A 53,396-nucleotide genomic window follows, 5' to 3' on the forward strand; every position below is an offset into this window, starting at 1 on the left:
CGTCGGCGAGCTGTCCCTCGCGAGCGCGCGGTTCCGCTCCGTCTGGGCGCGGCAGGACGTGCGTCGGCTGGAGGGCAACACCGCCGACGTCCACCACCCCGTGGTCGGCGCGCTGCACCTGCACCGCGAGAAGCTCCCGGTCGGCGGCGTCATCCTCGTCCTCTACTACCCGGCCGTGGGCAGCGAGTCCGCGGAGAAGCTCCGCGTCCTCGCCTCGCTCGCCGCACCGGCTACTGCGCGAGGCTGAACCACACGGTCTTGCCGCGTCCCTCGGGGCGAGCGCGGTGACCCCAGCGCGTGGCGAGCATCGACACCAGGCGCATGCCCTGCCCGCCGGGGGTGTCCGGCCCGGTGTCGCGGACCTCGGGCGGGTCGGGGCTGTCGTCGGAGACCTCGACGACGACCTGGCCACCGAGGACGCTGAACCGGACCTCCACGTCGCCGCCGGGGCCGTGCACGACGGCGTTCCCGACGAGCTCGCTGGTCAGCAGGGCGATGTCGGGCAGCAGGTCCGGTCGCACGCCGCAGTCCCGGGCGCGGTCCGTCGTCCAGTGCCGCGCGACCCAGACCGCTCCGCGCTGCGGCGGCACGCGCAGCTCCATCACGGTGCGGGCCGGGACGGCGCCGCCCGACTCCCGCCACCACTCGGCACGGTGGCCGTCCAGGTCCTGGCGGAGCACGTGCACGTCCGGTGCCTCGATGCCCACGTCCCGCCCTCGCATCCCGGCGCGCCCTCCGCCGTGTGCGGTCCAGGGCACGACCGTCGGGAGTCAAGGGAGGCTGACGACGGTGTGCGACCAGCATCACACGCTTTCGTGCATCCGTCCCCCGGCGGCGGGTCCGCGGGAGCGCGGACGTGGGACACTGGAGGTGTCGCTGGTCGACCACCACCCAGGAGGGTGCCCCGTCATCGGCCCTGGCGCGTGCGGCGCCGGAAAGCCCTGGTGACGACATGCAGGCGACCCTGGACCGGTACGCGGCGGGCGCGAGCGACCAGCTGGGCTTCGCCATCAGCTGCAGCCTCATGCTGCGGACGGGCTCGGCGATCGACCAGGTCGCGAGCAACGACCCCAGTGCCGCGGCGTGCGACCAGGTCGAGGCCCGTGAGGGCGCCGGGCCCTGCATCAGCGCGATCGAGCAGCTGTCCAGCATCCTCATCGAGGACCTCGACGCCGAGGACCGCTGGCCCCAGTGGCAGGAAGCGGCCCGGTCGTCCGGCTTCCGGTCGTTCATCGCGCTGCCGGGTTACGTCGACGAGCGCACCACCGTGGCGCTCAACGTCTACAGCCGGGAGCCGGACGCGTGGCACCGCGACCGCATCGTCGGGCTCGACCAGTACGTGCAGGAGCTGGCCGCGATGCTGCACGCGGCGACCTCCTGACGTCTGCGCCCGCGCCGGCGCGTACGCTCCGGCCCGTGCTGCTCCTCTCCCCCGCCCGGCTCGCGTTCGTGACCGACCGGCACCTCGCCACGCTGACCACCCTGCGCCCGGACGGCAGCCCGCACGTCGTGCCGGTCGCCTTCACCTGGGACGCCGCCGCCGGAGCAGCCCGGATCACCACGCGCCGGCACACCGCCAAGGTCGCGCACGCGCGCCGCGACCCCGGCGCTCCCCTCGGCCGGGCCGCGCTGTGCCAGGTCGACGGCCGCCGGTGGCTGACGCTGGAGGGCACGATCGAGGTGGTCGAGGACCCGGTGGAGATCGCGGACGCCGTGCGGCGGTACGCCGAGCGCTACCGGCCGCGGGACTTCGACCCCGAGCGGGTCGTGCTCCGGGTCGCCGCGGACCGGGCGATGTCCTCCTCGGACCTCGGCTGAGGCCGGCTCGGGTCTCTCGCGGCCGCACCTGGTGACCCGGCTCCCCGGCCCGACCTGCGGCGGGGACGATCGTGTGGTCGACTGGCGCGCCGCGGTGTCACCGCGCGCCGGCTGCCACCTCGACCCAAGGACGATGCATGACCACGACGGCTCCCGACCAGGGCCCGCTCCGCACGACCGTGATCTACAACCCGGTGCGGGTCGCGGACCTGGAGGACCGGCGGGCGGCGGTCGAGGCGGCGCTGACCGCGGCGGGCTGGCCGCTGCCGGACTGGGTCGAGACGACGGAGGACGACCCGGGCGCAGGGCAGGCCCGCCAGGCGGTGGCGGACGGTGCGCAGGTCGTCTTCGCGTGCGGGGGCGACGGCACCGTGCGGTCGGTGATCGAGGGCCTGGCCGGCACCCGCACGGCGCTCGCGGTCCTCCCGGCCGGGACCGGCAACCTCCTGGCCGCCAACCTCGGCGTCCCCGACGACCCGGAGGCGGCGGTGCGCCTGGTGCTCGAGCGCGGGCGGCGGCGGATCGACGTCGGCGAGGTCGACGGCCGGGCGTTCGCCGTGATGGCCGGGATGGGCTTCGACGCGGCGCTGCTGGACGACGCGTCGACCACCCTCAAGGCGAAGGTCGGGCCGGTCGCGTACGTCCTGTCGGCGCTGCGGCACCTGCGGGACCCGCACATGCACGTCCGGATCCACCTCGACGACCGGCCGCCGGTGCGCCGTCGCGCCCGGTCGGTGGTGATCGGCAACGTCGGCCGCCTCCAGGGCGGGGTGCGGCTGCTGGCCGACGCGGAGCCGGACAACGGGCTGATGGACGTGGCCGTCCTCGCCCCCCGCAGCGTGGGCCACTGGGTGCAGACCGCGTGGGGCGTGCTGCGCCACCCGAAGCGGGTCCCGCACATGGACGTCCTCCGGGCCGCCCGGATCCGCGTCGTCAGCACGGACGAGCAGCCCCGGCAGCTGGACGGCGACGTCATCGAGCCGGGCCGCGAGCTGGTCGTCACGGTGCGCCCGGAGGCGCTGGAGCTGTGCGTGCCCCAGCCCGAGCGCAGCCCCGACCTGGCCGAGGGCAGCGGGCGGCTGTCCCGCTGACCCGGCCCCGACCCGCAGGAGGACCGTCGATGACGACACCACCCGTGACGCTCGCCCTGTCCGGTGCCGCCGGCCAGATCGGGTACGCCCTGCTGTTCCGCGTCGCGAGCGGCGAGCTGTTCGGCGCCGGCACCCCGGTGCGGGTGCGGATGCTGGAGGCGCCCGGTGCGCTCGCCGCCGCGGCGGGCGTCGCGCTGGAGCTCCAGGACGCCGCGTCGCCGCTGCTCGCGGAGGTGGAGGTCACCGCCGACCCGCGCGTGGCCTTCGACGGTGCCGACGTCGCGATCCTCGTCGGCGCTCGGCCCCGCGCCGCAGGCATGGAGCGGGCCGACCTGCTCGAGGCCAACGCCGGCATCTTCGGCCCGCAGGGCGCGGCCCTCAACGAGGTGGCCGGGCCGGGGATCCAGGTCCTGGTGGTGGGCAACCCGGCCAACACCAACACCGCGATCCTCGCCGCGCACGCGCCGGACGTCCCCCGGGACCGGTTCACCGCGCTGACCCGCCTCGACCACAACCGCGCCGTCGCCCAGGTGGCGCTGCACACCGGCCGGAGCGTCGCGGACGTCACGCGGGTCGCCGTCTGGGGCAACCACTCCCCCACCCAGTACCCCGACCTGCGGCACGCGCGGGTGGCGGGACGCCCGGCGCTGGACGTCGTCGACCGGGCCTGGGCGGAGGGCCCCTTCATCGAGACCGTCGCGCAGCGGGGCCGCGCGATCATCGAGGCGCGCGGCGGCTCCTCGGTGGCCTCGACCGCGACGGCGATCATCCAGCACAGCCACCTGCGCCGGTACGGGGTGCCCGACGGCGACTGGACCTCCGCGGGGCTGATCTCGGACGGCTCCTACGGGGTGCCGGACGGGCTGGTGTGCTCGTTCCCCGTCACCTCGGCGGACGGGACGTGGCGGATCGTCCGAGGTCTGGACGTCGACGCCTTCTCGCGGGCCCGGATCGACGCGTCCGTGGCGGAGCTGGTCGCGGAGCGGGACGCGGCGCGGGCCCTCGGCCACCTCTGAGCCCGTGCGCGCCGACGACCCGCGACCGAGCGCCCGCGCCGAGCGGCTCCGGCTGGCGGTCGAGCGGGACGGCGGACGGTGCGTGTGGTGCGGACGGGCGTTCGACCACCTGGTCCGCCCCACCCGCGACCACCTCGTCCCGCGCGCCAAGGGCGGCCCGTCCTGGCTGGAGAACGAGGTCCCGGCCTGCCGCCGGTGCAACGCGGAGCGCGGGCACCGGGGGTCGTCGACTGGCTCGACGAGTGCCGGGGTCGCGGCTGGCACCCCGACGAGAGCGCGGTCGCCCGGACGCTCGACGCGCTCGACCGGGCGATCACCGAGCGCGGCGGTCAGCGGCGCGCGCGGGCCTACGTCGCGGCGCAGCGCCGCCGGCTGCACCGACGCGGGACCGACCCGCCGCCGGGTGTCACGCCGGCCTGACCACGCACCACTCGTTGCCCTCGGGGTCGAGCAGCACCTGGAACGAGCCGGCCTCGCCGTGCTGCACGTCGCCGGTCCGGCGGGCGCCGAGCGCCTCGGCCTGGACCGACGCGCGCTCGATGTCGTCGACCAGGACGTCCAGGTGCAGGCGGTTCTTGACCGTCTTCGGCTCGGGCACCCGCTGGAACGACAGCTGCGTCCAGCCCGGCGGCAGGACGTACCACCAGGCGTCGTCGCGCCGGACGGGCTCGCCGCCCAGCACACCCGCCCAGAACTCCGCCAGCGCGCCCGGCGCGGCGCAGTCGATGACGACCTCGTCGATGCTCCCGATCATGGGGCGACCCTAGCGAGCCACGGGTGCAGCAGGCCCGCGAGCACGCCGGGCTGCTCGTGCGGCAGCGCGTGCCCGGCGCCGTCGACGACCGCGGCCGTCGCGTGCGGGTGGACCCCGAGCAGGTCGACGGCGGCCGCGTACCCGACGGTCGAGTCCTGACGGCCGGCGACGACGAGCACCGGACCGCCGTAGGCCGGACCGTCGGGGACGGTGAGCTGCCAGCGGGCGCCGATCCGCTCGGCGGCGTCGTCGTCGGCCAGGGCCGCGCCCGGGGCCACGAACCGGCGGTACCGGTCGAGCATCGCCGGCGTCTGCACCACGAAGTAGTCGCGGAACCCCGCATCGCCGAGGGCGTCGTCCGCGACCACCGGCCGGTGCGGCGGGACGTCCCGGGTGCCGGCCAGCAGCGGGCACACCAGCGCGAGCCCGGCGACCCGCCCGGGGTGGCGCGCGGCGAACCCCTGCGCGAAGTACCCGCCGGCGGAGTGGCCGACCAGCAGGATCGGCTCTCCCCCGCCCACCCGGTCGGCGAACGCCACCAGCACGTCGAGCACGTCGTCCGCGCTCTGCAGCGCCGGCGGTGCGGGCGTGCGTCCCGCCCCCGGGAGGTCCGGGTAGAGGCGCCGCAGCCCTCCGGCGGCGGCCAGCACAGGGTCGAAGCAGGCCAGCGGCTCCCGGTGGTCCACGCCCGCGCCGTGCAGGACGAGCACGGGACGGCCCGTCCCGTGCTCGACGTGGTGGACGTCGACGTCCACCGGCCGGTGCGCCATGGCCCGAGGCTAGACCCGGCCGGATCGCGCCCACGCGCGCGCCGGTCCTGCGTACGATCCGCGTCATGCCCGACGAGACGCTCACCGTCCGCGACGCCGCCGCCTGGCGGGCCTGGCTGGACGCGCACGAGGACGCGACCGACGGGGTGTGGCTCGTCCTCGCCCGGAAGGGCACGGTCGAGCCGACGTCGCTGACCTACGCCGAGGCGCTCGACGAGGCGCTGTGCAGCGGGTGGATCGACGGCCAGAAGCGCAGCGGCGACGCCCTGACCTTCCACCAGCGGTTCAGCCCGCGCCGGGCGCGGTCGCTCTGGTCGCAGCGCAACATCGAGCACGTCGCCCGGCTGGTCGCCGACGGGCGGATGCGCCCCCGCGGCGCGGCGGAGGTCGAGCGCGCCCGGACCGATCGCCGCTGGGAGCGCGCGTACGCCGGTTCGGCCGCGGCCGAGACGCCCGAGGACCTGCTGCGGGCCCTCGACGCGGCGCCCGGCGCGCGTGCGCGGTTCGAGGCGCTGAACCGCCAGGAGCGGTACTCCGTCCTGCACCCGCTGATGACCGCGGCGACGCCGCAGACCCGGCAGCGGCGGCTCGCCCGCGCCGTCGAGCGGCTGTCGGCGCCCGAGCCGCAGCCCTGACCGACGGTCAGGCCGGCGTGCCGAGCTCGCCCCGCAGGATGCTGTCCCCGGAGTGCGCCGGGTCGCCGTCGAACGGCTCGGCGGACACGTCGACCACCGCGAAGTCGTCCAGGTCGAGGCCGACCGGGATCGTGAACCGGCCCTCGTCGCCGTCCAGCACGCCCAGCCCGACCAGCCGCGTGGCCTCGCGGTCGAGCAGCCACACCTCCCGGAAGCCGTCGGCCTCGGCACCGGCCAGGCGGACCACGAGGGTGCGCCGCCCCTCGGCGTCCTCCTCCACGACGGCGTCGCCGGACGCGGACCAGCCGGGCAGGGCGTCCAGCTGCGCCTCGGCGAGCACGGACTCCTCGTCGGAGCGCAGCGCGCTCGCCACCACGAGGCCGCCCGCCACCCCGCCGACGACGAGCCCCGCCGCGGCGGCGAGCAGCCACCCCGACCGCCCGCCCCGGGCGGTGCCGGGCCCCTCGCCCGGCGTGCCGTCGTGGCGCGGCGCGTCGGGCTCCCCGTCGGCCAGGCCCGGGGCGTCGGCCATCCCGGTCGCGTCGGCCGGGTCCGCCGGTCCGCCGGGCGCGAGGTGGGCGGGGAGGCCCAGCTCGTCCCGCACCCGCTCCCAGACGGCGTCCGGCGGTGCGACGAGCTGCTCGCCCGTCGTCCGGCGTCCGACCGCGACGGTGGCGGCGAGCGACGCGACCTCGCGTGCGCACACGGCGCACTCCGCCAGGTGCGCGCGGTCGGCGGCGTCCAGGGGCTCGCCGAGGGCGGCCAGCGCGACGGCGTCAGGGTCGATGTGCCGCATCGTCCACCTCCAGCCGGTCGCGCAGCCGCAGCAGGCTACGCCGGATGTGGCTCTTCACGGTGCCGAGCGGGAGCTCGAGCCTCCGCGCGATCTCGTCGTGGGTCAGGTCGCCGTAGAAGGCGAGCGCCAGGATCGTGCGCTGCGGCTCCCCCAGCCGGTCCAGCTCGTCGACGACCACGACGCGGTCGGCGACCCCTGCGACCTCGGGCTCGGGGTCGCGCCCGGCGCGGGACGCGACCGCGTGCAGGTCCCGGACGTCCCGGCTGCGGCGGCCCAGCACGTCGGCGACGGCGTTCCGGGTGATCCCGGTCAGCCACGCCCGGAGCGGTCCGCGCGCCGCTCGGTACCCGCTCCGGCCGCGCCAGGCGGACACGAAGACCTGCTGCGTGACGTCCTCGGCGTCGGCCGCGGACCCGAGCGCGCGCAGGGCCAGGGTGTGCACGAACGCCGACCAGCGCCGGTACGCCTCGGCCAGCGCGAGCTCGTCGCCGGCCTCGAACGCGCGCGCGAGTGCGTCGTCGTCCCAGTCGGGCGGCGGGCGCAGGTGCGCGACGGAGCTGGACAGGGCACGCCTCCTCGCGGGCCGGAGCGTCCCGTGGGGCACGGGGGTCGCCGGGGCCATCATGCGCCGACCGGGGTGGCGATGACCAGGACGTTGTCCGTGTAGTGCCGTGCGGCCCGGTCGAAGGCGCCGCCGCAGGTGACCAGGGCGACCCGCGCCGGCCCGTCCCGGGTGAACACGTCCGGCCACCGCGCCGCGGACTTGGGGAACCGCACGACGTCGGCGACCGCGTAGGCACGGGTGCTGCCGTCGGCCAGCTCCACCTCGACCGCGTCGCCCGGCCGCACGTCCCCGAGCCGGACGAACGGACCGGTCCCGCCCGACGCCACCGAGTCGACGTGCGCCGCGACCACGGTGGTGCCGGCCGCGTCGCCGGGGTCGGCGCCGAACCGGTACCAGCCGCCGCGCTCGGCCAGCGGCGGGATCTCCATCTGGCCGTCCGCGGCGACCCCGACGGGGTCGACCGGCACGTCGATGCCCTGGGCCGGGACGACCACCCGCACGGGCGCCGTGGGCGAGGACCGGCCGACCGGCGGCGGCGTCGCGGGGACGACCGGGACCTCGGCCACGGCCTCCGGCGGCACGGTCGGGGCCGGGGTCGGGGTCGCGACCAGCCCGGTGGGCGGGGCCGTCGTCGGGCTCACGGACACGTCGCCGCCGACCAGGGCGCCCACGACCCCGGCGACGCCGAGCCCCAGCAGGGCCAGGACGACGATCAGCCCAGCCACGCCGCGGGGGCTGCGACGTGACCGGGCGTCGGTGGGGGGCACGACGGTCTCCGAGTCTGGTGGGGGTGCGGGTGCGGACCTGGACGGGCAGGGGCGCGGGCGGTGGGACGTCCCGCCCGCGCCCCGCCCCCTCAGCGGCGCTGCGCCGCCGGCCGGCGGGTGGTCAGCAGCACGGCGCCGAGCGCGGCGACGAGGGCGGCGCCGCCGAGCCACAGGAGCGGCGAGGGTCCGTCGGCGGCGAGCCCGAGCTCGCCGGACGGCACACCGCCGGGTGCGGAGTGCAGGCCGTCGATGGTCTGCACGGCGAGCTGGAGGTTGCCCGCCTCGAGCGAGCCCCAGGCGTAGACGATCGTGCTCACGCCCTCGGCGACGTCCAGGTCGGTCGGGCCGAGCACCGGGTCGGTGGTCCCGGTCGCGGCGACGGAGGCCGACACCGTGCCGGCGGGCACGGTGAGCGACTGCTCGTCCGGGTTGGACAGGTTCGTGACGACCGGGGTGCCGCCCGCGAGGACGTCGACCGCCGGCGCGGCCGCGGTGTGCCGGACGGTGAGGCGGCCCTGCCCCGCCGGCACCGCAGACGTGTCGTTGGTGTACAGCGTCGCCGTCGGCTGGCCGGCGGCGTCGAGGTGGGCCACGGCGGTGTAGCTCGCCCCGGTGTCGAGCGCGACGTCGACCGGCCCGATCACGGGCGAGCTGGCGTCGACGGCGTCGGCGGCGGTGATCGCGACGCTGTGCGCGCCCGCGGGCAGGTCCAGCGGGCCCGCGAGCGTGCCGGGCGCGAAGTCGTCGAGCGTGAGGGCACCGTCGACCCAGACGTCGACGGTGAGGTCCGGGACGCCGTGCAGGACGGACAGCGACGCGGTCCCGGCGGTCGCGGCGGCGGCGGGCAGTGCGGCGGTGGCCACGACGATCGCAGCGGCGGCGAGGCCGGCGGTCGCGGTGACGGACGGACGATGACGCATGGGGTGCTCCTCGGTCCGTGCCCCCGACTTCGGAGGGCGAGGGTGTGCTGACACCCCCTCTACGGCGCGAGGGCCGTGCACGGATGCACCCGACCGCCGTCAGAGTCGCGCGAGCGCCCAGTCGGCCGGGGCGCGGTACGCGGGATCCGGCGCGACGCCGCGCAGCACGTCGGTGACCTGGCGGAACACCACCGCCCGTGCCACGAGCTCCGGGAAGTCCCGGTCCGCGCTGATCGTGCCCAGGAGCGACGCCGGCGCGCCCTCGAAGCCGACGGCGTCGACGGCCAGCACGGCGACCGACCACTCCACCGGCCGGGCGTACGGCGTGACGTCGATGACGGCCGGCGCCAGGCCCGGGTGCGTCAGCACGTTCCCCGCGACGTCCCCGTGCACCACGGACACGCGCACCGGCCGCGGCAGCGGGAGCGCGTCGGCCACGGGGTGCGGCGCGGGCGGGCCCGGCTCCTCGCCCCAGGACACGCGGTCGGCGACTGCCCAGGGGTCGGACCGCCGGGGCATCGTGCCGGGGTCGACCGCCGCGAACGCCCGCGCGAACCGGCGCGCCACGTCCGCCCGGTGCGACCAGTCCCTCGTGGTGCGGGACCCGGCGAGCCACGGCGTGGCGGACCACCCGTCGACGACCACCTGCCCCGCCGGGGTCGCACGCGGCAGCGCCAGCCGGAGGTCGCCGGCCTCGACCCGGTGCGACACCGCGTGCAGCCAGCGCGCGGTGTCCGCCGCCTCGCCGTCGGCGGGCTTGAGGACGACCGCCCCCGCGCGCCACGAGGTGCCCTGGCCGCCCGGCAGCGGGATCGCCGGCTCCGCGGTGCCGAACGCGGCGACCACGCGCGGCGGCGGGCCGGGCGAGGCCGTCACGACCCGGCCTCGTCCAGCACCGACGTCCCGCGGACCCGCACGGCTCCCGTCCCGACCAGCAGCTCCTGGCCCGGGCAGACGGTCTCGTCCAGGTCGACGGCCCGCCCGTCCGCGTACGTCACGACGAGCGGGCCGTCGTAGCAGGCGGTCACGGAGAGCAGCACCACGCCGCCGTCCGCCCCCACGACGCCGAGGTCCTCGTCGCCGAGCAGCACGGTCACGTCCTGGCCGGACTCGTTGGTCACGGTGACGTCGCCGTCGGGCGCACAGCCCGCGAGCACCAGCACCGCCAGCGCTCCCGTCGCCCACGCGACCGCGCGACGTCCGCTCCGTCCCACCGCAGCACCTCCGCCGATCGTCCCCGCCCGCGCGGTCGCGCGGAGGGCCTGCGCCCGACCGTAGGGCCGGCGCGGGCCCCGGCGCCCCCCGTTCGCGCGTCGAGAGCGTGCGGATCCTGCGCAGACCCGCGGACGGCCGCTACGCGGCGGGCGACCGCGCACCGGCGAACGCCCGCGGGGTCGTCCCGAGCAGCCGCCGGAAGTGCCGGGTGAGGTGCGCCTGGTCGTGGAACCCCGCGCGGGCCGCCGCGTCTGCCGGCGGGTGCCCGGCGAGCAGCAGCCGGCGGGCGTGGTCGACCCGGCGCCCGGTGACGTACCGGTGCGGCGCGATCCCGTACGCCTGGGAGAACACCCGCACCAGGTGGCTGGGGTGCGCGCCGAGGACCTGCGCGGCCTCCACGATCGTGAACGACTCGGCGAGCCGGTCGTCCAGCAGCTCGCGCAGGCGGCGGGCCAGCGGCGCGTCCCGTGCCGTCGCGGGCGGCGAGCCGAGGTGCGTCTGCACGTGGTCGTGCAGCGCGTGGACCGCGCACTCGGCGGCCAGGGCGTCGGCGGGCCGGCGCAGGGCGGCGTGCACCTCCGCCAGCGCCGCCAGGGCCCGGGGGTCGGCGGTCGTCGGCCGGACGACCGCGGCCTCGACCGCGGCCGCCGGGAGCCAGGCCGGCTCCAGGTACAGCACGCGCTTGCGGAACGCCCGCCCGCTGATCGCGGAGCGCCCGTCGTGCGGGACGTGCGGCGGCAGCAGCGTCAGGGACGCCGGCACGGCCTCGTGCGGGGCGCGGTCCAGCTCGTAGGCCACCGCGCCGTCGTCGATGAGCAGGACCGTCCAGGCGTCGTGCGTGTGCGCCGGGTAGGCGTGCTGCTCGAACGTCGCGTGCAGCACCTCCCGCACGGACGGCACGTCCGGTCGCCACGCCCGCACCTGCTCGGTCATGCAAGGAACGTACAAGACCCGCGCCCGGGCCCCGGCGAGGCTCGGACCATGCTCGACGACCTGACGGCACCGGCCGTGACCCCCGACCCCGCCCGCTTCGACACCAAGGTGGCCGTGCTCCTGCGCGACGACCTCCTGCCCTGGCAGGAGCTGAACGTCACCGCGTTCCTCGTCTCCGGGATCATGACCACGGCGGCCGACCTCGCCGGGGACCCGTACCGGGACCAGGACGGCACCGCGTACCTGCCGATGCTGCGTCAGCCCGTGGTGGTCCTCACGGGGTCCGCGGAGACCCTGGCGGCGGCGCGGGCCCGTGCCCTGAGCCGCGGTGTGCCGATCGCCGTCTACACCCGCGACCTGTTCGAGACCGGCCACGACGCCGCCAACCGCGCCGCGGTCGCCGCGGTCCCGGGGGACGCGCTCGACCTGGTGGGCATCGGCCTGCGGGCCCCCCGCAACGCCGCCGACCGCATCACCAAGGGCGCCCGCATGCACGCGTAGCCCGCGCACGCCGAGGTCGTCACGTCGCGCCGAGGTCGTCCGTCCTGCGGGACGACCTCGGGCACGGGTGACGACCTCGGCGGCCGCGACGGCGCCCTCAGGCGAGCGTGGCGGTGTCGATGACGAAGCGGTAGCGGACGTCGGAGGCCAGCACGCGCTCCCAGGCCTCGTTGACCTGGTCCGCGGCGATGACCTCGACCTCGGCGCCCAGGCCGTGCTCCGCGCAGAAGTCGAGCATCTCCTGCGTCTCGGCGATCGAGCCGATCGAGGAACCCGCGAACGACCGGCGCGCCGGGATCAGCGAGAACACCTGGACCGGCAGCGGGTTCGGCGGGGCGCCGACGTTGACCATCGTCCCGTCGACCGCGAGCAGCGACAGGTAGGCGTTGATGTCCAGCTCGGCGCTGACCGTGTTGACGATCAGGTCGAACCGCCCGGCGAGCTCGGTGAACGTGTCCGGGTCGCTGGTGGCGAAGTAGCGGTCGGCGCCCAGGCGCAGGCCGTCCTCCTGCTTCTTCAGCGACTGCGAGAGCACCGTGACGTCGGCGCCCAGCGCGTGCGCGATCTTGACGGCCATGTGGCCGAGGCCGCCCATGCCGACGACGGCGACCTTCGTGCCGGGGCCGGCGCTCCAGTGCCGGAGCGGCGAGTAGGTGGTGATGCCGGCGCACAGCAGCGGGGCGGCGACGTCGAGGTCGAGCCCGTCCGGGATCCGCAGGACGAAGTCCTCGGTGACGACCACCTGCTGCGAGTAGCCGCCCTGGGTGATCGTGCCGTCGCGGTCGGTGCCGGCGTAGGTCTGGGTGTTGCCGCGCAGGCAGTACTGCTCCTGGCCCTTCGCGCACTGCTCGCACTCGCCGCACGAGTTCACCATGCAGCCGACGCCGACCCGGTCCCCGACGGCGAGCGTGGTGACCTCCGGGCCGACCTCGGCGACGACGCCCGCGATCTCGTGCCCGACGACCAGCGGGTACGGCACACCGCCCCACTCGCCGCGGGCGGTGTGGATGTCGGAGTGGCAGATGCCGGCGAACCTGATGTCGATCCGCACGTCGTGCGGGCCGACGTCGCGGCGTTCGATCGTGGTGCGCTCCAGCGGCTGGTCCGGGGCGGTGGCGGCGTAGGCGTTCACGGTGGTGGGCATGCACCGATGGTGCGGGTTCGAGCCCACCGGCGCCAACCCGGAGCGGGGGGTCTGGCCGACCCCTCCTCGCCTCCTCAGGCCGACGCCGCCTGCCACAGGTGCACGGCGGCGTAGGACCGCCACGGGGCCCACCCGGCGGCACGCCCGGCGAGCGCCCGGTGCGCGGCCGCGACGGGCACGTCGCCGTCGAGGATCCCCACCGCCCGCGCCCCGGCCACGAGCGCCACGTCGCCGGTGAGCCACGCGTCGGGGTCGCCGAGCACCCGCATCGCGATGTAGGCGGCCGTCCACGGCCCGATCCGCGGCCGCGCGACGAGGTCGGCGCGCAGCAGGTCCGGGTCCGCGCCGACGTGCACGGCCAGGGTCCCGTCGGCCAGGGCGCGGCAGGTGGCGAGCACGGCGCGCACCGCCTGACCGGGCAGCCGCAGCGGCCGGTCGGGGTCCACGACGTCGCCGGGTTCGGGGACGGCCGCGACGATCTGCGCCGGCGTCGGGAACAGCCGGTCGAGCCCGGGCACGGCCGACGGGTACGCGGACCCCGCCCGCTCCGCGAGGCGGCCGAGGTGGGTGCGGGCGGCGGCCACGGAGATCTGCTGCCCGACGAGCGCACGGACCACGAGCTCGTGCGGGTCGACCGCCCCGGGCACCCGGGCCCCCGGGGTGCGCGCGACCAGCGGGGCGAGCGCCGGGTCCGCGGCGAGCGCGGCGTCGACCGCGACCGGGTCGGCGTCCAGGTCCAGCAGCCGGCGCACCCGGGCGACCGCGGGCGCGACGTCGGCCAGCGACGCGAGCTCCAGGCGCACCCGCAGCCGCCAGCCGGAACCCGGCACGTCGGTCGCCACGACCTCGGCGGCGGCGGGCCCGTGCGGGAGCACCAGCGTCCGGGCGTACCGCAGCGGTCCCCCCTCCGGCACGTCCGCCACCTCCACGCCGGCCACGGCGCGCACCGCCAGGAACCGGAAGACGCCGCGCGCGTCGAACGGCTGCCGCACCGGCAGGTCGACGTCCAGGCGCACCGCGGCGGGACCGCCGGTCCGGTCGCCCGACGCCGCGGGCCCGTCCCCCGCGGGCCGGCGACCGTGCGCGCGCAGGTCAGACGGGCGCGCCGCGAACACCTCCTGGATCGTCTCGTTGAACTGCCGCACCGACCCGAAGCCCGCCGCGAAGGCCACGTCCGCGAGCGGCAGGTCGCTGCCGACGAGCAGCGCCCGGGCCGTCTGCGCCCGCCGGGCCCGCGCGAGGGCCAGGGGGCCCGCCCCGAGCTCGGCCACCAGCAGGCGGTGCACGTGCCGGGTGGTGTAGCCGAGCCGTGCGGCCAGCCCGTCGACGCCCTCGCGGTCGACCACCCCGTCGCCGATCAGGCGCATCGCCCGGCCCGCGAGGTCGCTCCGGAGGTCCCACTCCGGGGTGCCGGGGGCGGCCTCGGGCAGGCAGCGCTTGCAGGCCCGGAACCCCGCCTCGTGCGCCGCGGCGGACGTCAGGTAGAAGGTCACGTGCTGCGGTTTCGGCGTGCGCGCCGGGCACGACGGCCGGCAGTAGATGCCGGTCGAGGACACGGCCGTGAAGAACTGGCCGTCGAAGCGGGTGTCGCGCGCGTCGATCGCCCGGTAGCGCTCGGCGAACAGCGCGTCGCCCACCGTGCAGCGGGGTCCGTGCGCGGCGCGCGGCGCCTGGTCCGTGGTGGTCACGGGACCATCCTCGCCCGTCCCGCCGACACCGGTCTGGCGGGATTCGGACCTCAGCTGAGACCGGCGGCGCGGGCCCAGGCGACCGCCTCCGCGCGGGAGGACGTCCCGAGCTTGCGGTAGATCGACCGGACCTGGGTCTTCACCGTGTTCCGCGAGACGTACAGCCGCTGGGCGATCTGCTCCAGCGACACGTCCTCGCGCAGCTCGGCCAGGACGACGAGCTCGCGCTGGGACAGCGGGTCGCCGAAGATGCTGGGGGCGGGGACGTGGTCGAGGTGCAGGGCGGTCATGGCGGGCGTCCTTCGCGGCTGGGCGGTGCGGCGCGCGCCGGGGCTCGCCGCGCTCCCCTGGTTCGGTGCCGCCGCCCGGTCGGATGGGGTGAGGTGGTGCCGCCGACGGCGGTGCCCCTTCACCCGCTCCGTCCTTCAGTCGCGCAGGTGCCGCAGCGCCGACCCCTTGTGCGCCGCACGGGCGCCCGTCTTCTCCGACTCGACGACGTAGGCCGGGTCGTCGTCCGAGGCCCGGAACTGCCGGCCGTCGAGCTGGAAGTCCGCGGTCCTCCGCTCGACCACCCGGCCCTGCGTGCGCCCCTGCGAGGTGCTCCAGGAGACGCGGTCGCCCTGCGTGAACGTGGCCATCGGCTCGGCTCCCTCGGTGCGGGCGTGCGGTCGGGCGACCAGTCGACCACGACCCGGCGGTCTCGGCACGCGCTCCGGCCGCGGGTCGGCGAGCATGAGGCATGGCCTCCCACCTGCACCGCGACCCCGCCGTCCCCGACGTCCCCAGCGCCGCCCGTGCCCCCCGGGGGCGCTGGCTCGTCGCGGTCACGGAGTACGCGGGCCTGACGGAGTACACCGGCGGGATCGGTCGGCACTACGCCTCGCTCCTCCCGGCGCTCGTGCGCCACGGGGCCGACGTCGACCTGCTGGTCCTCGCCGACGGCCCGCTCCTGCCCGACGCCGACCTCGGCGGGGTCCGGCTGCGGGGGGTCGTCCGGCTGCCCCCGGGCACGCCCCGGCCGGTCGCGCTGCTGCGCCGGGCCGCCGCGGTGCGCCGGGCCCACCGCCGCACCACCGGCGCCGGCTACGACCGCGTCTTCCTGCCGGAGTGGGCCGCGCTCGGGGTGGCGCTCCCGCGCACCGCTCCCCTGCTGACCAACCTCGCGACCAGCACCCGGCTGACCAACGAGATCTCCGGCTTCACCAGCCGCTCGTTCGGCGCGCGCGGCGGTGCCGTGGTCGCCCTGCAGAGCCGGCTCGAGGACCGCCAGGTGCGCCGGTCCGCGGGGCTGGTCGCGATCTCGCAGGCGATGCTCCGCTGGAACGCCGCGACCTTCGGCACCCTGCCCCCGGCACGCGTCGTGCGGAACTGCATCGACGTCGAGCGGGTGCAGGCGGCGGCGGAGGCGGGCCCGCTGCCCGCCGGCTGGCCGGCCGGCGACGACCCGGTCGTGCTGTTCCTGGGGCGGCTCGAGCGGCGCAAGGGCGTGACCGACGCGTTCGGCGCCTTCGCCGGCGTCGTGCGGCGGCACCCGGCGGCCCGGCTGGTCCTGGCGGGGTCCAGCGGCGACCGCCGGTTCGAGCCCGACCGCGCCGCCCTGCTCGCCGCGCTGCCGGCCGAGGCGCGGGACCGCGTCACCTGGCTGGGGCACGTGGCCGGCGACGCGCTGTACCGGGGCGTCCGCGCGGCGGCGGTGACGATCTGCCCGTCGCGCTGGGAGGGCTTCGGCAACGCCGCGCTGGAGGCCAAGGCGATCGGCAGCGCCCTGGTCGTCACCACCGGCAGCGGGTACGACGACTTCTGCACGGACGGCGACGACAGCCTGATGGTGCCGCCGGCCGACCCCTCGGCGCTGGGCGCGGCGATCACGCGCCTGCTGGACGACCCGGCCCTCGCGGGCGCGCTCGGGCGCCGCGCGCGTGCCGGTGCGGCCCGGTACACCGCCGACGCCGTGGCCGTGGACGTCCTCGCCGCCGCGGACGAGCTGCTCGGGCCGGCCCGGGCGGCGAGCGCGCCGCGCGTCACCGCCTGATCAGACCCGACGCCAGCCCGCGCCGTCGCGACGGACCGCGCCCTCCGCCGCGAACGCCTCGAGCCAGCCCTCCATCGGCCACCGGCCCCACCGCCGCGCGAAGACCGCCCCGTTGCGCAGGATGTCGTCGAGGTGCTGCCACGGCGGCGAGGTCGTCGGGTGGTGCTGGTGGTACGCGTGCGCGCCGCCGACCCACGCCAGCGGCACCCCGGCGGCGCGCAGGGCGAACGCGAAGTCCGTGTCCTCCCCGCCGTACCCCTCGTAGCGCTCGTCGAACCGCGGGCCCGTCCGCCACCGCGCCGCGGTCACCGCGAACGACAGCGACCAGAACAGCGGGTACTCGTCGTGGGTGGCGAGCACGACCTCGCCGTCGGGCGGGGCGGGCCGGGCGGCGTGCGGCGCGGTCATCCGCGCCAGCCCGGCCGGGTCGTCCACGGCGGTGCCCGCCGGCAGGTAGGTGACCGGTCCGCACAGGACCGCGTCGCCGTGCCGCGCCGCGGCCGCCTCGTACCGGTCGAGCAGCGCCGGCCCCGGGACGCAGTCGGCGTCGAGCAGGACCAGCAGGTCCGCGCCCAGCTCGACCGCCCGGTCCGCCCCGGCGTTGCGGCCTGCCGCGAGCCGGAGCCCGCCCCGACCCGGCGGCACCCGCAGGACCTCGGCCGCGCCCAGGTCGGCGGGTGGCAGGTCGTCGCCGACCCACACGACCACGGTGCGCGTCCGGGGCGCGCCGCGCACCGCCGCGAGCTGATGGCGCAGGTGCTCCAGGCGCGCGGTGGAGCAGAGGGCGACCACCGCCCGGACCGGCTCCGGCGTCATGCGTCCACCCTGCCCCGCGCCACGGCGTCGACCGCCTCCGCCGCGCGCGCTGCCGCGCCGGCCGTGCGCCACCGGGACCAGTCGGGGTCGAGCGTGGCGACCCGGTCGAGCACCTCCGGCCAGCGCTCCGCCGCGGGCCACGACGGCTCGACCACCGCCAGCCCCGCCCGGTGGAGGGCCTGCGCCGTCTGCACCTGCTCGTCGAACGGCCGGGGCTGCGGCACGACCACCGCGCGCGCACCGGCCACGGCCAGGTCGGCGATCGAGTTCTGCCCGGCCCACGCCACGACGGTCTCGGCGCGGGCCAGCTCGTGCCAGGGGTCGTCGGACCAGGCGGCACGGGCACCCGGCGACGCCGGCGCGCCGAGCAGGGTCCAGCGGCGGCCCGGCGTGGCGCGCGTGGCCGCCTCCACCTCGGCGGGCCCGACCGCCGCACCACCCCGGCCGCTGAGCAGCAGCACGCCCGCGCGCTGGTCGTCGGCGCGGGTGCGACCCTCGAACCGGCTGATCCCGCCGGTGTAGACGGTGCGGTCCCGCACGGGCTCCAGGTGCGCGGGCCGCAGCAGGTCCTCCGGCCACGGCGCGATCACGCGGGACGCGACCCGCAGGCCGAGGGCGTGCGGCTCGTCGTCGCGGACGCCGGGCTGCGCGATCACGACCGGGGGGATCCCGAGCAGGCGTGCCAGCAGCGTCACCTCGACCGAGACGTCGACGACGAACGCCGTCACGCCCCGGGCGTCCGCGACCTCCGCCATCCGGGTGAGGCGGTTGCGGTGCCCGCCGTGCCGCAGAGGCGCCCAGTGCAGCAGCCCGTGCGCGGTCGGCTCGCTGCGGGCGGGCTCGGGTCGACCGGGCTCGACCTCGTCGTCGCGCTCCAGCCGCACCCACGTGCAGTGCCCGGGCAGCCCGGCGGGCTCGGGCAGGGAGCTGAAGCACACGACGTCGGCGTCCAGGTGCGGCGCGATCGCGCGGAGCCGCCCGACGTGACCCTGGCCGTGGTGGTGGACGTACCAGGCGATCGACGGCCGGCTCACGCGCCGATCCCGACCTGCGCGTGCCGCTCCGCCACCATCGCGGCGAACAGCTCCTCCAGCGCGTCCACGCGGGCGTCCAGCGAGAAGTGCCGGCGCGCCGTGGCGCGGACCCGGTCACGCAGGCCGGGCTCCCGGGCCGACCGCTCGATCAGCCCGGCGGCGGCCGCGGCGAGCGCGTCGACGTCGCCGGCCGGGACCGTCGTCATGCCGGTGGCCGTCCGCGCGATCTCGGTGACGCCCCCGACCGCGAAACCCGCCACGGGGGTGCCGCACATGAGCGCCTCCGGGCCGACCAGGCCGTACGGCTCGGCCCAGGCCGGCGTCACCAGGGCGCACGCGCTGCGGCCGAGCAGGTCCGCCAGCGCCGGCTGCGACAGCAGGCCGACGTGGCGCACGCCGTCGCCGAGGTGCGGCAGCACGAACCGCTCGGCGTAGTCCTGGTCGCCGACCCGGCCGGCGAGCGTCAGCTCCCGGCCCAGCGCGCGGGCGGCCGCGATCGCGAGGTGCGGCGCCTTCTCCGGCACGAGCCGGCCGAACCAGACCAGCCCGGCTCCCCCGGCACCCTGCGGCCACGCGTCGGCGTCGATCCCGTTGGGCAGCACGGTCGACGTGATGCCCGCGCGCGCCCACTCGGCGCGGGTGTGCTCGCTGACCGCGACGAAGCGGCTCCGCTCCCCGGCGCACGCCGTGTCCGCCGCGACCAGGTCGTCGTCGACCGGGGTGTGCAGCGTCGAGAGCATCGGGACGCCGAGCTCGCCCGCCCGCCGCAGCGGGAGCCCGTGCAGGCAGTGGTTCGAGATCACGTCGTACCGGTGCGCCGTCGCCGCGACCAGGTCCAGCGCCCGGTCCAGCGCCGGCACGGAGCGCTCCAGGTACGCCGGCGGGTATCGCGAGTCGCTCGACCGCGCACCGTCCGGCCACGCGAGGGTGGGCATCGCGAACGCCGCCGGTCCGGCGTCCAGGAACTCCGACCCCTCGACGGCGATCAGCGTGACGTCGTGGCCCCGGGCGCGCAGCGTGCGGACCTCGTTCCACACCGCGGACTCCAGGCCGCCGGCGTGCGGCTGGCGGATCGGGAACCGGAGCGGGGCGATCACGAGCACGCGCAGCCGCGCGCTCACCGGGCGATCTCCGCGAGGAGGCGGCGGTACAGGTCCGCGTGCGCCGCGGCGACGGCACCGTCGCGCGACGCCCGCGCGGCCCGGCGGGCGCGGACCAGCGCCGCCCGCTCCGGGGTGCCCGCGCGGGTGGTGCCGTCGGCGCCGTCGAGCGCGCGCAGCGCCTCGGCGAGGGCCGTGCCGTCGGGGTCGCCGGCACGCTCCGGCCGGCACGTGACCACCGACCCGTCGGGGTGCTGCTCGGCGTAGTACCCGACCGCCGGGGCCACGACGGGCACGCCCAGGTCCCAGCACAGCTCCAGCCAGCCGGAGTGCGTCCCGTGCGTGTACGGCAGCACGCACGCGTCGACCCGGGCGAGGCTGCGGGCGAGCTCCCGGTCGTCGAGGCGGTCGTGCTCGACCAGCGTCACCAGGGACGACCCGGCGCACAGCGCGCGCACGGCGTCCCGCGCGGCGGGGTCCCGGACCTCGCGGTGCAGCCGCACCTCCGCGCGGGCCGGTGTCCCGGCGGCCGCCAGCGCGGCGACGGCGCCGACGACCCGGCGCGTCGCACCGACCGCGTCGACGTTCGGCCGGATGTCCTTGAGGTGCAGCCCGACCAGCAGCGCGCCGTCGGGGCGGTCGGCGGCGTGCAGCAGGTCGACCGGCACGTCCGCGGCCAGCAGCCGCGGGTGCCCCAGCACGACGGCGTCGCGGGACCACCGCGCGCGCACCTCGTCCGCCGCTCCCGGCGTGAGGGTGACGACGGCGTCGGCGCCGCGCACGAGCGTGTCGAGCTGCGCCCGGTACGGCGCCTGGTCCGTGAGCTGCGGGTGCTCGAGGTCGTGCACGGTGAGCACCACCGGCCAGCCGGCGGCGTGCGCCGCGTCCAGCGTCGCCGCGAGGTGCCCGGGCGAGGACGACTCGGTGCCGAAGTGCACGTGCAGGAGGTCCGCGTCGTCGGCGTGCGTTCGGACCCACCGGGGGTCGAGGACCACCGGGGGCCACCACCGGCCCGGCTCGGCGCCCGGCGGAACCGGGTCGGGCAGCACCTCGACGCCCTCGGCCGCCGTCACCCCGGCGACGTACGGGTGGCCGGCGGGCACCGACGCGACGCGCACGGGCCGGGCAGCGGGCGCAGCCGGCGTCCGGGTCGCGGGGGCCTCGTCCTGGGTCGGGTCGAGCAGCTCCGACATCGTCCTCCTTCGTCTCGCCCGCGGCGCCGCGCCCCCGGCTCGCGTGCCGCGGGCGGGTCGCGGCAGTGCGGTGGGCTGAGTGTCGCGCGGTTGCCGACACCTCGCGACTCCAGCACGATGCGGGCGTGACCTGGACCGATGCACCCGCGCTGCTCCTGACCGGGCCGGCCCGGCACGGAGTCGTCCGCTACGCGCGGGACGTCGCGGACCACGTCGCACGGGCCGGTGCGGGCGCCACCGTGGTCGAGGTCCCGGATCCGCGCGACCTCGTCGACGCCGCCGCCGCGCACGACCGGGTGCACCTGCACGTGACCGACCGGCTGTTCGGCCGCGGTCCCGAGGACGCCGCCGACCTGCTCGAGCGGGTCGCGGCCGTCACGCGCCTCACCGTCACCCTGCACGACGTCCCGCAGCCGTCCGACGGAGAAATCAACCTGCCACGGCGGACCGGCGGCTACGCCCGCGTGGCCGCCGCCGGAGAGGGCGTCGTGGTCAACAGCCGGCACGAGGCGGACCTGCTGGTCGAGCACGGGGCCGTCCCCGCCGGGTACCCGGTGCACGTCGTGCCGCTGGGCACGGCCGCCCGCCCCCGCGCCGGTGACCCGGCGCCCGCCCGGTCCCACGGGGACGCCGCGCTCGTGGCGCTCGTCGCCGGCTACGTGTACCCCGGCAAGGGCCACGACGACGTCGTCCGCGCCGTCGCCCGCACCGCGGCGCGCCTGCGCACTGCCGGGCACCGGCTCGGCGAGGTCGCCGTCGTCGCGGTCGGCGGCCCGTCCCCGGGCCACGAGGACGACGTCGTCGCCCTGCGGGACGAGGCGGACCGGCGGGGCGTCGCGCTGCACGTGACCGGCAGCCTCGACGACGACGCCTTCTTCGCGGGGCTGCGCCGCCCGGGCATCCCCGTCGCCGCGCACCAGCACCTGTCGGCCTCGCGCACCTTCCTGGACTGGGTCGAGGCGGGGCGGCGGCCGCTGGTCGTCGACTCCCGGTACGCCCGGGAGATGGCCACGCTGCGGCCCGGCACGCTCACGCTGTACGCGCCCGCGGACCTGGACCGCGCGCTGGAGCGCGCCTGGCTGGACCCGGGCAGCACCGCCCTGCCGCCGGGCGCGGACCTCGCCCCGACGCTCGACGACGTCGCGCGCGCGTACCGGGCGTGGTGGGCCGCGCAGGTGGCGTCGTGACCGCGGGGGTCGCACTGCCCGGCAACCGCTGGGACCTGCTCGACGGCCGCGTCCCCGCCACGCCCCCGTCGGTGACCGTGGTGGTCGTCCACTACGACCAGCAGGCCGAGCTCGACCGCACGCTGCACGCCCTGCGCCGCCAGGACCACCCCGCCGAGCGCACCGAGGTCGTCGTCGTGGACGACGGGTCGCCCGAGGCCCCGCACGTGCCGCCCGGGGTCCGCCTGGTCCGGCAGGAGGACCGCGGGTTCCGCGTCGCCGCCGCCCGCAACCTCGGCGCGTCCCACGCGACCGGTGAGGTCCTCGTCTTCCTCGACGCCGACACCGCTCCCGAGCCGTCCTACCTGCGCGAGCTCACCCGGCTCCCGGCCCTCGCGCCCGACTGCGTGACCGTCGGCCGGCGGCGGCACGCCGACCTCTCCGGGGTGCCGCTCGACGCCCCCGTCGAGGTCGTCGGACCGCAGCGCGAGCTGACCGAGCCGCAGTGGCTCCGCGAGGCGTACCGGCGGACCCGCGACCTGGTGGACGTCGACGACCGCAGCTACCGGTACCTCATCGGCGCCACCACCGCGTGCAGCCGGACGCTGTTCGCCGCGACCGGCGGGTTCGACGAGGGGTTCGACGCGTACGGCGGCGAGGACTGGGAGTGGGCCTACCGCGCGTGGCTCGCCGGCGCGGTGCTCGCCCACGTCCCGGCGGCCGTCGCCTGGCACGACGGACCGGAGTGGTCGCAGCGCGACGCGGCGTCCCAGGAGCGGAAGAACACCGAGGCCCTGCGCCTCGTCGACCTCGTCCCCGTGCCGGGGTCGCGCGGCCACGGCCTTCCCACCGCCCGGGCTGACGTCGTCGTGCGGCCGCCGGCCGCCGCGGCGAGCCCCGCCCAGCGGTTCGTCAGCCTCGACTCCGTCCTGGCCGGGCTGCCCGGAGCCGTCGCCCTGCCCCCGGAGCCCCAGGACGACCCGCGGTTCGACCGGGTCCGGATCGAGGTCGTCCTCGAGCAGCCCGTGCACGCCCGGGGCACCGCCGTCGCCGACGCCGTGGCGCGGGTCGCCGACGAGGGCCTGGGCGAGCTCGCGCTGCGCGACCCGCACGGCAGGCTGCTGGTCCGCGTCGTCTCCCGGCGGGCGCTGGCCCGCGAGCGGCGCTGGGGCGGCACCCCGCTGTTCCCCCGCGCCGAGGACGTGACCGCGGACCTGAGCGCGCTCACCGACGAGCCCGACGTCGAGCGGTACGTCGGCGGCTGGTGACGTCGGGGACGCCAGGGCGCATGATCGGGCCATGACCCGCGTCGCCATCGATGCCCGCACCGCGGTCCGGATCGTCCGGGAGCGCGTCGCCGTGCCGCCCGAGCACCAGCTCGTCGCGCCGACCCTGCTCCGCTCGCAGGTCCTCTCGCTGCTCTACCGGGATGTCCGCGACGGCGTGCTGGCCGACGCCGAGGCCCGCGCCCTGCTGGACGGCGTCACCACCCTGCGGATCCGGCTCCTCGGGGACCGCGTCTCCCGCGCGGTCGCCTGGCGGATCGCGGCGCAGCTCGGCTGGGACGACACCGCCGACGCCGAGTACGTCGCCGTCGCCCAGCTCCAGGCGGACGTGCTGGTCACGGCGGACCAGGACCTCGCGCGGCAGGTCGAGGGCCTCGTCGAGACGGCGCCGTTCGCGCTGCTGACGGGGCTCGGCGCGGGCTGACCGCACGGACCGCTCAGCGGGCGGCGTGGGACGCCGCGGGGTCGATGATCCGCCGGGCGCGGACGCCGTTGTCGACCACGACCGACGCCCGTTCCCACGGCCGCCGCCGCGAAGTAGAGCCGGCACTTCCTCGCGGTCGTCGACCCGGGGACCGGCCTGATCGACTGAGGCGGGCCGCGGCACGTCAGCAGCCCCTCGCCTCTTCCAAGGTATAGCTCACGGGGGGTCTTGCGGCAAGGCCCCGGTGGGGGCGCAGACTCCCTGGCCGTAGCCGTTCCCTGGCCCGGAGATCGGCCCGCGCGACCCCACGGAGCTGACCACGTGACCCCCTTGACCACCCGGTCCTTCGACCTGCCCGGACGACTCGCCGCGAAGGCGGACCCCGCGCTGATCGCCGCCGACGAGCAGCAGTTCGCCGCCATCGCCGACATCCTGGAGCAGACGGTCGCCGACCTGACCGAGCGGCTCGCGGTCGCCCGCCGGGCACCAGGACGGTCGGGGCAGGCGGCGCTCGACCGCGACCAGGAGGTGCACCGGCTCACCGCCCGGCTCCGGCTGCTGCGGCGGTTCACGCTGGACGCGTGCCTCGGACGCATGGTGCCCGCCGACGGTGCCGACCCCGTGTACATCGGGCGGCTCGGCCTGACCGACGCGAACGGGCGCCGGCTGCTGGTCGACTGGCGCTCGCCCGCCGCCGAGCCGTTCTTCGGTGCCACCCTGGCCGACCCGATGGGGCTGGCGAGCCGGCGGCGCTACCGGTGGAACGGCGGCCGCGTCGGCGACTACTGGGACGAGGTCCTCGCCACGGACGGGTCGGAGGTCACCGCCGCCCTCGACGCGGACTCGGCGTTCATCGCGAGCCTCGGCACGAGCCGCTCCGACCGCATGCGCGACGTGCTCGGCACCCTTCAGGCCGACCAGGACGCGATCATCCGCGCCGGGTCCGGTGGTGCGCTCGTCGTCGACGGCGGCCCCGGCACCGGCAAGACGGTCGTCGCGCTGCACCGCGCGGCCTACCTGCTGTACGCCGACCCGCACCTCGGCCGGCAGCACGGCGGGGTGCTGGTCGTCGGACCGCACGAGCCCTACCTCGCGTACGTCGCGGACGTCCTCCCCCGGCTCGGGGAGGAGGGCGTCCGGATCTGCACGCTGCGCGACCTCGTGCCCGAGGGCGCGTCGGCCCGGCCGGAGGGCGACCCGGAGGTGGCCCGGCTCAAGTCGTCCGCCGCCATGGTGGGTGCGGTCGAGCCGGCCGTCCGGTTCTCCGAGCGGCTGCCCGCCGAGGGCCTGCTCGTCGAGACCCCCTGGGCGGACCTGTGGCTGAGCGCCGCCGACTGGGTCGAGGCGTTCGACTCCCCCGACCCCGGCACCCCGCACAACGAGGCCCGCGACTTCGTCTGGGAGACGATCCTGACGATCCTCGTGGACCAGCACGACGCCGAGGTCCCGGAGGACCAGCTCCGCCGGGCGCTCGCGCGGAACGCGGACCTGACCGCCGCGTTCAACCGGGCGTGGCCCGTCCTCGAGGCGACCGACCTGGTCGCCGACCTCTGGTCGGTGCCGGCCTACCTGCGGCTGTGCGCGCCGTGGCTCACCCCGGACGAGGTGCGCGTCCTGCAGCGCGAGGACCCCCGGGCCTGGACGGTGGCCGACCTGCCCCTGCTCGACGCCGCCCGGCAGCGGCTCGGCGACCCCGAGGTCGCCCGGCGACGCCGACGTGCCGAGGCCGGCGCCGCGGCGCAGCGTGCGGCGATGGACCGCGTGGTCGACGACCTGATCGCCACGGACGACTCCGAGATGAGCGTCATGTCGATGCTCCGCGTCGGGGACCTCCGGTCCGCACTGGTCGACCAGGACGCCCTGCCGACCGCCGACCCGGACGTGCTCGCCGGGCCGTTCGCGCACATCGTCGTCGACGAGGCGCAGGAGCTGACCGATGCCGAGTGGCAGATGCTCCTGCTCCGCTGCCCCTCCCGCAGCCTCACGGTCGTCGGCGACCGCGCCCAGGCCAGGCACGGCTTCGCGGAGAGCTGGGTGACACGGCTCGAGCGCGTCGGCCTGGGCAGCGTCCAGGTGCGCCGGCTCGGCATCAACTACCGGACCCCGACCGAGATCATGGCCGAGGCGGAGCCCGTCATCCGCGCCGCCCTGCCCGACGCCAACGTCCCGACCTCGGTCCGCAGCGGCGGGACGCCCGTCCTGCACGCGCCGGTCGCCGACCGGGACGCGATCCTGCACGCGTGGCTCCACGAGCACGCCGTCGGCGTCGCGTGCGTGATCGGTGACCCGGGGTTCACCGGCACAGGACGCGTGCGGTCGCTCACGCCGGAGCAGGCCAAGGGCCTCGAGTTCGACCTGGTCGTGCTCGTCGACCCGGACGCGTTCGGCGACGGCGTCGAGGGCGCGGTCGACCGGTACGTCGCGATGACCCGGGCCACCCAGCAGCTCGTGGTGCTGCGCCGCGGGTGACGTCCGGGAGCTGCGGCGCACCGGGTGGCGTCCTCCGCTCGGAACGGTGGGGCGGGCGTGATACTGACCGCGTGACGCCCGCCCCGGACACCTCCCGGCCCGGCCCCTCGGCGGGCCGGGCGTGGATCGACCCCGCGTCGCCCCGGGTGCTGCGGCTCGCGGGCGAGGTCGACGTCGAGACGGTGGAGCAGCTCTGCGAGGCGCTCGGGGTCGCGCAGATCGGGTTGGGCCGCGCGCTCGCTGCCGCCGGGGTGCGGGAGATCGACCTGTCGGAGGCGACCTTCATCGACTCCGCCGTCGTGGCGCTCGTCGTCGGGATCGTGCCGCCCCTGCGGCCCGAGCGGCTGCGGGTCCGGGGCGCGTCCGGGTCGCCGCTGGCGACCCTGCAGCTCACCGGGGTGGACGCGCTGCTCGAGCTCGTCTGAGACCGCGCGGCGCCGCTCCGTGCGGCGGGATCACCAGGTGACGGTGAACCAGACGACCTTCCCGCCGGTCCGTCGCGGTCGCCAGCCCCACGCCGACGTGGAGGCCTCGACGATGTGCAGCCCGTGGCCGCCGGGCAGGCCCGCGCGGTCCTGCTGCGGGACCGGCGGACGCGGATCGCCGTCCTCGACCTCCACCGTGAGGTCGCCGGCGCGCAACCGGATACGGATCTCCACGGTGCCGCTGCCGTCGGCGTGCCGGATCGCGTTGGTCACCACCTCGCTGGTGACCAGCTCCGTCGCCGCCAGCGCGTCGCGCGTCGCGTCCACGTCCCGTGCTTGCTCCAGCACCCACCGCCGCGCCCGGGCGACCGAGCCGGCGGTGGCGGGGACGACGACGCGACGGTCGTCAGATCCCGAGCTCGCCACGCCCCCACCGTAGGGGCCCGACCGCCACCTGGCACAACCAGAGCCGAGTGGTGGCACACCCACCTGGAACCGTGCGGTCGGCGCCGCACGGACGCCGCCGACACGCGGGAGCACCTCGCCGCTCACCTCGTGAGCTGCGGCTCGCGCTCGCCAGCGCCGCCCGGTTCTCGCGTCGCCGGCCGATACCTCGGCTTGCGACGCGAGAATCGGCTGGTGATGCGGCTGGCTCCGGGGCGGCCGAGGGGGCCATCAGGTGCTGGGTGGACCGCGCCGATCACCTCGGCACGCCCGCGCCGGCACGCGTCCGCCAGGCGTGCGTCGGTCGCGCACGAGAAGATGGATCCACCATCCCCCACCGACGAGGAGACACGTCCGTGCCCACGCCTCCGCTGCCGTCCGACGCCGTCGAGATGCTCAAGCGCCCCAACCCCGCCGTCATGGCCACGCTGCGCAAGGACGGGTCGCCGGTCACCGCGGCGACCTGGTACCTGTGGCTGGACGACGGCCGCGTCCTGCTCAACCTCGACGGGACCCGCGTGCGGCTCAAGCACCTGCAGCGCGACCCCCGCGTCACGCTCACGGCCCTCGACTCGGACGACTGGTACACCCACGTGACCCTGCTCGGCCGCGTCGTCGACCTGCAGCCGGACACGGACCTCGCCGGCATCGACCGCCTCTCGCAGCACTACACCGGCAGCGCCTACCCGGATCGGACCAGCCCGCGCTGGTCGGCGTTCATGGAGGTCGATCGGTGGCACGGCTGGGGTGCCCACAAGGACTGACGGGCTGGTGAGCCGCGCGGGCGTCCCGTGCTGGTCCGAACGGGTGTTGTCTCCCTCACGCGCGGACAACGCTTGCCGTGCGCTGACCAGCGCAGAAGCGGTCGCGCGCGGTCGATCGCGGTGCGGTCGCGGAGATTCTCGACGAGATAGATGATGGTTCAACTACCAAGGTGGACTCACCCCTGCCGATGAAGAAGGGGACGGCCGCCGCGTCCAGCGACGGCCGGGACCCGTCACTCGTCGAGCGGAGAACCGCATGTCCACCCTGGAGCTCGCTCCCCCCTCGTCCGCCAGCATCCTGGGCGAGCCGCTGAGCGTCCGTGAGCGCGTCGTCCTGGCCGAGCTGGGCGAGGACGTCACGCTCGAGGACATCGCGCGGCGCCTGTTCGTCTCCCGCAACACCGTGAAGACGCAGGTCCGCTCGGTGTACCGCAAGATCGGCGTCTCCACCCGCGCCGAGGCGGTCGCCTGGGCCGAGGCCGCCGGCATCCGCTGAGCGCCTCGCGCCGTACGGTGGCCGGGTGGCCGACCTCATCGACGCGACGCGCCTCGACGAGCGTCTGGTCCGTGCGCTCCTGACGGAGCAGCACCCGCAGTGGCGCGATCTCCCGGTCCGGCCGGTCGGGCTGCACGGCAACGACCACCGGATCTTCCGGCTCGGCGACGACCTGACGGTGCGTCTCCCGGCCTCTGCCGCCTCCGTGCCGCAGGTGGTGAAGGAGCAGGAGTGGCTCCCGCGGCTCGCGCCCCACCTGCCGCTGCCCGTCCCCGAGGTGCGCGGCGTCGGCCGGCCCTCCGGGCTGTTCCCCGCACCGTGGTCGGTCTATCGCTGGCTCCCCGGCGAGCCGGCCGCCGTCGCACCGGCCGACGACCCGGTCCGGTTCGCGGCGGACCTGGCCCGGTTCCTCGTCGCCCTCCGCGGTGTCGACGCCTCCGACGGCCCGGCTCCCGGACCGCACAGCGCGTTCCGCGGCAGCCCGCTCACGCACGGGGACGACGAGGTCGGCGACATCCTGCACCGGGTCCACGGGAGCGAGCGGGAACGGGCGGCGGCGATCTGGCGCGATGCGCTCGAGGCGACCTTCGAGGACGACCCCGTCTGGTTCCACGGCGACGTCTCCGCCCACAACCTCCTGGTGAGGGACGGCGCCCTCGCCGGGGTCCTCGACTTCGGGTGCTCAGCGGTCGGCGACCCGGCGTGCGACACGGTCATCGTGTGGACGCGCCTGACCGGCCGCGCGCGGGAGGTCTTCCGGCGCGAGCTGGCCGTCGACGACGCGACCTGGGCGCGGGGCCGCGGCTGGGCGCTGTGGAAGGCGCTGATCATGATCACGAACACGCCGCCCGGCCAGGCCGAGCTGGCCCGTCACGTGCTGGACGAGCTGCTCGCCGGCGTGTGACGGGACTGCGGTGCCGCTGCAGTCACCTCCAGGTGACGGGCGCGGGGAAGTACTGGTTGTCGGCCGACGCCATGAACGACTGGTAGGTCTCCCCGTTGTACTCGGCGGAGGTGACGCGGACGCCCTCCTCGGCGAGCGCGACGAAGCACGAGATCAGCACCTGCTCCTCCTCGTCGTACTCGGGCAGGAGCAGGCCGCAGCTGTCGCCCGGGGAGTTCAGCGAGAACCCGCTGGTGAGGTACTGCGCGTCCGACCCGTCCTCGGCGATCGGGAACAGGTCGACGGTCTGCGGGCTGGAGTCCGCGGGGATCTCGTACAGCCACTGCTGCTGCGTCACGACGGCGTACGGGGTGTAGGCCGCGAACTCCTCGGCGTTGCTGAACTGGTCGAAGATCGCCGGGTCCAGCTTGCGCACGGCGAGCACGCTGACGCCGACGCCGCCGGTGACCTCCTCCTCGCCGAACGTCACGGTCTGGTTGAGCCACGCGGGCTGGCCGACGGCGAGGGCGGTGCCCGGCGGGGTGACGGCTGCCGGCGCGCCGAAGTCGACGGCCTCGACCTCGTGCTCGACGGGCAGGGCACCGGTGCCGCGTGGGGTCTTCTCCCCCGCGTCGGCGTCCGCCTCCGGGCTCGCGTCCGAGGCCGACCCGGTGCCGACGTCCGTCGCGGAGCCGTCGTCACCGCCCGAGCAGCCGGCGAGGACCAGGGACAGGGCGATCACGCCGGAGGCGGCGAGAGGGAGGGAGCGCACGGAGGCACCTTTCGAGCGGGGCGCAGGCTCGGCGCACGCACAGGGGGGACACAGCGACTGTAGGACACAGCCACCTGCGCCGCTCACCGGGCCGGCCTGCTGACCTGCGCTTCGACCGGCCTGGGTCAGTGCTTCTCCGGGTCGTGGCCCCAGTTCATCAACGAGTACCGCCACGCCGTGCCGGTGACGTCGCCGGACGGCTCCTGGGCGAGGTGCCGGTGCACGTAGCCGACGACCTTCTTCATGTGCGCGTAGTCGTCGTCCGTCAGGTCGGCCTGGTGGGTACGGGCGAGCTCGACGATGCGGCGGCCCGAGCGGTGCCCGACCGACTCGCCGCCGCCCTCCTTCTGCCCGACCGACCTCGACTCGTCGGTGTCCAGCCAGCGCTCGAGCTCGGCGGGTGTCAGGTTGACCGCGTCGCGGTAGTCCCGCGCCACCTGGGCGCGCTCGTCGTCGTCCATGCCCGCGATGCTGCCACCGGCCGTCCGACCCCGCGCGCCAGTCCCGCCGGCCGGCGTCAGGGCGACACCTCGGCGACGTGCTGGCTCAGGTCCAGCCCGCCCGACGTCTCGACGACGACCGCGGTGAGGTCCGTGACGGCCCAGGTCTGGTGCGTCTCCCCCGGCTCCCAGACGACCAGCATGCCTGCACGCAGCGGGACGCGCGGGCCGTCGTCGGTCTGCGCCTCGCCCTCACCGGCGACGACGGCGAACACCTGCCGGCGGACCGCGGGGTGGCGCCCGAGGGTGCCACCGGCGGCGACGTGCGCGACGTGCACGCTCACCGCGTCCGCGGCGGTCAGCGGCGGCAGGAACTGCATGAGCACGCCGACGCTGGCGAAGGCCTCGACGGGTCGCTGCGGGATCCGGAAGACGCGCACGACGCCCATGCTCCCAGCACGGCGGACGCCGCGGCACCGGTCCGGTCGACCGGTGCCGCAGCAGGTGCCGCGCGAGGTCAGGACGCGGAGCGGTCCACCGCCACGTCCAGCACCCACACGACGCCGAACGGGTCGCGCAGCATCCCGTACAGCGGCGACCACCCGGCCGGCGCCAGGGGGACGACGACGGTGGCCTCGGTACTGAGCCGCTGCCAGTACCCGGTGATCTCGTCGACCGAGGCACTGCGGACCGAGACGAAGTAGGCGTTCTGCCCGGGCTCCCAGGGCATCGACGACGGCACGTCGTACGCCATGACGTGGAAGCCGTCGTCGCTCACGACCTGCCCCCACATCACGAGGTCCGCCTCGGCCGGGTCCTGGGCGGCGCCCGCGTCGGCGTAGGTCGCGATGGCGATCTGGCCGCCGAACACGGACCGGTAGTGCTCCAGGGCGGCACGCGCGGTCCCGCGCAGGTTGATGTGGGTGACGGTGCTGACGGACATGCTGTCTCCTCGGGTGGTGCGCCGCAGCCGGTCGCTGCGGCGTGCCACCACTGTCCCCACCGATGCGGACAGGATGTGTCCGCATATCCCGGCAGACTGAGCAGGTGCCCACGACGTCCTCCCGGCTCCTCTCCCTCCTGTCGCTGCTGCAGGCGCGCCGCGACTGGCCGGCCGCCCTCCTCGCCGAGCGGCTCGACGTCAGCGACCGCACCGTCCGCCGCGACGTCGACCGGCTCCGCGAGCTCGGGTACCCCGTGACCAGCACCCGGGGCCGCGAGGGCGGGTACCGCCTCGACGCGGGCACGCAGCTCCCGCCGCTGCTGTTCGACGACGAGCAGGCCGTCGCCCTCGCGGTGGCGCTGCGGACGGCGACGGCGTCCGGCGCGGCCGTCGAGGAGGCCGCGGCCCGCGCGCTCCAGACGGTTCGGCAGCTCCTGCCCGCGCGGCTCCGGCACCGCGTCGACGCGGTGCAGGTCACCGTCGCGGACCGCATGGCGACCACGAGCAGCACCGCGACGACGAGGAGCACGGCGGGCACGCGCGATCCGGGACCCGAGGGCCGCGGCGGGCTCGCCGATCCCGCGGTCCTCGACGCGATCGGGGCCGCCGCCCGCAGGCGCGAGGTGCTCCGCTTCGACTACCGGGCGCCCGCGGAGCCGCCGACGGGTCCGGTCCCGCCCCGCCGGGCCGAGCCGCACCACCTGGTCACGCGCGGGGGTCGCTGGTACCTGGTGGCGTGGGACCTGGACCGCGCGGACTGGCGCACGTTCCGCGCCGACCGCATCGCGCTCCGGACGCCGAACGGTCCGCGCTTCGCCCGGCGCGAGGTGCCCGGGGGCGACGTGATCGGCTTCGTCACGGGCCGGTTCCGGGGCGCCGAGGACGGCGGCGACTGGCCGTGCCGCGGTGAGCTCGTGGTGCACGCCCCGGTGGCGGAGGTGGCACCGTTCGCGTACGACGGCGTGGTCGAGGCGCTGGGTCCCGACCGGTGCCGCCTGCAGCTCGGTGCGTGGTCGTGGGCGGGGCTGGCCGCGGCGGCGGCCCGGTTCGACGCGGAGCTGGAGGTCGTGGGCCCGCGCGAGCTGGTCGACGCCTGCACGCGCCTCGCCGGCCGGTTCGCGCGCGCGGCGGGCTCCGCGGCCGGCGAACGGGCGAGGAGCGGCGCATCACCGGGGTCTACTTCCTGACCTTCTCGGACTCCCGTGGGAACCCGACCCGTGTGACGCCTTACCGTCAGGTCGGCCGCCCGGCCGACGCTAGCCGACCAGACCCGATGCCGCAGGACGACGTGGCCGGCTCTCGTCTCAGTACACGTTTCGCTGTACTGTCAGGGGATGGACACCGTCACGCTGACGCACACGGCGGCACTCGCCCGCCTCGGGCACGCGCTCTCGGACGAGACGCGCACCCGCGTCCTGCTCGCGCTGCGGGAGGCGCCGGCGTACCCGTCCGACCTCGCGGACGCTCTGGGCGTCTCCCGCCAGGTGATGTCGAACCAGCTCGCCTGCCTCCGCGGCTGCGGGCTCGTCGAGGCCATCCCGGAGGGTCGCCGCACCTGGTACCGGCTCGCGGACGGCCACCTCGCCCCCGCCCTGGGCGACCTCCTCGCGCTGGTCCTCGCCGTCGACCCGACGTGCTGCGGTCCCGACTGCACCTGCGGCCGGGCCCCGGCGTGAGCGCCACGCCCGGCGCCGCACGACCGCTCGGCGCCGCCCGCCGTGCCGTCCTGCGCCGCCGCATCCGGCTGGTCGTCACCGCCACCATCGCCTACAACGTCGTCGAGGCGGTCGTCGCCATCGCCGCCGGCCGCGCCGCGTCCTCCAGCGCGCTCATCGGGTTCGGGCTGGACTCCGTGGTCGAGGTCCTGTCGGCTGCCGCCGTCGCGTGGCAGTTCACGGCTCCCGACCCCGAGGTCCGGGAGAAGGCGGCGATGCGGACGATCGCCCTCGCGTTCTTCGGGCTGGCGGCGTTCGTCACCGTGGAGGCGGCGCGGACGCTGCTCGGTGGTGCGGAGCCGGAGCACTCGACGGTCGGCATCGTGCTGGCCGCCGTGAGCCTCGCGGTGATGCCCGCGCTGTCCTGGGTCGAGCGGCGCGCCGGGCGGGAGCTCGGATCCGCCTCGGCCGTGGCCGACTCCCGGCAGACGCTGCTCTGCGCGTACCTGTCCGCCGCGCTGCTGCTGGGCCTGGTGCTGAACAGCGCTCTCGGCTGGTGGTGGGCGGACCCGCTCGCCGCCGTCGTGATCGCCGGGTTCGCAGTTCGAGAGGGCATCGAGGCGTGGCACGGCGACGCCTGCGGGACGCCGCTCGCCGAGCTCGTCGGAGAGGGCTCCCGGGGACCGACGGGCTGACGTCGGGACCGCCGCCGGGGCCCGGACCGCGCCGCCGGTCTGGTCAGCGCGCCGCAAGCGTGAGACGGTCGGAGCGTCGTCGACCCGAGCCCGCCGTCCGAGGCGGGCGATCGGCGTGCACCTCCGCCACGCCGTCGACGTCAGGAGCAGCACCCTGCACCCCGCCTCCGCCCGGCCTCCCGCGTCCGCCCGTGTCCTCGCCGAGGCCCGGTCCGCCTGCGGCACGGTGCAGGTGCTGGAGTCGGACGGCGCGCTCGACGTGCGGTTCACCGGCGAGCTCGACTTCGGCATGCGCACGTCGTTCGACGACGTCGTGGACGCGGTCGCCGCCGCCGGGCGTGCCGCCGAGCTGGACTGCCGCGAGGTGACGTTCTGCGGCGCGGAGGGCGTGCGGATGCTCGTCCGGCTGCGCGACGCGGCGGGCACGCAGGGCGTCCGGCTCAGCGCCTCGGGCTGCGTGCGCCGCGCGCTGGCGCTCTGCGGAGACCCGATCCCGGTCCGCGCGGCACGACGCGCGGTGCCCGTCCGCGGCACCGGCACCGTCGGGGCGCGGGTCCGGCCGGTCTGATCGCGGCACCGGTCCGGACCCGCGGGTGCGATCGGGCGCGCCGTGCCGGGCGGCGTCAGCCGGTCCGATCCACCACCCCGGCAGCGCCGCCCGACGGCGCGTCCTCCCCCGCACCCGGGGAGTGCGCGTCGCGCTCGGCCTGGATGGCCTCGGCGATCCGCTGGATCCGGCGCATCCGCGCGTCCCACGTACGTCCGACGCCGTCGAGCTGCGCGACCGCGCGTGCGAGCTGGGCGTCGTCGACCCGGTAGCGCTTCTCCCGGCCCTCGGTCGTCGCGAGCACCAGGCCGACCCGGTGGAGCACGCCGAGGTGCTTGGCCACCGCCTGCCGGGTCACGGGCAGGCGCCCGCTGAGCGACGTGGCGGTCCCCTCGCCGTCGATGAGGAGCAGGTCGAGCAGCCGGCGCCGGGTGGGGTCGCCGACGGCGGACCAGAGCCCGTCGTCGACAGCGTCGCGAGCGTCGTCCGCGGTGCCGTCGGTCAGGACCGCGCCGCTGGCCGCGACGCCGCCGCTGGTCACGGCCGCGCCGCCAGGCGTGCCGCGTACGCCTCGAGCCGCGGGAGGAACCAGTCCCAGCCCTCGACGTGCTCGGCGTACCGCTGCTCGAGGACGGCGATCTCCCACCCCTGCTGCCGGAAGCCGGTCTCCGTCATCCGGACGCGCGTGCCGGACCCCGCGGGTTCCAGCTCGAACGTGACCAGCAGCGAGTTGCCGGCCGCCGCCTCCACGCCTGCGGGATGGGTCCACCGGAACGAGAAGGTGCGGTGCGGCCGGGCCTCGACGACCGTCAGCTGCTCGACCACGGCACCGGGCTCGCCGCGCTCGCCGAACACGACGACTCCCCGCGCCCCGGGGCCAGCCCCGTCGAGCTCGGCGTCGTCGGGCCACCACTCGCGGAGGTGCTCCGGCCTGCTGAGCACCTCGTAGACCACCTCGGGGGTGGCGGCCACGTGCATCTCGCGCTCAATGCTGCCCAGCTCGAGCACCGGGTTCTCCTGCGTCATCGCGAACTCCCTTCAGTGCAACCATCGGTTGCTAAAAACCTACGCTCGCCGCTCCGAATGCGCAACCATGAGTTGCACTGAATTCTCCTCGTCATCCACCCAGGCGGCGCCTACGCTCGCGCCATGCCCGCCGACGACGCCGATGCACTCGGTCCCGCCCTGCACCAGCGCGCCGTCGAGAGCGGCTTCAGCGGCGTGATCCGGGTCGACCGCGCCGACGAGACGCTGTTCGCGCACGCCTACGGGCTGGCCGACCGCGCGCACGGCGTCCCGAACACCGTCGAGCACCGGTTCGGCACCGCGAGCCTCGCGAAGGGGTTCACGGCCCTGGCCATCGGCTCCCTGGTCGACGAGGGCCGCCTCGCGCTGTCGGACCCGGTGCGCCCCGTGCTCGGCCGCGACCTGCCGCTGGTCGACGACGCCGTCACGGTCGACCACCTGCTGAGCCACACCTCGGGGATCGGCGACTACCTCGACGAGAGCGCCGGCGGCGCGATCAGCGACTACGTCCTGTCCGCCCCCACGCACCTGCTGGACGACACGGAGGCGTTCCTCCCGATGCTGGAGGGACGCCCGCAGGTGTCCGCCCCGGGAGCGGCGTTCGCGTACAACAACCAGGGTTACGTGGTCCTCGCGCTGATCGCCCAGCGCGTGTCGGGCACCCGGTTCGCGGACCTCGTCACCGAGCGCGTGTTCGTCCCGGCGGGGATGACGCGCTCGGCCTTCCTGCGGATGGACGAGCTGCCCGGTGACGTGGCACGCGGCTACCTCGCCGCCACCGGCCTGCGGTCCAACACGCTGCACCTGCCGGTCGTGGCCACCGGCGACGGCGGGGCGTTCACGACCGCCGCGGACCTCGCGGCGTTCTGGCCGGCGCTGCTCGCGCACCGGGTCGTCTCGGCGGAGACGCTGGCCGCGCTGACCACCCCGCGGAACGTCGACGAGGGGGAGCGGCTGCGCTACGGCGCCGGGTTCTGGCTCGGGCTCGACTCCCCCGACCTGGTCCTCGACGGCTACGACGCGGGCGTCTCCGCGCGCACCCGGCACGACCCGACGTCCGGTGTCACGGTGTCCGTGCTGTCGAACTGGTCCGACGGCGCGTGGCCGGTGCTGCGCGAGCCCGACCCGCCGGCCCAGCGCGACCTGCCGGATCAGCCCGAGCAGGCCGGCCGACCCGGCTGACGCGGGCTCACGCCCCGACGTACGCCGCCAGGTGCTCGCCGGTCAGCGTCGCCCGCGAGGCGACCAGGTCCGCCGGCGTGCCCTCGAACACGACCCGTCCTCCGTCGTGCCCGGCGCCCGGCCCGAGGTCGATGATCCAGTCGGCGTGCGCCATCACGGCCTGGTGGTGCTCGATGACGATGACGGACTTGCCGGAGTCGACCAGCCGGTCGAGCAGCCCGAGCAGCTGCTCCACGTCGGCCAGGTGCAGGCCGGTGGTCGGCTCGTCGAGCACCAGGACGCCGCCCTTCTCCCCCATGTGGGTCGCGAGCTTCAGGCGCTGGCGCTCGCCGCCGGACAGGGTGGTGAGCGGCTGGCCCAGGCTCAGGTAGCCGAGGCCGACGTCGGCCAGCCGGTCGAGGATCGCGTGCGCCGCGGGGGTGCGGGCCTCGCCGGTGCCGAAGAACTGCTCGGCCTCGGTGACGGACATGGCCAGCACCTCGGCGATGTTCTTGCCGCCCAGCGTGTACTCCAGCACGGACGCCAGGAACCGGCGGCCCTCGCACTCCTCGCAGGTCGTGGCGACGGAGGCCATCGGCCCGAGGTCCGTGTAGATGACCCCCGCGCCGTTGCACGTCGGGCACGCACCCGCGGAGTTCGCGCTGAACAGCGCGGGCTTCACGCCGTTGGCCTTCGCGAACGCCTTGCGGACCGGCTCGAGCAGGCCCGTGTAGGTGGCGGGGTTGCTCCGGCGCGACCCGCGGATCCCGCCCTGGTCGATCGAGACCACGCCGTCCCGCCCCGCGACGGACCCGTGCACGAGGGAGCTCTTGCCGGAGCCGGCGACCCCGGTGACGACGACCAGCACCCCGAGCGGCACGTCGACGTCCACGCCCTGCAGGTTGTGCGTGCTCGCACCCCGCACCTCCAGCGCGCCCTTCGGGGCACGGACCGACGGCTTCACCGACGCGCGGTCGTCCAGGTGCCGACCGGTCAGCGTGCCGCTGGCCCGCAGCCCCTCGACCGTCCCCTCGAACACGATCTCGCCGCCGGCGGTACCGGCGCGCGGCCCGAGGTCGACGACGTGGTCCGCGATGGCGATCGCCTCGGGCTTGTGCTCGACGACCAGCACGGTGTTGCCCTTGTCCCGCAGCCGCAGCAGCAGCTCGTTCATGCGCTGGATGTCGTGCGGGTGCAGGCCGATGGTCGGCTCGTCGAACACGTAGGTCACGTCGGTCAGCGAGGACCCGAGGTGCCGGATCATCTTGGTCCGCTGCGCCTCGCCGCCGGACAGGGTCCCCGACGGCCGGTCCAGCGAGAGGTAGCCCAGCCCGATCTCGACGAAGGAGTCGAGCGTCTCCCCCAGCGACTCCAGCAGCGGGCCGACCGACGGCTCGTCGAGCGCCCGGACCCAGGCGGCGAGGTCGCTGATCTGCATGGCGCACGCGTCGGCGATGCTGATCCCCGCGACCTTCGACGACCGGGCGCCCTCGTTGAGCCGCGTGCCGTCGCAGTCCGGGCAGGTGGTGAACGTGACCGCCCGCTCGACGAACGCGCGGATGTGCGGCTGCATCGCGTCGACGTCCTTCGCGAGCATCGACTTGCGGATCTTGGGGATCAGGCCGTCGTAGGTGAGGTTGATGCCCTCGACCTTGATCTTGGTCGGCTCCCGGTGCAGCAGGTCGTGCAGCTCGGTCTCGGTGAAGTCGCGGAGCGGCTTGTCCATGTCGAAGAACCCGCTGCCGGCGAAGATCCGGCCGAACCAGCCCTCCATCGAGTACCCGGGCACGGTGATGGCGCCCTCGGCGAGGGTCTTGTCGGCGTCGTAGAGCTGCGTCAGGTCGAAGTCCTGGACCGTCCCGCGGCCCTCGCACCGCGGGCACATGCCGCCGGTGATGCTGAACTCGCGGCGCTCCTTGGTGGTGGTGCCGCCCTTCTCGAACGTGACCGCGCCGGCGCCGCTGATCGAGGCGACGTTGAACGAGAACGCCTGCGGCGAGCCGACGTGCGGCTGCCCGAGCCGGCTGAACACGATCCGCAGCATCGCGTTGGCGTCGGTGACGGTGCCGACGGTGGACCGCGGGTTGGCTCCCATCCGCTCCTGGTCGACGATGATCGCGGTGGTGAGGCCGTCGAGGACGTCGACGTCGGGGCGGGCGAGCGTCGGCATGAACCCCTGCACGAACGCGCTGTAGGTCTCGTTGATCATCCGCTGGGACTCGGCCGCGATGGTCGCGAACACCAGCGAGCTCTTGCCCGACCCGGACACGCCGGTGAAGACCGTCAGCCGGCGCTTCGGGATCTCCAGGCTGACGTCCTTGAGGTTGTTCTCCCGCGCCCCCTGGACCCGGATCAGGTCGTGGCTGTCCGCGACGTGCGCCGCCTGCCGGTCGGTGCTGGTGGCCGTGGTCATGGGTGTCCCCCTCGGTCGGGCAGCCGCCGCTGCCGGGTCGCGCGCACGGTCACCGGTGCCCGGCGCAGGGACCACCGTAGCGGCGGGCCCCGACACCCGGGACCCCCTCAGGCCCAGGTGACGGCGCGCATCGCCGGCGGGGGCACGGTGGTGCCAGTGCCGGGTCGTCGTCCACCGCGGCCGGGACGTGCGCCAGTGGCTGGTGGGCGCGCCCGGACGACGCCGTCCGTCGAGGTCATGCGTCGTCGTCACCTGCTCTCGTGCCGCCGCGGACTGCACACATCCGCCGTGAGCCGCGTTTCTAGGGGGCACACCGCACCGACCCCCTGGAGATCATCGTGAACGCGACCCCCACCACCACCGGCGCCCGCCGCAAGCCGCTCCGCCTCGTCGCCGTCGGCCTCGCGGCGACCACGCTGTGCGTCGCCGGTGCCGGCTTCGCCGCGGCGGCCAACCCGGAGACCCGGTTCGCCCGGGCCGTCGAGGGCGCCGTCCAGGCCGTCGGCATCGACTGGTCGGCCATGCCCGAGAACTACACCCAGGCGCAGTACGAGACGTTCTGGGGCGCCGGCTACGGTGCGCAGGACGTCGAGGAGCTCAACGAGCTCTGGGGCACCAGCGACACCGAGACCAAGGCCCGCGCCGGCCAGCTGCTGATCGACGGGCAGCCGGTCCCCGTCGCGCCGTCCGGCCCCGAGGACACCAGCGTCGCGGCGATCACCGCGGAGCAGTCCGACGCGTTCTTCGGCGCCGGCTACACCGGCGAGGACGTCGAGGAGCTCAGCGCGCTGTGGAGCACGGAGTTCCTCGAGACCAAGGCCCGCGCCGGCCAGCTCCTCCTGGACGGCGAGCAGCTGCCGATCGAGCCGAGCGGGACGCCGGTCGAGGTCGCCGGCTCCTGACGCCACCGCCACCGCCGACGACCCGCCCCGAGAAGGAGACGACCATCGACGCGCCCGTCCTGACCCTGCGCACCGGCTTCGAGCTCGAGCTGCTCGCGCCCGCCGGATCCGACCGGCAGGTGCTCGCCGACGCGCTCGCCGCCCGCAGCGGCGGGCGGGTGCGCCGGTCGTTCCACCCGGACAGCGAGCCGTCGGCGGTGGCCGGCGTGGGGGTGTTCCGGCACCTGTCCCCCGCGTTCGACGTCGAGGACGCGGACGGCCGCCCGGTCGCCCGCCTCGTCGACGACATCACCCTGGAGGCCGACGTCGCCGGCAGCCCCACCCCGCCCGGGCACCGCGGCTGGTACCGGGTGCTGTGCGACGACGCGCGCCTGCTGCGGCTCGTGGACCGGCACGCCGACCCCGGCACCCCGCTGGCCGAGGTACTCCGCCCCGTCGCCGCGCTGTTCGGCGTCGCGGTCGAGCTGGTCGGGCGGGCCGCCCGGGTGAACGACCCCGCCGGGGCGACGATCGCGGTGGCGCTGCCGCTGCCCGCGGGTCGCGAGCGGCCGTGCGAGGTCGTCACCCCGCCGCTGACCGCCGACCACGCGGAGCAGCTGGAGCGGCTGCTGCGCCCGGCGCGCGAGCTCGGCTTCACCGTCCCGCGGGAGGCCGCCGTGCACCTGCACGTCGACGGCGCGCCGTTCCGGACGCCCGCGGCGTTCGCCAACCTCGTCCGGCTGTTCGGGCACTGGCACACCGAGCTGCGGGCGGTGCTCGGCACCAACCCCGCGTGTCGCCGGCTCGCACCGCTGCCGCCCGCGCTGCTGGACCTGGTCGAGCAGCCCTGGCTCGACCACGACGACGCGTGGCCCCGGCTCCGGGACGCCGCCCGCGCCGTCGGGCTCACCAAGTACGCCGACGTCAACCTCACCCAGCTCGTCGCCGAGCACCCCGTCCGGGACACCGTCGAGGTGCGCCTCCTGCCCGGCGCGATCGACGGCCCGGCGGTCGTCCGGCGCGCGGCGGTCGTCGAGGCGCTGCTCCTGCGGTGCCGCGAGGACCGGCCGCTGCCCCGCCCGGACGAGGTCGCCGCCGGCGACCCGCTCGCGGCCCTGCTGGGGCGGGCGCCGGGCGCGAACCTCGAGGAAGCGCGCCGGTGACCACCTGGATCCCCGCCCCCGACAGCGTCCCCACCCCCGTCGTGCCGCGCTGGGAGGCGATCCCCCTCCCGCCGCACGCGCCCGAGGCCCCGACCGCCGTCCCGTCGCCCGCCCGCGGCCTCGGCGACGTCGTGCGGGCCCATCTCCCCGGCCTGCTCCGGTACGCGACCGTCCTGGTCGGCGACGAGCACACCGCCGCCGACCTGGTGCAGGAGGTGCTGCTCCGCGCGCACGTCCGCTGGCACCGGATCGCGCTGATGGACCGGCCCGACCTGTACCTGCGCCGCATGGTCACCAACGAGCACCTGTCCTGGCGCCGCCGCTGGCACGTCCGCACCATCCGGCCCGCCGCGGACGAGGTCCTCGCCGCGCACGCCGGCAGCCGCGCCGACCACGCGCACGGCATCGTCGAGGAGGACGCCATGTGGCACCACCTCACCGCCCTGCCCCCGCGGCAGCGCACCGTCCTGGTGCTGCGCTACTACGAGGGCCTGTCCGACGTCGAGATCGCCGGCGTCCTCGGCACCTCCGCCGCCACCGTCCGCTCGCACGCCTCCCGCGCGCTCGCCACCCTGCGCGCCGCCGACCTCCCGACCTCCGAGGAGCAGCCATGACCGAGCACCCCCGCCCCGTCCGCGCCACCGGCGACGCGCTCGAGGACCAGATCACCCGCGCCCTGCGGTCCCGCGAGCCCGCCGCGGCCGACACCGCGGCCGCGACGGCCCGCCTCGAGGCGCGGCTCGCCGAGGCCGCGGCGACCCCCGCCGCAGCGGTGTCCCTGGCCGCCCGTCGCGGGGCCAAGGTCGCTGCGGCCTCGGTCGCCGCCACCGCGCTCGTCGTCGTGGGCGCCGGCGCCGCCGCCGCGAGCAACCCGTACACGGGGTTCGCGGTCGCGGTCGAGGGCGTCGCGCACGCCGTCGGCATCGACTGGACCGCGATGCCGGACAACTACACGCGCGAGCAGTACCAGGCGTTCTGGGCCTCCGACCACGCCGACGACGTCGACCGGCTGTCCGAGCTGTGGGGCACGGACAGCACGGAGACCAAGGCGCGGGCGGGCCAGATGCTGCTGGACGGCGAGCCGATCCCGGCCGTGCCGCCGCTCGACCCCGCGGTGGCGACGGAGGCGCAGCAGTTCGCCGCGTTCTGGGACGCCGGGTACACGTACGAGGACGCGGAGCAGCTCGCCGCCCTGTGGGGCGTCGCGCCGGCCGAGGCGAAGGCGCTCGCGGGTGCCGACCTGCTGGAGGGGCAGACCCTGCCCGTGCCGCCCTCCGGCGAGCCGGAGGCCGCGGGCTCGCTCGGCTAGCGCCCGCGGTACGGGCGGAAGAACGCCCGGAGGTCCTCGGCGTACAGCTCCGGCTCCTCGAACGGCGCGAAGTGCCCGCCGCGCTCCGGCTCGGACAGGTGCACGAGGTTCGTCGTGCGCTCGAGCCACGCCCGCGGCGGCCGCAGGACGTCCCCGGCGAAGAGCGCGAACCCCGACGGGACCTCGACCCGGCGCGCGAGCTGCTCGGGCGGGATCGCCGCGTTCGCGGCGTACATCCGCATCGACGAGGCGATCGTGCCGGTCAGCCAGTACTCGGTGACGAGGGCGAGGATCTCGTCGCGGGTGAAGCTGCGCGCGAGGTCGCCGCCGCAGTCGCTCCACGCCCGCAGCTTCTCGACGATCCACGACGCCAGCCCGGCGGGCGAGTCGGTCAGCCCGACGGCGGCGGTCTGCGGCCGGGTCCGGTGGATCGCGCCGTACGCACCCTCGGCCGCGAGCCACGCCGCGCCGTCCGCCAGCCACTGCCGCTCCTCGGGCGTCAGGTCGGCGGGGTCCCCCGCGTACCGCGGCACCCCGCTGTCCGTCCGGTGCACGGCCACGACGCGGTCCGGGTGGTCGAGCGCGAGGTACCGGCTGACGTGGCTGCCCACGTCGCCCCCCGCGGCGCCGAACCGCTCGTACCCGAGCAGGGTCATGAGCTCCGCCCACAGCCCGGCGACGGCGACGGTGTCCATTGGCGCCCCGCGCGGCGCGTCCGAGTGGCCGAACCCCGGCATGTCCGGCACCACGACGTCGAACGCGTCGGCCGGGTCCGCGCCGTGCGCGCCCGGGTCGGTCAGCAGGTCGACCACCTTGCGGTACCGCCACGTCGAGTCGGGCCAGCCGTGGCAGAGCACCAGCGGCAGCACCGGCCCCGTCCGGTCGACGGCGCGGGCGTGCACGTAGTGGATCCCGATCCCGCCGAGCGTGACCCGGTAGCGCGGGAGGCGGGCGGCGGCCGCCTCGTGCGCGGCGAAGTCGAAGCCGTCCGCCCAGTACGCGACGAGGTCCCGCAGGTAGCCGACGTCGGTGCCGAGGTCCCAGCCCGCGCCCTCGGGTGCGTCGGGCCAGCGGGTGGCCCGCAGCCGCGCCCGCAGGTCCTCGAGCGCTGCGGGATCGGTGCGGGGCGTGAACGGCTCGGGGCGGGGCGCGGCGTCCGGCATGAGCCTCACCCTAGGACCGCGTCAGCGGACCAGGACACGGTCCGGCCAGCCGCCGTACAGCGCACCGTCCCAGACCCAGACGCCCAGGCCCGCCTCCGCCGGGAGCGGCGACGTCCACCGGTGCGCGCCCGAGGCCATCGACCACGCGCTCAGCACCGACGGCGCCCCCTCCACGATCCCGCCCGTCACTCCGTCCTGCTCGACGAGCAGCAGCTGACGCCCGTCCGTGACCGGGGAGAACCACGTCCCCGCCGAGCCGCTGCCCGCGACGTCGCCCGCCTCCGGGTCGCGCACGGTGCGCCAGACCTGCGTGCCGTCCCGCGCGTCCAGCGCCCACACCGCAGCGCCGTCCGCGCCGTAGAGCACGTCGTCCAGCAGGATGAACGACCCCTCCGCCGGGCCGACCAGCGCGTGCTCCCAGACCACCTCGCCGGTCCGCGGGTCGACGGCGTGCAGGCGGCGGTCCCCGTTCTGGACGTCGGTCAGCAGGTCGAGCGCCGGCACGCTGCCGTCGTCCACCGCCAGGTCCACCGGGACGCCGAGCGCCAGGACGTCTCCCGACCCGTCGGTCCCCCGCAGCCGCGTCAGGGCGTCGTCCGGGTCGGTGGTGATCAGCCGCTCGTCCCGGCCGACCCAGACCTGCGACCCGGTGGTCTCCAGGACCCCGTCCGCCCGGTCCACCGCCCACGCCTGCTCGGTGAGGTGCACGACGACGTGCGCCTCGGTCACCTCCAGGTACGGCGACATGTCGGGGATGCCCGCGAGAGCACGGGCGTCCACGGGGAGGTCCGTCGACCAGCGCGGCGACCCCGTCGCCGCGTCCTCGGCGGACACGCGCACCGCGTCCTCGAGCACCTCGCCGAGCACCAGGTCGTCGCCGACCACCAGCGCGGCCGCGCGGGGCGCGAGCGCACGCTCGCCGATCACCGCGCCGGTGCGCGGGTCGAACGTCAGCAGCCGGGACCGGACCGGCGGGTCGACCGTCCACCCGCCGTCCCCGACGTCGGTCGCCGGGCTGTCCTGGACGAAGCAGACCACCCCCACCCCCGGAGCGTCGTCGGCGGTGCAGCGCGGACTCTCGATCGAGGCGATCTCGGCCGCGTACGCCGCGTCCTCCACCTCCGTGCGCCAGACCTCGGCACCGGACGTCGCGTCGACGGCGTGCACCGCCCGCGGCTCGCCGGAGACCGCGTCGACCCCGACCACCCGGAGCTCGTCCACCCGGACCCCCGCGCTCGGGAGGTCGGCGGGGTCGGTGCGCTCGGTCGTCAGATCCGGTCCGACGTCGTACCCGACCACGCCGGCCTCCTGCCGCGCCGCCGCGACCCTCGCGCGATCGCGCGCGTCGAGCAGCAGCTGGGTGCCCACGGCCGCGGCGACGGCGAGCACGCCGAGCGGCCACCACCGCAGCACGGCGCGGCGGCGGCGCCGTCGTCGAGCCGCGTGGTCGGTCGGCTCGGAGCCCGACGGCGCAGGTCCGGGGTCTGGCCCGGCGCCCTCGGACGCGACGAGCTCGACCTCCTGCATCCCGTCCGGTCGAGTCATGACCCGCAACCTATGCGGGTGGGGGTGGCGCGTGCGGACGTTTCGAGCACGGACCGTGAATCACCGGCGACTCCGCTGCCGAGCGATTGACTTTCGATAGTTTCCACGCGATTCTCGATCGCATGAACATCGACCGTGGGGCGACCGCCCTCCTCCGCGTCTTCCTCGTCGTGCTGTTCGGGCTCCTCGTCGTGTTCGAGACGATGTCCCTGCCCGGCCAGTTCCGCTACATGGCGGAGCAGAACCCCGACGACGCGTACCTGCGATGGCCGGCCACCTTCATCACCGTCTTCTGGGTCGTGTGCCTCCAGGTCGTCGTCGTCGCGACCTGGCGGCTGCTGACGCTGGTCAGCCGGGACCGGATCTTCACCGAGGCGTCGCTCGGCTGGGTGGACGCGATCGTCTGGGCCGTCGCCGCCGCGTGGGTCGTGCTGCTCGGCGTGCTCGGCTGGGTGGGGTTCCGTGCGGACGACCCCGGGATGCCGCTCGTGCTGTTCCTCGCCTCCGTCGTCGTGGCGGTCGTCGGCCTGGTCCTCCTCGTGATGCGTGCGCTGCTGCGTCAGGCCACCGCGCTCCGGACCGACCTGGACGCGGTGATCTGATGCCGATCGTCGTCCGCATCGACGTCGAGCTGGCCCGCCGCAAGATGAGCGTCGGGGAGTTCGCGGAGCGGGTCGGGCTCACCCCGGCCAACGTCGCGGTCCTGAAGAACGGCCGCGCCAAGGCGGTGCGGTTCAGCACCCTGGAGGCGATGTGCCGGGTGCTCGAGTGCCAGCCCGGCGACCTGCTGGAGTGGGTCGAGGACGGGTCCGCTGGCGAGCAGGACGGGACCGGGTTCTGATGGCGGCATGAGCACCGCCGAGCCCTTCATGCCGCATCCCGACCACGACGAGACGATCGCCGCCGCCGACCCCGGCCCAGGCGCGCCCGACACCGCGCCGGGCTTCGGCGTCGGCGGCGAGGAGCCGGACGGCACCGACGACGACGACGGCGACTGACGCCGTCAGGCGCGCTCGACGGCCACCAGCACGTGGGTGCCGCCGTCGAGTGCGCCGGGCTCGGCGCACGCGGCGACCTCGTGCTCGAGGAACCGGGCCCACCGGCCCGCGTCCGCCTCGAGCGCGGCGAGCGCCGCGGGGTCGCCCAGCGACGCCCAGTGGCTGGCGCTGGCCGCGACCACCCTGCCTCCGGCGGCGGCGGCGAGGTCCCGCACCTCGGACGACCGGAACATCCGGCACACGTGCGCCGCGCCCGGGACGTGCCGCAGGTCGCCGGTCGTCAGCACGCGGTCGTTCACGTCCTCGCCGACCTGCTCCGCGAGGGCGACGACGCCCGGGAGGCCGCTGCGCCACGTGCCGAGCGTCGACATGACCGACGCGACGACGACCCCACCGGGCCGGGTGACGCGCAGCAGCCCGCGCAGCGCCGCCTCGGCGTCCTCGAAGGCGTACGAGAGCGGCCCGCCGTACGCGACGACCGCGTCGAACACCCCGTCCGCATACCGGCTGACGTCGCAGACGTCGAGCAGCTCCCGGCGTTCCACGGCGGACTCCTCCGGCGTGGGCCCGACGTGCCGACGGTGCAGGTCGAGCTGCACCGGCGAGACGTCCGTGACCACGACCGAGGCACCGATCCGCGCCAGCTCGGTCGTGAAGACGCCGGGCCCGGCACCGACCTCGAGCACGCGGTCGCCCGCGCGGACCTGGCGCGCGAGGAACCGCCGGTGCACCTCGAGGCTCGACCGTCCCGCAGGGTCGCCGGTCAGGCGGTCGCGCTCGGCCGCGCCGAACCGGTCGTAGTAGTCGCGCACGGCCGCGCGGTCGTCCGCCGTCATGGAGGCGAGTGTGCCGCAACCTGCTGCGCTACGGTCGGCGCATGTCGTTCCAGGCGTACCTCGACGCGATCGAGACGAAGACCGGGCTCACGCCCCGCCAGCTCGTGGACCAGGCGACGGCGAAGGGCTTCGACGACCCGGCGGTGAAGGCCGGGACCATCGTGGCGTGGCTCGCCGAGGACTACGGCCTCGGCCGCGGGCACGCGATGGCGCTCGTCCACGTGATCAAGAACGGTCCGACCATCGGGACCAAGCACGTGGGCTCCACGGGCGCCCACCGCGACGAGTCCGACACCCTGTGGCTCGACGGGCAGGCGACGAAGCCGAGCTGACGCCCCGCCCGGTGGCGGGGTCCCCGCCGTCGGGGCACGGTGGGGCGGGACGGCTGCAGCGCAGCGGCCGGGCGAGCAGCCCGCAGGAGGACCCGTGCCCGCGCAGGACCCCACCACCCGTCCCGACCCGACCCGCGTCCTGGTGACCGGGGCCGACTCCGGCATCGGCAAGGCGTGCGCCGTCCGGCTCGCCCGCCCCGGCGGGCACGTCGCGATCACCTGGCACGAGGACGAGGACGGCGCCGCGCGGACGGCCGCGGAGGTGCGCGGGCGCGGCGCCGAGCCGCACGTCGCGCGCCTCGACCTCTCCGACCCCACCACCGCGCCGCCGGTCGTGGACGAGCTCGTCGGCGCCATGGGTGGCCTCGACGCCGTCGTGCTGGCCGCCGGGACCGGGACCGCCACCCCGCTGCTCGACCTGGACTACGCCACGTGGCGGCACGTGCTGTCGGTGGACCTCGACGGCGCGTTCCTGTGCCTGCAGCGCTCGGCGCGCCACCTGGTCGACGGCGGCCGGGGCGGCAGCATCGTGGCGATCACGAGCGTGCACGAGCACGCCCCGCGGGTCGGCGCCGCACCGTACTGCGCGGCCAAGGGCGGCCTCGGCCTGCTGGTCAAGGTGGCGGCCCTCGAGCTCGCCGAGCACGGCATCACGGTGAACGCCGTCGCGCCCGGCGAGATCGCCACGCCCATGACCGGGCAGGAGGACGAGACGGTGCTCCACGGCCACGAGCGACCCGGGGTGCCGCTGCGCCGGCCGGGTGACGCGCGCGAGATCGCCGCCGTGGTCGAGCTGCTGTGCTCCCCCGACGGCGGCTACACGACCGGCGCCTCGTGGCCGGTCGACGGCGGGATGCTCACGATGGGCCCGATGGCCGGCTCGCACCTCCAGGAGGACGACTGGCGCCGGCCCTGAGCCCGCAGGGGCCCGCCGGGGCCCGCGGGGCCGTCGCCGCCCCGCGGGCCGCGTCGGGTCGTCCGGCCCGCGCCAGGTGACGCCGTGCCCGCTCTCGACCCCCTGCGGGCTCAGCGCAGCAGCAGCGCGCGCACCACCGCCACGACCTCCCCCGGCACCGACTCCGCCATGAAGTGGCCACCGGTCGTCGTCCGTGCCACGAGATCGTCGGACCACGACCGCCACACGGCCGCGGAGTCGTAGCCGAGCACCGCGCCCCAGTCCTGCTGCAGCACCGCGACCGGCATCCGCAGGCGGTTCCCGGCGTCGCGGTCGGCCCGGTCGTGCACGAGGTCGACGCCGGCCAGCGCCCGGTAGTCGGCCACGATCGACGGCACGGCCGCGGCGCTCGCCGCGAGGTAGGCCGCCCGCACCTCGGCCGGGATCGCCGCGCTGCCGCCGCCCCAGGCGTCGAGGAAGTACCCGAAGAACGCGTCGGCCGAGGCCGCGATCAGCTGCTCGGGCAGGCCCGGCGGCTGGGCCATCAGGTACAGGTGGAACGCGACCGCGGCGTCGACGCCGTGCAGCACGGCCCAGGTGTCGAGCGTCGGCACGACGTCGAGGAACCCGGCGTGCGTCACGACGTCCGGGTGGTCGAGCGCGGCGCGGAACGCCACGTGCGCGCCGCGGTCGTGCCCGACGACGGCGAACCGGTCGTGGCCGAGCGCCCGGGCGAGCGTGACCACGTCGGCCGCCATCGTCCGCTTGCTGTACACGTCGGGGCCGTCCTCGGCGGGCTTGTCGGACGCGCCGTAGCCGCGCAGGTCGGGGCAGATCACGGTGTGCTCGCCGGCGAGCTCCCGCGCGACGTGCCGCCACATCAGGTGGGTCTGCGGGAAGCCGTGCAGGAGCACGACCGGGCTGCCGCTCCCGCCGACCGCGACGTGCAGGGCGACGCCGTCGGCGACGGGGACGCGGTGCTGGGCGAAGCCCTCGATCTGTGGTGCCATGTGGTCCATCCCTCTCGTGTGGTGCGGGACCGCCAGCGTGCCGGGGGCGGATGAGCAGCGGATGAGCAGCCGGAGCAGGCCGGCGCGACGGGACGGAGGGGGCGCGGGTGACGGTCACGGTCGGCGTGCTCGGCCCCGTGGCCGCGTGGTCCCCCGACGGCGAGCCGCTGGCGCTGCGCGGTCCGCGGCACCGGGCGGTCCTCGCCCGGCTGGTCGCCGCGCGGGGGCGCACGGTCGGGGTGCGGGTGCTCGCCGACGACCTGTGGGAGGTGCCGCCGGGCGACGCCGTCGGAGCCCTGCGCACCTTCGTCGCCGCGCTGCGGCGGGCGCTCGAGCCGGACCGCCCGCCCCGGGCGCCGGCACGGGTGCTGGTCACGGACGGGACGGGGTACGCGCTGCGGCTGCCGCCCGGCGCGGTGGACGCGGAGCGGTTCACGGAGGCGGTCGAGGCCGCCCGCACGCTCCCGCCGTCGGCGGTGCCGGACGCGCTGGGCGCGGCCCTGTCCTGGTGGCGCGGGGACGCCTACGCGGACCTCGGCGACGCGCCGTGGGCCGGTCCGGAGCGCGCCCGGCTGACCGAGCTGCGGCTGCAGGCCGCCGAGCTGCGCGCCGGCGCCCTCGTCGCGACCGGCCGCGCCCCGGAGGCCGTCCCCGACCTGGAGGTGCACGTCGCGGCGCACCCGTGGCGCGAGGAGGGCTGGCGGCTGCTGGCGCTCGCCCTGTACCGGGCCGACCGGCAGGGTGACGCGCTCGCGGTGCTGCGCGCGGCGCAGGAGCGGCTGGTCGAGGACCTCGGGGTCGATCCCGGCCGGGGCCTGCGGGACCTGGAGCAGCAGGTGCTCCGGCAGGAGGACCCGGCACCCGGCGGCACCACCGGCCCCTCGGCGGCGGGGCCGTGGGCGGACGCCGCCGCGGCGTACGAGCGCGCTGCCCCCGGCGCGACCCGTGCCCGGTTGCAGTCCGCCGTCGACGTGCTGCGCCGCCTGGCGGTCACGGGCGGGGCCGGGCTCGCCGCCGCGCGCGACCAGCGGCTGGCGACCATCCGGGCCGTCGAGCAGCAGGGCGACCCGCTGCTGGCGGCCCGGGTGATCGGCGCCTACGACGTGCCGGGCGTGTGGGCACGGTCCGACGACCCCGCGCAGGCCGGCGCCGTCGTCGCAGCCGCCGAACGCGCGCTGACCGCCCTCGGTCCCGACGGCCCGCCGCCGCTGCGCGCCCGGCTGCTGGCCACCGTGGCGGTCGAGCACCGCGGCACCGCCGACCCGCGCGCGCAGCACGCCGCCGCGGAGGCCGAGCGGATCGCCCGCTCGCTCGGCGACCCGGCGCTCCTGGTGTTCGCGCTGAACGGGACGCTGATGCAGACCTTCCACCGGGCCGGGCTCGCCGCCGCGCGGGACGCGGTCGGCGCCGAGCTGGTGGCGGTCGCGCACCGGCACGGCCTCGTGACCGCGGAGATCCTCGGGCACCTGGCCCGCGTGCAGGCGCGGGCGGGGATCGGGGACCTGCTCGCCGCGGACCGGCACGCCGCGGCCGCGGACGCGCTCGGCGCGCGGGACGAGTCACCGCTCGTCGGCGCGTTCACCGGCTGGTACGCGGCGCTGCGGCTCGCGCTGCAGGGCGGCGCCGCACCCCACGTGGCCGCCGCGTACCGGGCCGCGGACGCGCGCCTGGAGGGCGCCGGGATGCCGGGTGTCCGGGACGGCCTGCTGCCGCTGGCGCTGCTGGCCCTGGACGTGCGGGACGGCCGCCCCGCCCGGCACGCGCCCGAGGCCGGCTGGGGCCCGTACGACCCGTGGACGCGCCCGCACGTCCTGCTCGCGCGCGGCGACCGCACCGGTGCGGCGCGCGCCCTGCGCGACCTGCCCGACCCGGCGCACGACCACCTCCAGGAGGCGCTCTGGGCGCTCGCCGCGCAGGCGGCCGTCGTCCTGGGCGACCGGGACGTCGCGGCGCGTGCCCTGGCGGCCCTGGCGCCCGCGGCAGGCGAGGACGCCGGGGCCGCGAGCGGCATGCTCACGGTCGGCCCGGTGCACCGCCACGTGGCGACGCTGACGGCGTTCCTCGCCACCTGACGAGGCCGGCCCCGCGACGCTCAGCAGGACAGACGCGCCCCCGGCCAGCAGACTGCCTGCGTGCGGACGATCGGTGTGGAAGAAGAGTTCCTGCTCGTCTCGGAGGACGGCTCGCCGCGTGCGGTGGCCGCGGCGGTGCTGCAGCACGCCTCCTCCCAGGACGGCGACGACGACCCCGACCGCCCCGGCGGGTCGCTGGAGAAGGAGTTCACCCAGGAGCAGATCGAGACCTCCACCCACCCGTGCGAGGACCTCCCGTCGCTGCTCGAGGAGCTGCGCGCGGGCCGGTACCGCGCGGACACCTCGGCGCAGCACGCCGGGGCCCGGATCGCGGCGCTCGGGACGTCGCCCCGCGACGTGGAGCCGACCGTGGTGATCAACCGCCGGGCCCAGGACATCGCCGAGGCGTTCGCGCAGACCGCGCGGGACCAGCTGACCTGCGGCTGCCACGTGCACGTCGAGGTGGCGGACGACGACGAGGGCGTCCGGGTGGTCGACCACCTGCGGCGCTGGAACCCGGTGCTGCTCGCGCTCAGCGCGAACAGCCCGTTCTGGCGGGGTGACGACTCGGGCTACCAGAGCTTCCGGTCGCAGGTGTGGGGCCGCTGGCCGACCGCGGGCGCCACGGCACCGTTCGGTGACGCCGCCACCTACCGGAGCACCGTGGAGGCACTGGTCGAGAGCGGCACGATCCTCGACACCGGGATGGTCTACTTCGACGCCCGGCTGTCCGCCCGCTACCCCACGGTGGAGGTGCGGGTGGCGGACGTGTGCCTCGACCCCGAGGACGCCGTGCTGCTCGCCGCCCTGGTCCGCGGGCTCGCGGAGACCGCCGTCGGGGCAGCCGTCGACCTCGGCCCGGAGCCGCGCGCCGAGGAGGTGCGCGTCGCGGGCTGGCGCGCCGCCCGCTCGGGCCTGACGGGTGATCTGGTCAGCCCGCTGTCCGGGCGGCCCGTGCCTGCGGCCGCCGCCGTCGACGAGCTGGTCCGGCACGTCTCCCCCGCGCTCGAGGCGGCCGGTGACCTGCCGTGGGTGCGGGAGCACCTGGCCACGCTGCTCGAGCGCGGGAACGGCGCCCAGCAGCAGCGCCGGTGGCGGCACGAGGGCGCCGACGACGCCGAGCTGGTGCGCCGGGCGGTCCGCAGCACGCTCGCCTGACGACGCCCCCGACGGGCGTTCACCGGACCTTCACGCCAGACTGGAACACAGAAGGGTCATCGGACGTTGTGCCCCTCGGTAAGCAACACGTCTGTACGTCAAGGCACGGAGGTCCCTGATGTCGAACCGGTCCCTGCGCGGTATGCGCATCGGGTCCCACAGCATGGAGACGGACGAGGGCGTCGACTTCGCCCCGCGTCTCCAGGCCTACTACGACTGCCCCAACGGGCACACGATCATCCTGCCGTTCTCGGTCGAGGCCGACGTGCCGGTGGTGTGGGAGTGCCGCTGCGGTGAGGAGGCGCTCCTGCGGGACGCGTCCAAGCCGGAGCCGAAGGCGACCAAGCCGCCGCGCACGCACTGGGACATGCTCCTGGAGCGCCGCACGATCAAGGAGCTCGAGGACCTGCTCGACGAGCGCCTCGACCTGCTGCGTGCCGGGAAGCTGCGTCGCAGCGCCTGACGGCCTGATCGCCCGCACGGGCCTCGCACCTCGCGGTGCGGGGCCCGTCGTCGTCCCCGGGGGTTCCGCGGCGAGAGGCGCGGGTCGTGCCGAGGTCGGCGCCCTGGACGCGGGTCAGCGACCGGTGGCGCGGCGCAGGAGCCCGCGCGCCTGGCGGAGGCGCTCGTGCGCGCCCCAGACGGTGACCCGGACCAGCGCCTCGACGACGATGCCCCGGCTCATCTTGGACCGGCCCTCGGCTCGCTCGACGAAGGTGATCGGCACCTCGACGACGCGGCCGCCGGCCCGCAGGACCCGCCACGCCATGTCGATCTGGAAGCAGTACCCCTGGGACGCGACGGTGTCGAGCGGGAGCCCGGCCAGCGCACCGGCGCGGTAGGCGCGGAACCCCGCGGTCGCGTCCCGCACGTCCAGGCCCATCGCGAGCCACGCGTAGACGTTGGCGCCGCGGGACAGCAGCTGGCGGTGCAGCGGCCAGTTCACGACCCGGCCGCCCCGCACCCAGCGGGAGCCGATCACCAGGTCGGCGTCGGGCACCCGGGCGAGCAGGCGGGGCAGGTCCTCGGCGCGGTGCGAGCCGTCGGCGTCCATCTCGACCACCGTGTCGTACCCGCGGTCGAGGGCCCAGCGGAACCCGGCGACGTACGCGGTGCCGAGCCCCTGCTTGCCGGCGCGGTGCAGCACGTGGACCGCCTGCCGGTCCCCCGCCGCCGCGTCGGCGGCAGCGAGCTGCTCGGCGATCTCCCCCGTGCCGTCCGGGGAGGAGTCGTCGAC

65 protein-coding genes and 1 pseudogene (2 of these 66 running past the window's edge) are annotated in these 53,396 nt (G+C 76.4%); 35 read left to right on the top strand and 31 right to left on the bottom strand.

Annotated features, from left to right (window positions below):
• Positions 1-247, top strand: partial view of a helix-turn-helix domain-containing protein gene (locus ACWPWW_RS02135; protein ID WP_454048697.1) — the end only. 584 nt of this gene lie to the left of the window's left edge; only the last 247 of its 831 coding nucleotides appear in the window; the start codon falls outside the window, past its left edge; its stop codon occupies positions 245-247.
• Here ACWPWW_RS02135 and ACWPWW_RS02140 read toward each other — a convergent pair.
• Entirely contained in the window at positions 231-707 is a 477-nt protein-coding gene (locus ACWPWW_RS02140) for an ATP-binding protein (RefSeq protein WP_454048698.1), read from the bottom strand. The genes ACWPWW_RS02135 and ACWPWW_RS02140 overlap by 17 nt on opposite strands.
• Positions 708-952: 245 nt before the next feature.
• On the opposite strand from ACWPWW_RS02140, the gene ACWPWW_RS02145 reads away from it, so the two are divergent.
• The 6 genes and pseudogenes from ACWPWW_RS02145 (at position 953) to ACWPWW_RS02170 (ending at position 4,345) form a co-directional block, all read left to right on the top strand.
• A complete protein-coding gene (locus ACWPWW_RS02145; protein WP_454048699.1) occupies positions 953-1,381 on the top strand; it encodes a GAF domain-containing protein in 429 nt (142 codons plus the stop codon).
• A 35-nt stretch (positions 1,382-1,416) separates the two neighbouring features.
• Positions 1,417-1,818, top strand: coding sequence for a pyridoxamine 5'-phosphate oxidase family protein (locus ACWPWW_RS02150; RefSeq protein ID WP_454048700.1), 402 nt, complete (start codon positions 1,417-1,419; stop codon positions 1,816-1,818).
• 137 nt (positions 1,819-1,955) lie between these two features.
• Positions 1,956-2,909, top strand: a complete 954-nt coding sequence (locus ACWPWW_RS02155; RefSeq protein ID WP_454048701.1) for a diacylglycerol/lipid kinase family protein — start codon at positions 1,956-1,958, stop codon at positions 2,907-2,909.
• Between the two features lie 29 nt (positions 2,910-2,938).
• Positions 2,939-3,925 carry a malate dehydrogenase gene (locus ACWPWW_RS02160; RefSeq protein WP_454048702.1) on the top strand — a complete coding sequence of 329 codons (987 nt, stop codon included), beginning with the start codon at positions 2,939-2,941 and terminating at the stop codon, positions 3,923-3,925.
• Positions 3,926-4,007: 82 nt separating this feature from the next.
• Positions 4,008-4,085 (top strand): annotated as a pseudogene (locus ACWPWW_RS02165) (hypothetical protein); the annotation flags it as partial.
• A 35-nt stretch (positions 4,086-4,120) separates the two neighbouring features.
• Positions 4,121-4,345 (top strand): hypothetical protein, encoded by a 225-nt coding sequence (locus ACWPWW_RS02170; protein ID WP_454048703.1) that lies wholly within the window; start codon positions 4,121-4,123, stop codon positions 4,343-4,345.
• On the opposite strand, the gene ACWPWW_RS02175 is transcribed toward ACWPWW_RS02170, so the two are convergent.
• Together ACWPWW_RS02175 and ACWPWW_RS02180 are read right to left on the bottom strand one after the other, a co-directional pair.
• Positions 4,332-4,679 carry a VOC family protein gene (locus ACWPWW_RS02175; protein WP_454048704.1) on the bottom strand — a complete coding sequence of 116 codons (348 nt, stop codon included), beginning with the start codon at positions 4,677-4,679 and terminating at the stop codon, positions 4,332-4,334. The two genes, ACWPWW_RS02170 and ACWPWW_RS02175, sit on opposite strands and share 14 nt — an antisense overlap.
• On the bottom strand, positions 4,676-5,449 hold the full coding sequence (locus ACWPWW_RS02180) for an alpha/beta fold hydrolase (protein WP_454048705.1): 774 nt from the start codon (positions 5,447-5,449) through the stop codon (positions 4,676-4,678). The genes ACWPWW_RS02175 and ACWPWW_RS02180 overlap by 4 nt, the downstream gene beginning before the upstream one ends.
• Before the next feature lie 65 nt (positions 5,450-5,514).
• Here ACWPWW_RS02180 and ACWPWW_RS02185 point away from each other — a divergent pair, with 65 nt between their 5' ends.
• Entirely contained in the window at positions 5,515-6,084 is a 570-nt protein-coding gene (locus ACWPWW_RS02185) for a YdeI/OmpD-associated family protein (RefSeq protein ID WP_454048706.1), read from the top strand.
• Between the two features lie 7 nt (positions 6,085-6,091).
• Here the strand turns inward: ACWPWW_RS02185 and ACWPWW_RS02190 are convergent, their stop codons facing one another.
• From ACWPWW_RS02190 to ACWPWW_RS02220, 7 genes are all read right to left on the bottom strand, one after another.
• The gene (locus ACWPWW_RS02190) at positions 6,092-6,880 is read right to left on the bottom strand and encodes an anti-sigma factor (protein ID WP_454048707.1); all 789 of its coding nucleotides are present in this window, start codon (positions 6,878-6,880) and stop codon (positions 6,092-6,094) included.
• On the bottom strand, positions 6,861-7,505 hold the full coding sequence (locus ACWPWW_RS02195) for an RNA polymerase sigma factor (protein ID WP_454048708.1): 645 nt from the start codon (positions 7,503-7,505) through the stop codon (positions 6,861-6,863). Before ACWPWW_RS02195 ends, ACWPWW_RS02190 begins: the two co-directional genes overlap by 20 nt.
• Positions 7,502-8,170 (bottom strand): class F sortase, encoded by a 669-nt coding sequence (locus ACWPWW_RS02200; protein WP_454048709.1) that lies wholly within the window; start codon positions 8,168-8,170, stop codon positions 7,502-7,504. Before ACWPWW_RS02200 ends, ACWPWW_RS02195 begins: the two co-directional genes overlap by 4 nt.
• Before the next feature lie 131 nt (positions 8,171-8,301).
• Positions 8,302-9,132, bottom strand: coding sequence for a DUF4397 domain-containing protein (locus tag ACWPWW_RS02205; RefSeq protein ID WP_454048710.1), 831 nt, complete (start codon positions 9,130-9,132; stop codon positions 8,302-8,304).
• A gap of 99 nt (positions 9,133-9,231) precedes the next feature.
• On the bottom strand, positions 9,232-10,008 hold the full coding sequence (locus ACWPWW_RS02210) for a hypothetical protein (RefSeq protein WP_454048711.1): 777 nt from the start codon (positions 10,006-10,008) through the stop codon (positions 9,232-9,234).
• A complete protein-coding gene (locus ACWPWW_RS02215; RefSeq protein ID WP_454048712.1) occupies positions 10,005-10,346 on the bottom strand; it encodes a hypothetical protein in 342 nt (113 codons plus the stop codon). Before ACWPWW_RS02215 ends, ACWPWW_RS02210 begins: the two co-directional genes overlap by 4 nt.
• A 139-nt stretch (positions 10,347-10,485) precedes the next feature.
• Positions 10,486-11,280, bottom strand: a complete 795-nt coding sequence (locus ACWPWW_RS02220) for an AraC family transcriptional regulator (protein ID WP_454048713.1) — start codon at positions 11,278-11,280, stop codon at positions 10,486-10,488.
• 48 nt (positions 11,281-11,328) lie between these two features.
• Between ACWPWW_RS02220 and ACWPWW_RS02225 the strand changes: the two genes are divergently transcribed.
• Positions 11,329-11,781 carry a DUF2000 family protein gene (locus ACWPWW_RS02225; protein ID WP_454048714.1) on the top strand — a complete coding sequence of 151 codons (453 nt, stop codon included), beginning with the start codon at positions 11,329-11,331 and terminating at the stop codon, positions 11,779-11,781.
• 97 nt (positions 11,782-11,878) lie between these two features.
• Here ACWPWW_RS02225 and ACWPWW_RS02230 read toward each other — a convergent pair whose 3' ends face one another.
• The 4 genes from ACWPWW_RS02230 to ACWPWW_RS02245 form a co-directional block, all read right to left on the bottom strand.
• Positions 11,879-12,925 carry an NAD(P)-dependent alcohol dehydrogenase gene (locus ACWPWW_RS02230; protein ID WP_454048715.1) on the bottom strand — a complete coding sequence of 349 codons (1,047 nt, stop codon included), beginning with the start codon at positions 12,923-12,925 and terminating at the stop codon, positions 11,879-11,881.
• A gap of 74 nt (positions 12,926-12,999) precedes the next feature.
• Positions 13,000-14,562 (bottom strand): DNA-3-methyladenine glycosylase 2 family protein, encoded by a 1,563-nt coding sequence (locus ACWPWW_RS02235; protein ID WP_454050379.1) that lies wholly within the window; start codon positions 14,560-14,562, stop codon positions 13,000-13,002.
• Between the two features lie 101 nt (positions 14,563-14,663).
• Complete coding sequence (locus tag ACWPWW_RS02240) at positions 14,664-14,903, bottom strand: LuxR C-terminal-related transcriptional regulator (protein WP_454048716.1); 240 nt, start codon at positions 14,901-14,903, stop codon at positions 14,664-14,666.
• Between the two features lie 135 nt (positions 14,904-15,038).
• Positions 15,039-15,251, bottom strand: coding sequence for a DUF2945 domain-containing protein (locus ACWPWW_RS02245; RefSeq protein ID WP_454048717.1), 213 nt, complete (start codon positions 15,249-15,251; stop codon positions 15,039-15,041).
• A 101-nt stretch (positions 15,252-15,352) separates the two neighbouring features.
• On the opposite strand from ACWPWW_RS02245, the gene ACWPWW_RS02250 reads away from it, so the two are divergent.
• Complete coding sequence (locus ACWPWW_RS02250; protein ID WP_454048718.1) at positions 15,353-16,645, top strand: glycosyltransferase family 4 protein; 1,293 nt, start codon at positions 15,353-15,355, stop codon at positions 16,643-16,645.
• Here ACWPWW_RS02250 and ACWPWW_RS02255 read toward each other — a convergent pair whose 3' ends face one another.
• From ACWPWW_RS02255 to ACWPWW_RS02270, 4 genes are read right to left on the bottom strand one after another with little or no spacing between them, the layout of a single operon-like run.
• Entirely contained in the window at positions 16,646-17,461 is an 816-nt protein-coding gene (locus ACWPWW_RS02255) for a glycosyltransferase family 2 protein (RefSeq protein ID WP_454048719.1), read from the bottom strand.
• Positions 17,458-18,495, bottom strand: coding sequence for a glycosyltransferase (locus tag ACWPWW_RS02260; RefSeq protein WP_454048720.1), 1,038 nt, complete (start codon positions 18,493-18,495; stop codon positions 17,458-17,460). The genes ACWPWW_RS02255 and ACWPWW_RS02260 overlap by 4 nt, the downstream gene beginning before the upstream one ends.
• Complete coding sequence (locus ACWPWW_RS02265; protein WP_454048721.1) at positions 18,492-19,616, bottom strand: glycosyltransferase; 1,125 nt, start codon at positions 19,614-19,616, stop codon at positions 18,492-18,494. Before ACWPWW_RS02265 ends, ACWPWW_RS02260 begins: the two co-directional genes overlap by 4 nt.
• On the bottom strand, positions 19,613-20,788 hold the full coding sequence (locus ACWPWW_RS02270; RefSeq protein ID WP_454048722.1) for a glycosyltransferase: 1,176 nt from the start codon (positions 20,786-20,788) through the stop codon (positions 19,613-19,615). Before ACWPWW_RS02270 ends, ACWPWW_RS02265 begins: the two co-directional genes overlap by 4 nt.
• Before the next feature lie 125 nt (positions 20,789-20,913).
• On the opposite strand from ACWPWW_RS02270, the gene ACWPWW_RS02275 reads away from it, so the two are divergent.
• From ACWPWW_RS02275 to ACWPWW_RS02295, 5 genes are all read left to right on the top strand, one after another.
• Positions 20,914-21,975: a hypothetical protein gene (locus tag ACWPWW_RS02275; RefSeq protein WP_454048723.1), complete on the top strand. Its 1,062-nt coding sequence runs from the start codon at positions 20,914-20,916 to the stop codon at positions 21,973-21,975.
• Positions 21,972-23,222, top strand: coding sequence for a glycosyltransferase family 2 protein (locus tag ACWPWW_RS02280; RefSeq protein WP_454048724.1), 1,251 nt, complete (start codon positions 21,972-21,974; stop codon positions 23,220-23,222). The genes ACWPWW_RS02275 and ACWPWW_RS02280 overlap by 4 nt, the downstream gene beginning before the upstream one ends.
• A gap of 31 nt (positions 23,223-23,253) precedes the next feature.
• The gene (locus tag ACWPWW_RS02285) at positions 23,254-23,664 is read left to right on the top strand and encodes a type II toxin-antitoxin system VapC family toxin (RefSeq protein ID WP_454048725.1); all 411 of its coding nucleotides are present in this window, start codon (positions 23,254-23,256) and stop codon (positions 23,662-23,664) included.
• A gap of 321 nt (positions 23,665-23,985) precedes the next feature.
• Entirely contained in the window at positions 23,986-26,133 is a 2,148-nt protein-coding gene (gene helR / locus ACWPWW_RS02290; protein WP_454048726.1) for an RNA polymerase recycling motor ATPase HelR, read from the top strand.
• 71 nt (positions 26,134-26,204) lie between these two features.
• Positions 26,205-26,558 (top strand): STAS domain-containing protein, encoded by a 354-nt coding sequence (locus ACWPWW_RS02295; RefSeq protein ID WP_454048727.1) that lies wholly within the window; start codon positions 26,205-26,207, stop codon positions 26,556-26,558.
• Between the two features lie 30 nt (positions 26,559-26,588).
• Here ACWPWW_RS02295 and ACWPWW_RS02300 read toward each other — a convergent pair whose 3' ends face one another.
• Positions 26,589-26,984, bottom strand: a complete 396-nt coding sequence (locus tag ACWPWW_RS02300) for an ATP-binding protein (RefSeq protein ID WP_454048728.1) — start codon at positions 26,982-26,984, stop codon at positions 26,589-26,591.
• Between the two features lie 374 nt (positions 26,985-27,358).
• Here ACWPWW_RS02300 and ACWPWW_RS02305 point away from each other — a divergent pair, with 374 nt between their 5' ends.
• The 3 genes from ACWPWW_RS02305 (at position 27,359) to ACWPWW_RS02315 (ending at position 29,166) form a co-directional block, all read left to right on the top strand.
• The gene (locus tag ACWPWW_RS02305; protein WP_454048729.1) at positions 27,359-27,766 is read left to right on the top strand and encodes a PPOX class F420-dependent oxidoreductase; all 408 of its coding nucleotides are present in this window, start codon (positions 27,359-27,361) and stop codon (positions 27,764-27,766) included.
• A gap of 256 nt (positions 27,767-28,022) precedes the next feature.
• On the top strand, positions 28,023-28,262 hold the full coding sequence (locus ACWPWW_RS02310; protein ID WP_454048730.1) for a LuxR C-terminal-related transcriptional regulator: 240 nt from the start codon (positions 28,023-28,025) through the stop codon (positions 28,260-28,262).
• A 25-nt stretch (positions 28,263-28,287) separates the two neighbouring features.
• Entirely contained in the window at positions 28,288-29,166 is an 879-nt protein-coding gene (locus ACWPWW_RS02315) for an aminoglycoside phosphotransferase family protein (RefSeq protein ID WP_454048731.1), read from the top strand.
• 22 nt (positions 29,167-29,188) lie between these two features.
• On the opposite strand, the gene ACWPWW_RS02320 is transcribed toward ACWPWW_RS02315, so the two are convergent.
• The 4 genes from ACWPWW_RS02320 to ACWPWW_RS02335 form a co-directional block, all read right to left on the bottom strand.
• Positions 29,189-29,917, bottom strand: a complete 729-nt coding sequence (locus tag ACWPWW_RS02320) for a hypothetical protein (protein WP_454048732.1) — start codon at positions 29,915-29,917, stop codon at positions 29,189-29,191.
• 125 nt (positions 29,918-30,042) lie between these two features.
• On the bottom strand, positions 30,043-30,378 hold the full coding sequence (locus tag ACWPWW_RS02325) for a DUF3140 domain-containing protein (RefSeq protein WP_454048733.1): 336 nt from the start codon (positions 30,376-30,378) through the stop codon (positions 30,043-30,045).
• Between the two features lie 56 nt (positions 30,379-30,434).
• The gene (locus ACWPWW_RS02330; protein ID WP_454048734.1) at positions 30,435-30,797 is read right to left on the bottom strand and encodes a cupin domain-containing protein; all 363 of its coding nucleotides are present in this window, start codon (positions 30,795-30,797) and stop codon (positions 30,435-30,437) included.
• A 77-nt stretch (positions 30,798-30,874) separates the two neighbouring features.
• Positions 30,875-31,300 carry a VOC family protein gene (locus ACWPWW_RS02335; RefSeq protein WP_454048735.1) on the bottom strand — a complete coding sequence of 142 codons (426 nt, stop codon included), beginning with the start codon at positions 31,298-31,300 and terminating at the stop codon, positions 30,875-30,877.
• A 104-nt stretch (positions 31,301-31,404) separates the two neighbouring features.
• Between ACWPWW_RS02335 and ACWPWW_RS02340 the strand changes: the two genes are divergently transcribed.
• The 4 genes from ACWPWW_RS02340 (at position 31,405) to ACWPWW_RS02355 (ending at position 34,218) form a co-directional block, all read left to right on the top strand.
• Positions 31,405-32,487 (top strand): helix-turn-helix transcriptional regulator, encoded by a 1,083-nt coding sequence (locus ACWPWW_RS02340; protein WP_454048736.1) that lies wholly within the window; start codon positions 31,405-31,407, stop codon positions 32,485-32,487.
• 147 nt (positions 32,488-32,634) lie between these two features.
• The gene (locus tag ACWPWW_RS02345; RefSeq protein ID WP_454048737.1) at positions 32,635-32,976 is read left to right on the top strand and encodes an ArsR/SmtB family transcription factor; all 342 of its coding nucleotides are present in this window, start codon (positions 32,635-32,637) and stop codon (positions 32,974-32,976) included.
• Complete coding sequence (locus ACWPWW_RS02350) at positions 32,973-33,650, top strand: cation transporter (protein WP_454048738.1); 678 nt, start codon at positions 32,973-32,975, stop codon at positions 33,648-33,650. Before ACWPWW_RS02345 ends, ACWPWW_RS02350 begins: the two co-directional genes overlap by 4 nt.
• Before the next feature lie 115 nt (positions 33,651-33,765).
• Entirely contained in the window at positions 33,766-34,218 is a 453-nt protein-coding gene (locus ACWPWW_RS02355) for an STAS domain-containing protein (protein WP_454048739.1), read from the top strand.
• Positions 34,219-34,273: 55 nt separating this feature from the next.
• Here ACWPWW_RS02355 and ACWPWW_RS02360 read toward each other — a convergent pair whose 3' ends face one another.
• Both ACWPWW_RS02360 and ACWPWW_RS02365 read right to left on the bottom strand, forming a co-directional pair.
• On the bottom strand, positions 34,274-34,738 hold the full coding sequence (locus ACWPWW_RS02360; protein ID WP_454048740.1) for an ArsR/SmtB family transcription factor: 465 nt from the start codon (positions 34,736-34,738) through the stop codon (positions 34,274-34,276).
• Positions 34,735-35,223, bottom strand: a complete 489-nt coding sequence (locus ACWPWW_RS02365; protein WP_454048741.1) for an SRPBCC family protein — start codon at positions 35,221-35,223, stop codon at positions 34,735-34,737. Before ACWPWW_RS02365 ends, ACWPWW_RS02360 begins: the two co-directional genes overlap by 4 nt.
• A gap of 123 nt (positions 35,224-35,346) precedes the next feature.
• On the opposite strand from ACWPWW_RS02365, the gene ACWPWW_RS02370 reads away from it, so the two are divergent.
• Entirely contained in the window at positions 35,347-36,405 is a 1,059-nt protein-coding gene (locus ACWPWW_RS02370) for a serine hydrolase domain-containing protein (RefSeq protein WP_454048742.1), read from the top strand.
• 7 nt (positions 36,406-36,412) lie between these two features.
• Here the strand turns inward: ACWPWW_RS02370 and ACWPWW_RS02375 are convergent, their stop codons facing one another.
• Positions 36,413-38,797 carry an ATP-binding cassette domain-containing protein gene (locus ACWPWW_RS02375; RefSeq protein ID WP_454048743.1) on the bottom strand — a complete coding sequence of 795 codons (2,385 nt, stop codon included), beginning with the start codon at positions 38,795-38,797 and terminating at the stop codon, positions 36,413-36,415.
• 338 nt (positions 38,798-39,135) lie between these two features.
• Here ACWPWW_RS02375 and ACWPWW_RS02380 point away from each other — a divergent pair, with 338 nt between their 5' ends.
• From ACWPWW_RS02380 to ACWPWW_RS02395, 4 genes are all read left to right on the top strand, one after another.
• Positions 39,136-39,699: a hypothetical protein gene (locus ACWPWW_RS02380; protein ID WP_454048744.1), complete on the top strand. Its 564-nt coding sequence runs from the start codon at positions 39,136-39,138 to the stop codon at positions 39,697-39,699.
• Between the two features lie 65 nt (positions 39,700-39,764).
• Positions 39,765-40,841: an amidoligase family protein gene (locus tag ACWPWW_RS02385; RefSeq protein ID WP_454050380.1), complete on the top strand. Its 1,077-nt coding sequence runs from the start codon at positions 39,765-39,767 to the stop codon at positions 40,839-40,841.
• Positions 40,838-41,455 carry an RNA polymerase sigma factor gene (locus ACWPWW_RS02390; RefSeq protein ID WP_454048745.1) on the top strand — a complete coding sequence of 206 codons (618 nt, stop codon included), beginning with the start codon at positions 40,838-40,840 and terminating at the stop codon, positions 41,453-41,455. The genes ACWPWW_RS02385 and ACWPWW_RS02390 overlap by 4 nt, the downstream gene beginning before the upstream one ends.
• Entirely contained in the window at positions 41,452-42,150 is a 699-nt protein-coding gene (locus ACWPWW_RS02395; RefSeq protein ID WP_454048746.1) for a hypothetical protein, read from the top strand. Before ACWPWW_RS02390 ends, ACWPWW_RS02395 begins: the two co-directional genes overlap by 4 nt.
• Here ACWPWW_RS02395 and ACWPWW_RS02400 read toward each other — a convergent pair.
• Complete coding sequence (locus tag ACWPWW_RS02400; protein ID WP_454048747.1) at positions 42,147-43,313, bottom strand: epoxide hydrolase family protein; 1,167 nt, start codon at positions 43,311-43,313, stop codon at positions 42,147-42,149. The genes ACWPWW_RS02395 and ACWPWW_RS02400 overlap by 4 nt on opposite strands.
• Before the next feature lie 21 nt (positions 43,314-43,334).
• Positions 43,335-44,858 (bottom strand): outer membrane protein assembly factor BamB family protein, encoded by a 1,524-nt coding sequence (locus ACWPWW_RS02405; RefSeq protein ID WP_454048748.1) that lies wholly within the window; start codon positions 44,856-44,858, stop codon positions 43,335-43,337.
• 122 nt (positions 44,859-44,980) lie between these two features.
• Between ACWPWW_RS02405 and ACWPWW_RS02410 the strand changes: the two genes are divergently transcribed.
• Genes ACWPWW_RS02410 through ACWPWW_RS02420 form a run of 3 tightly spaced genes read left to right on the top strand, consistent with a single transcriptional unit; the run spans position 44,981 to position 45,856 of the window.
• Complete coding sequence (locus ACWPWW_RS02410; protein ID WP_454048749.1) at positions 44,981-45,460, top strand: DUF2975 domain-containing protein; 480 nt, start codon at positions 44,981-44,983, stop codon at positions 45,458-45,460.
• Positions 45,460-45,699 (top strand): helix-turn-helix domain-containing protein, encoded by a 240-nt coding sequence (locus tag ACWPWW_RS02415; RefSeq protein WP_454048750.1) that lies wholly within the window; start codon positions 45,460-45,462, stop codon positions 45,697-45,699. The genes ACWPWW_RS02410 and ACWPWW_RS02415 overlap by 1 nt, the downstream gene beginning before the upstream one ends.
• Positions 45,700-45,706: 7 nt before the next feature.
• Positions 45,707-45,856: a hypothetical protein gene (locus ACWPWW_RS02420; RefSeq protein WP_454048751.1), complete on the top strand. Its 150-nt coding sequence runs from the start codon at positions 45,707-45,709 to the stop codon at positions 45,854-45,856.
• Positions 45,857-45,861: 5 nt separating this feature from the next.
• Here ACWPWW_RS02420 and ACWPWW_RS02425 read toward each other — a convergent pair whose 3' ends face one another.
• A complete protein-coding gene (locus tag ACWPWW_RS02425) occupies positions 45,862-46,692 on the bottom strand; it encodes a class I SAM-dependent methyltransferase (protein ID WP_454048752.1) in 831 nt (276 codons plus the stop codon).
• A 41-nt stretch (positions 46,693-46,733) separates the two neighbouring features.
• On the opposite strand from ACWPWW_RS02425, the gene ACWPWW_RS02430 reads away from it, so the two are divergent.
• Positions 46,734-47,024, top strand: a complete 291-nt coding sequence (locus ACWPWW_RS02430) for a DUF4287 domain-containing protein (protein WP_454048753.1) — start codon at positions 46,734-46,736, stop codon at positions 47,022-47,024.
• A 94-nt stretch (positions 47,025-47,118) separates the two neighbouring features.
• Positions 47,119-47,940, top strand: a complete 822-nt coding sequence (locus tag ACWPWW_RS02435; protein WP_454048754.1) for an SDR family oxidoreductase — start codon at positions 47,119-47,121, stop codon at positions 47,938-47,940.
• 110 nt (positions 47,941-48,050) lie between these two features.
• Here the strand turns inward: ACWPWW_RS02435 and ACWPWW_RS02440 are convergent, their stop codons facing one another.
• A complete protein-coding gene (locus tag ACWPWW_RS02440; protein WP_454048755.1) occupies positions 48,051-48,929 on the bottom strand; it encodes an alpha/beta fold hydrolase in 879 nt (292 codons plus the stop codon).
• Positions 48,930-49,036: 107 nt separating this feature from the next.
• Here ACWPWW_RS02440 and ACWPWW_RS02445 point away from each other — a divergent pair, with 107 nt between their 5' ends.
• The 3 genes from ACWPWW_RS02445 (at position 49,037) to ACWPWW_RS02455 (ending at position 52,622) form a co-directional block, all read left to right on the top strand.
• A complete protein-coding gene (locus tag ACWPWW_RS02445) occupies positions 49,037-51,001 on the top strand; it encodes an AfsR/SARP family transcriptional regulator (protein ID WP_454048756.1) in 1,965 nt (654 codons plus the stop codon).
• Between the two features lie 60 nt (positions 51,002-51,061).
• Positions 51,062-52,159 carry a carboxylate-amine ligase gene (locus ACWPWW_RS02450; RefSeq protein ID WP_454048757.1) on the top strand — a complete coding sequence of 366 codons (1,098 nt, stop codon included), beginning with the start codon at positions 51,062-51,064 and terminating at the stop codon, positions 52,157-52,159.
• Between the two features lie 118 nt (positions 52,160-52,277).
• Positions 52,278-52,622, top strand: a complete 345-nt coding sequence (locus tag ACWPWW_RS02455; RefSeq protein ID WP_454048758.1) for an RNA polymerase-binding protein RbpA — start codon at positions 52,278-52,280, stop codon at positions 52,620-52,622.
• 114 nt (positions 52,623-52,736) lie between these two features.
• Here ACWPWW_RS02455 and ACWPWW_RS02460 read toward each other — a convergent pair whose 3' ends face one another.
• Positions 52,737-53,396, bottom strand: partial view of a polyprenol monophosphomannose synthase gene (locus ACWPWW_RS02460; RefSeq protein WP_454048759.1) — the 3' portion only. It continues 135 nt past the right edge of the window; only the last 660 of its 795 coding nucleotides appear in the window; the start codon falls outside the window, past its right edge; the stop codon is at positions 52,737-52,739.

The sequence above is a fragment of the Cellulomonas sp. Marseille-Q8402 genome, assembly GCF_965119525.1.

Coding starts and splice junctions, on each gene's coding strand:
- ACWPWW_RS02285 (WP_454048725.1), top strand. CDS start 23,254: ATGACCCGCGTCGCCATCGATGCCCGCACCGCGGTCCGGATCGTCCGG.
- ACWPWW_RS02370 (WP_454048742.1), top strand. CDS start 35,347: ATGCCCGCCGACGACGCCGATGCACTCGGTCCCGCCCTGCACCAGCGC.
- ACWPWW_RS02180 (WP_454048705.1), bottom strand. CDS start 5,449: ATGGCGCACCGGCCGGTGGACGTCGACGTCCACCACGTCGAGCACGGG.
- ACWPWW_RS02175 (WP_454048704.1), bottom strand. CDS start 4,679: ATGATCGGGAGCATCGACGAGGTCGTCATCGACTGCGCCGCGCCGGGC.
- ACWPWW_RS02190 (WP_454048707.1), bottom strand. CDS start 6,880: ATGCGGCACATCGACCCTGACGCCGTCGCGCTGGCCGCCCTCGGCGAG.
- ACWPWW_RS02415 (WP_454048750.1), top strand. CDS start 45,460: ATGCCGATCGTCGTCCGCATCGACGTCGAGCTGGCCCGCCGCAAGATG.
- ACWPWW_RS02245 (WP_454048717.1), bottom strand. CDS start 15,251: ATGGCCACGTTCACGCAGGGCGACCGCGTCTCCTGGAGCACCTCGCAG.
- ACWPWW_RS02425 (WP_454048752.1), bottom strand. CDS start 46,692: ATGACGGCGGACGACCGCGCGGCCGTGCGCGACTACTACGACCGGTTC.
- ACWPWW_RS02205 (WP_454048710.1), bottom strand. CDS start 9,132: ATGCGTCATCGTCCGTCCGTCACCGCGACCGCCGGCCTCGCCGCCGCT.
- ACWPWW_RS02410 (WP_454048749.1), top strand. CDS start 44,981: ATGAACATCGACCGTGGGGCGACCGCCCTCCTCCGCGTCTTCCTCGTC.
- ACWPWW_RS02250 (WP_454048718.1), top strand. CDS start 15,353: ATGGCCTCCCACCTGCACCGCGACCCCGCCGTCCCCGACGTCCCCAGC.
- ACWPWW_RS02185 (WP_454048706.1), top strand. CDS start 5,515: ATGCCCGACGAGACGCTCACCGTCCGCGACGCCGCCGCCTGGCGGGCC.
- ACWPWW_RS02310 (WP_454048730.1), top strand. CDS start 28,023: ATGTCCACCCTGGAGCTCGCTCCCCCCTCGTCCGCCAGCATCCTGGGC.
- ACWPWW_RS02375 (WP_454048743.1), bottom strand. CDS start 38,797: ATGACCACGGCCACCAGCACCGACCGGCAGGCGGCGCACGTCGCGGAC.
- ACWPWW_RS02420 (WP_454048751.1), top strand. CDS start 45,707: ATGAGCACCGCCGAGCCCTTCATGCCGCATCCCGACCACGACGAGACG.
- ACWPWW_RS02440 (WP_454048755.1), bottom strand. CDS start 48,929: ATGGCACCACAGATCGAGGGCTTCGCCCAGCACCGCGTCCCCGTCGCC.
- ACWPWW_RS02430 (WP_454048753.1), top strand. CDS start 46,734: ATGTCGTTCCAGGCGTACCTCGACGCGATCGAGACGAAGACCGGGCTC.
- ACWPWW_RS02270 (WP_454048722.1), bottom strand. CDS start 20,788: ATGTCGGAGCTGCTCGACCCGACCCAGGACGAGGCCCCCGCGACCCGG.
- ACWPWW_RS02255 (WP_454048719.1), bottom strand. CDS start 17,461: ATGACGCCGGAGCCGGTCCGGGCGGTGGTCGCCCTCTGCTCCACCGCG.
- ACWPWW_RS02395 (WP_454048746.1), top strand. CDS start 41,452: ATGACCGAGCACCCCCGCCCCGTCCGCGCCACCGGCGACGCGCTCGAG.
- ACWPWW_RS02325 (WP_454048733.1), bottom strand. CDS start 30,378: ATGGACGACGACGAGCGCGCCCAGGTGGCGCGGGACTACCGCGACGCG.
- ACWPWW_RS02145 (WP_454048699.1), top strand. CDS start 953: ATGCAGGCGACCCTGGACCGGTACGCGGCGGGCGCGAGCGACCAGCTG.
- ACWPWW_RS02405 (WP_454048748.1), bottom strand. CDS start 44,858: ATGACTCGACCGGACGGGATGCAGGAGGTCGAGCTCGTCGCGTCCGAG.
- ACWPWW_RS02225 (WP_454048714.1), top strand. CDS start 11,329: ATGCTCGACGACCTGACGGCACCGGCCGTGACCCCCGACCCCGCCCGC.
- ACWPWW_RS02230 (WP_454048715.1), bottom strand. CDS start 12,925: ATGCCCACCACCGTGAACGCCTACGCCGCCACCGCCCCGGACCAGCCG.
- ACWPWW_RS02160 (WP_454048702.1), top strand. CDS start 2,939: ATGACGACACCACCCGTGACGCTCGCCCTGTCCGGTGCCGCCGGCCAG.
- ACWPWW_RS02220 (WP_454048713.1), bottom strand. CDS start 11,280: ATGACCGAGCAGGTGCGGGCGTGGCGACCGGACGTGCCGTCCGTGCGG.
- ACWPWW_RS02455 (WP_454048758.1), top strand. CDS start 52,278: ATGTCGAACCGGTCCCTGCGCGGTATGCGCATCGGGTCCCACAGCATG.
- ACWPWW_RS02240 (WP_454048716.1), bottom strand. CDS start 14,903: ATGACCGCCCTGCACCTCGACCACGTCCCCGCCCCCAGCATCTTCGGC.
- ACWPWW_RS02195 (WP_454048708.1), bottom strand. CDS start 7,505: ATGATGGCCCCGGCGACCCCCGTGCCCCACGGGACGCTCCGGCCCGCG.
- ACWPWW_RS02345 (WP_454048737.1), top strand. CDS start 32,635: ATGGACACCGTCACGCTGACGCACACGGCGGCACTCGCCCGCCTCGGG.
- ACWPWW_RS02400 (WP_454048747.1), bottom strand. CDS start 43,313: ATGCCGGACGCCGCGCCCCGCCCCGAGCCGTTCACGCCCCGCACCGAT.
- ACWPWW_RS02155 (WP_454048701.1), top strand. CDS start 1,956: ATGACCACGACGGCTCCCGACCAGGGCCCGCTCCGCACGACCGTGATC.
- ACWPWW_RS02365 (WP_454048741.1), bottom strand. CDS start 35,223: ATGACGCAGGAGAACCCGGTGCTCGAGCTGGGCAGCATTGAGCGCGAG.
- ACWPWW_RS02335 (WP_454048735.1), bottom strand. CDS start 31,300: ATGTCCGTCAGCACCGTCACCCACATCAACCTGCGCGGGACCGCGCGT.